This is a genomic window from Hymenobacter fastidiosus, assembly GCF_039539565.1.
In the GTDB taxonomy this organism is placed as follows: domain Bacteria; phylum Bacteroidota; class Bacteroidia; order Cytophagales; family Hymenobacteraceae; genus Hymenobacter; species Hymenobacter fastidiosus.
Map to the genome: position 1 here is coordinate 1 of NZ_BAABDJ010000049.1, position 56011 is coordinate 56011.

Annotated in this window: 44 protein-coding genes and 2 pseudogenes; 13 read left to right on the forward strand and 33 right to left on the reverse strand. The window is 58.4% G+C overall.

Annotated features, from left to right (window positions below; genetic code table 11):
* From ABD833_RS19045 to ABD833_RS19055, 3 genes are all read right to left on the reverse strand, one after another.
* Positions 1-639 (reverse strand): recombinase family protein (locus tag ABD833_RS19045; RefSeq protein WP_345075179.1); only part of this gene is annotated, 639 nt, incomplete at its 3' end.
* Positions 640-1088: 449 nt separating this feature from the next.
* Positions 1089-2048, reverse strand: a complete 960-nt coding sequence (locus ABD833_RS19050) for a DUF6011 domain-containing protein (RefSeq protein WP_345075181.1) — start codon at positions 2046-2048, stop codon at positions 1089-1091.
* A gap of 433 nt (positions 2049-2481) precedes the next feature.
* Positions 2482-2739, reverse strand: coding sequence for a Tn3 family transposase (locus tag ABD833_RS19055; RefSeq protein WP_345075183.1), 258 nt, complete (start codon positions 2737-2739; stop codon positions 2482-2484).
* Positions 2740-2843: 104 nt separating this feature from the next.
* Here ABD833_RS19055 and ABD833_RS19060 point away from each other — a divergent pair.
* From ABD833_RS19060 to ABD833_RS19095, 8 genes and pseudogenes are all read left to right on the forward strand, one after another.
* Positions 2844-3731, forward strand: a pseudogene (locus ABD833_RS19060) (transposase).
* A 588-nt stretch (positions 3732-4319) separates the two neighbouring features.
* Entirely contained in the window at positions 4320-5357 is a 1038-nt protein-coding gene (locus ABD833_RS19065; protein ID WP_345075184.1) for a replication initiation protein, read from the forward strand.
* A gap of 178 nt (positions 5358-5535) precedes the next feature.
* A complete protein-coding gene (locus ABD833_RS19070) occupies positions 5536-6327 on the forward strand; it encodes a hypothetical protein (RefSeq protein ID WP_345075186.1) in 792 nt (263 codons plus the stop codon).
* Positions 6305-6676, forward strand: coding sequence for a hypothetical protein (locus ABD833_RS19075; RefSeq protein WP_345075188.1), 372 nt, complete (start codon positions 6305-6307; stop codon positions 6674-6676). Before ABD833_RS19070 ends, ABD833_RS19075 begins: the two co-directional genes overlap by 23 nt.
* Before the next feature lie 200 nt (positions 6677-6876).
* On the forward strand, positions 6877-7161 hold the full coding sequence (locus tag ABD833_RS19080; RefSeq protein WP_345075189.1) for a hypothetical protein: 285 nt from the start codon (positions 6877-6879) through the stop codon (positions 7159-7161).
* Between the two features lie 557 nt (positions 7162-7718).
* On the forward strand, positions 7719-9371 hold the full coding sequence (locus ABD833_RS19085; RefSeq protein ID WP_345075191.1) for an IS1182 family transposase: 1653 nt from the start codon (positions 7719-7721) through the stop codon (positions 9369-9371).
* Positions 9372-9687: 316 nt separating this feature from the next.
* Positions 9688-10473 carry a ParA family protein gene (locus ABD833_RS19090; RefSeq protein ID WP_345075193.1) on the forward strand — a complete coding sequence of 262 codons (786 nt, stop codon included), beginning with the start codon at positions 9688-9690 and terminating at the stop codon, positions 10471-10473.
* Positions 10470-10781: a hypothetical protein gene (locus ABD833_RS19095; protein ID WP_345075194.1), complete on the forward strand. Its 312-nt coding sequence runs from the start codon at positions 10470-10472 to the stop codon at positions 10779-10781. Before ABD833_RS19090 ends, ABD833_RS19095 begins: the two co-directional genes overlap by 4 nt.
* A gap of 313 nt (positions 10782-11094) precedes the next feature.
* On the opposite strand, the gene ABD833_RS19100 is transcribed toward ABD833_RS19095, so the two are convergent.
* The 12 genes and pseudogenes from ABD833_RS19100 to ABD833_RS19155 all read right to left on the reverse strand — a co-directional run bounded on the left by ABD833_RS19100 (position 11095) and on the right by ABD833_RS19155 (position 21339).
* The gene (locus ABD833_RS19100) at positions 11095-12486 is read right to left on the reverse strand and encodes an ISKra4 family transposase (protein WP_345075195.1); all 1392 of its coding nucleotides are present in this window, start codon (positions 12484-12486) and stop codon (positions 11095-11097) included.
* Positions 12487-12505: 19 nt separating this feature from the next.
* Positions 12506-13123 (reverse strand): recombinase family protein, encoded by a 618-nt coding sequence (locus ABD833_RS19105; protein WP_345075197.1) that lies wholly within the window; start codon positions 13121-13123, stop codon positions 12506-12508.
* Positions 13124-13180: 57 nt separating this feature from the next.
* Positions 13181-13822, reverse strand: coding sequence for a plasmid pRiA4b ORF-3 family protein (locus ABD833_RS19110; protein WP_345075199.1), 642 nt, complete (start codon positions 13820-13822; stop codon positions 13181-13183).
* A gap of 38 nt (positions 13823-13860) precedes the next feature.
* Positions 13861-15090, reverse strand: coding sequence for a hypothetical protein (locus ABD833_RS19115; RefSeq protein WP_345075200.1), 1230 nt, complete (start codon positions 15088-15090; stop codon positions 13861-13863).
* A 146-nt stretch (positions 15091-15236) separates the two neighbouring features.
* Entirely contained in the window at positions 15237-16025 is a 789-nt protein-coding gene (locus ABD833_RS19120) for a hypothetical protein (protein ID WP_345075201.1), read from the reverse strand.
* A gap of 56 nt (positions 16026-16081) precedes the next feature.
* Positions 16082-16960, reverse strand: a complete 879-nt coding sequence (locus ABD833_RS19125; protein ID WP_345075203.1) for a hypothetical protein — start codon at positions 16958-16960, stop codon at positions 16082-16084.
* Positions 16961-16997: 37 nt separating this feature from the next.
* Positions 16998-18431 carry a hypothetical protein gene (locus ABD833_RS19130; RefSeq protein WP_345075204.1) on the reverse strand — a complete coding sequence of 478 codons (1434 nt, stop codon included), beginning with the start codon at positions 18429-18431 and terminating at the stop codon, positions 16998-17000.
* A gap of 167 nt (positions 18432-18598) precedes the next feature.
* Positions 18599-19063 carry a hypothetical protein gene (locus ABD833_RS19135; protein WP_345075205.1) on the reverse strand — a complete coding sequence of 155 codons (465 nt, stop codon included), beginning with the start codon at positions 19061-19063 and terminating at the stop codon, positions 18599-18601.
* Positions 19064-19130: 67 nt separating this feature from the next.
* Positions 19131-20123: a hypothetical protein gene (locus ABD833_RS19140; RefSeq protein ID WP_345075206.1), complete on the reverse strand. Its 993-nt coding sequence runs from the start codon at positions 20121-20123 to the stop codon at positions 19131-19133.
* Positions 20124-20304: 181 nt separating this feature from the next.
* Positions 20305-20919 carry a PDDEXK nuclease domain-containing protein gene (locus ABD833_RS19145; protein ID WP_345075247.1) on the reverse strand — a complete coding sequence of 205 codons (615 nt, stop codon included), beginning with the start codon at positions 20917-20919 and terminating at the stop codon, positions 20305-20307.
* Positions 20893-21171, reverse strand: a pseudogene (locus tag ABD833_RS19150) (DUF1016 N-terminal domain-containing protein); the annotation flags it as partial. The gene ABD833_RS19145 and the pseudogene ABD833_RS19150, both read right to left, overlap by 27 nt.
* Before the next feature lie 15 nt (positions 21172-21186).
* Positions 21187-21339, reverse strand: a complete 153-nt coding sequence (locus ABD833_RS19155) for a DUF1016 N-terminal domain-containing protein (protein WP_345075208.1) — start codon at positions 21337-21339, stop codon at positions 21187-21189.
* A 358-nt stretch (positions 21340-21697) separates the two neighbouring features.
* Here ABD833_RS19155 and ABD833_RS19160 point away from each other — a divergent pair, with 358 nt between their 5' ends.
* The 4 genes from ABD833_RS19160 to ABD833_RS19175 all read left to right on the forward strand — a co-directional run bounded on the left by ABD833_RS19160 (position 21698) and on the right by ABD833_RS19175 (position 28965).
* Complete coding sequence (locus tag ABD833_RS19160; protein WP_345075210.1) at positions 21698-22099, forward strand: hypothetical protein; 402 nt, start codon at positions 21698-21700, stop codon at positions 22097-22099.
* 910 nt (positions 22100-23009) lie between these two features.
* Entirely contained in the window at positions 23010-26198 is a 3189-nt protein-coding gene (locus tag ABD833_RS19165) for an ATP-dependent helicase (RefSeq protein ID WP_345075212.1), read from the forward strand.
* A 500-nt stretch (positions 26199-26698) separates the two neighbouring features.
* Complete coding sequence (locus tag ABD833_RS19170) at positions 26699-27184, forward strand: hypothetical protein (protein WP_345075213.1); 486 nt, start codon at positions 26699-26701, stop codon at positions 27182-27184.
* A 35-nt stretch (positions 27185-27219) separates the two neighbouring features.
* Complete coding sequence (locus ABD833_RS19175; protein WP_345075215.1) at positions 27220-28965, forward strand: tetratricopeptide repeat protein; 1746 nt, start codon at positions 27220-27222, stop codon at positions 28963-28965.
* A 116-nt stretch (positions 28966-29081) separates the two neighbouring features.
* Here the strand turns inward: ABD833_RS19175 and ABD833_RS19180 are convergent, their stop codons facing one another.
* From ABD833_RS19180 to ABD833_RS19200, 5 genes are all read right to left on the reverse strand, one after another.
* Positions 29082-30041, reverse strand: a complete 960-nt coding sequence (locus tag ABD833_RS19180) for a hypothetical protein (RefSeq protein WP_345075217.1) — start codon at positions 30039-30041, stop codon at positions 29082-29084.
* 17 nt (positions 30042-30058) lie between these two features.
* Positions 30059-31009 (reverse strand): hypothetical protein, encoded by a 951-nt coding sequence (locus ABD833_RS19185; protein ID WP_345075218.1) that lies wholly within the window; start codon positions 31007-31009, stop codon positions 30059-30061.
* Positions 31010-31096: 87 nt separating this feature from the next.
* A complete protein-coding gene (locus ABD833_RS19190) occupies positions 31097-31579 on the reverse strand; it encodes a hypothetical protein (protein WP_345075220.1) in 483 nt (160 codons plus the stop codon).
* Between the two features lie 143 nt (positions 31580-31722).
* Positions 31723-32037 carry a hypothetical protein gene (locus ABD833_RS19195; RefSeq protein ID WP_345075221.1) on the reverse strand — a complete coding sequence of 105 codons (315 nt, stop codon included), beginning with the start codon at positions 32035-32037 and terminating at the stop codon, positions 31723-31725.
* A 281-nt stretch (positions 32038-32318) separates the two neighbouring features.
* Entirely contained in the window at positions 32319-33290 is a 972-nt protein-coding gene (locus tag ABD833_RS19200; RefSeq protein ID WP_345075222.1) for a helix-turn-helix transcriptional regulator, read from the reverse strand.
* 47 nt (positions 33291-33337) lie between these two features.
* Between ABD833_RS19200 and ABD833_RS19205 the strand changes: the two genes are divergently transcribed.
* Positions 33338-33955, forward strand: coding sequence for a hypothetical protein (locus tag ABD833_RS19205; protein WP_345075223.1), 618 nt, complete (start codon positions 33338-33340; stop codon positions 33953-33955).
* A gap of 33 nt (positions 33956-33988) precedes the next feature.
* Here the strand turns inward: ABD833_RS19205 and ABD833_RS19210 are convergent, their stop codons facing one another.
* The 13 genes from ABD833_RS19210 to ABD833_RS19270 form a co-directional block, all read right to left on the reverse strand.
* Positions 33989-34531, reverse strand: a complete 543-nt coding sequence (locus ABD833_RS19210; protein WP_345075224.1) for a hypothetical protein — start codon at positions 34529-34531, stop codon at positions 33989-33991.
* Between the two features lie 54 nt (positions 34532-34585).
* Entirely contained in the window at positions 34586-36643 is a 2058-nt protein-coding gene (locus tag ABD833_RS19215; RefSeq protein WP_345075226.1) for a Zn-binding domain-containing protein, read from the reverse strand.
* 18 nt (positions 36644-36661) lie between these two features.
* Positions 36662-40549 carry a DEAD/DEAH box helicase gene (locus ABD833_RS19220; RefSeq protein WP_345075228.1) on the reverse strand — a complete coding sequence of 1296 codons (3888 nt, stop codon included), beginning with the start codon at positions 40547-40549 and terminating at the stop codon, positions 36662-36664.
* A gap of 42 nt (positions 40550-40591) precedes the next feature.
* Complete coding sequence (locus ABD833_RS19225; protein WP_345075230.1) at positions 40592-43186, reverse strand: hypothetical protein; 2595 nt, start codon at positions 43184-43186, stop codon at positions 40592-40594.
* A 123-nt stretch (positions 43187-43309) separates the two neighbouring features.
* Positions 43310-46315, reverse strand: coding sequence for a type I restriction endonuclease subunit R (locus tag ABD833_RS19230; protein ID WP_345075231.1), 3006 nt, complete (start codon positions 46313-46315; stop codon positions 43310-43312).
* Between the two features lie 75 nt (positions 46316-46390).
* Positions 46391-47668 carry a restriction endonuclease subunit S gene (locus ABD833_RS19235; RefSeq protein WP_345075233.1) on the reverse strand — a complete coding sequence of 426 codons (1278 nt, stop codon included), beginning with the start codon at positions 47666-47668 and terminating at the stop codon, positions 46391-46393.
* A 5-nt stretch (positions 47669-47673) separates the two neighbouring features.
* Positions 47674-49416: a type I restriction-modification system subunit M gene (locus tag ABD833_RS19240; RefSeq protein WP_345075234.1), complete on the reverse strand. Its 1743-nt coding sequence runs from the start codon at positions 49414-49416 to the stop codon at positions 47674-47676.
* A 78-nt stretch (positions 49417-49494) separates the two neighbouring features.
* A complete protein-coding gene (locus ABD833_RS19245; RefSeq protein WP_345075236.1) occupies positions 49495-50475 on the reverse strand; it encodes a hypothetical protein in 981 nt (326 codons plus the stop codon).
* Between the two features lie 2 nt (positions 50476-50477).
* On the reverse strand, positions 50478-52250 hold the full coding sequence (locus ABD833_RS19250; RefSeq protein WP_345075238.1) for an AAA family ATPase: 1773 nt from the start codon (positions 52248-52250) through the stop codon (positions 50478-50480).
* 135 nt (positions 52251-52385) lie between these two features.
* Complete coding sequence (locus ABD833_RS19255; RefSeq protein WP_345075240.1) at positions 52386-53486, reverse strand: transglutaminase domain-containing protein; 1101 nt, start codon at positions 53484-53486, stop codon at positions 52386-52388.
* 110 nt (positions 53487-53596) lie between these two features.
* Entirely contained in the window at positions 53597-53938 is a 342-nt protein-coding gene (locus ABD833_RS19260; RefSeq protein WP_345075242.1) for a hypothetical protein, read from the reverse strand.
* A 205-nt stretch (positions 53939-54143) separates the two neighbouring features.
* Positions 54144-55619: a sigma 54-interacting transcriptional regulator gene (locus ABD833_RS19265; RefSeq protein WP_345075244.1), complete on the reverse strand. Its 1476-nt coding sequence runs from the start codon at positions 55617-55619 to the stop codon at positions 54144-54146.
* 203 nt (positions 55620-55822) lie between these two features.
* The coding region (locus ABD833_RS19270) for a recombinase family protein (RefSeq protein ID WP_345075246.1) at positions 55823-56011 on the reverse strand (189 nt) is incomplete at its 5' end.

The window sequence follows — 56011 nt, forward strand, 5'->3', positions numbered from 1 at the left end:
AAAAAAAACCTTCCCGCGCCGCGTCCGGTAGCCCGCCTCATTCAGTTCGTGGGCAATCTGCTGCAGCGTGTGCCCCTGCGCATGGAGTAACGAAGCAAGACGTGCCGCCTGCCGGTTGGCCTGGCTTTGCTTGGCATTCAGCTGCTGCACGGCCCGGCCCTGCGCGCGTACCTGGTCGGTCATATTCGCTGGTGTCCCCAATTGCGCGCCGCGAGCCTTCTTGGCTGTCAAGGCATCCTTAGTGCGGCGGGAGATGGTTTCGCGCTCGTGCTGGGCGATGACGGCGAACAGGCCGACCGTGAGCGTATTCGCGTCGGGCATATCACAGCACACAAACTCCACCCCTGAATCGCGCAACGCAAAAATAAATCCCGCGTTCCTACTCAGCCGATCCAGCTTGGCAATCAGCAGCACGGCCCCCTGCCGGCGCGCCGCCGCGATGGCCGCTAGCAGCTGGGGCCGCTGGTTCTTCTTGCCACTCTCGACTTCGACGAACTCCTCCCCCACCAGCCCACCTATTGGCGCGAAGGCCACCACGGCCGCCCGCTGCGCCTCGAGTCCTAACCCGGACTGGCCTTGCTTCTGAGTGGAGACGCGGTAGTAGGGCACGTACTTCTTGGCGGGAGTCAGTGTCAGCATCGGGGGCGATTGGGGAGGAAAACAGCCGCAAGATACGTGTTATAACGTTCTATAAACGAGCGTTCATAGTATGTTATAGCCTTCCAAGGCAGCAATTGCTGGAAAAGACAACGGCCGACAGCGGTAGCAAACGACGGCCGCTGCCCCCCTGCTGGATCTACTTCCAGATCAGCCCGACAACTAGCCTGTGCCGGAGAAGATCCTCCCCTGCCCCCTCGCGATGGGTTGAATCCCACGCAGGTTCCGGCTAGCGGGGCGGTTATCGGGGGACGGCTTGGTGTATTGGATGCATCTGACGAGCAACACACCAGCCTACCACGAGCGGTCCGTAATTGATGGGCCGTAACGTTCCCGTCTGTACGGTCTCGCACGTATTGACTTATTCTATGCTCGTCACAAGAGGAAGTTGCTCTCCTTATACGTACGCATCCCCAATTATCAGCTAACCCTTAAATTGCTCTGCTCAGACAAGTTGGTCCAATTCCGTAGCGCAGCGAGCGAGGATCAGTTAAAGGCCGTCCGCAGATAAAGCAGTGGCCGGTTTCGACTCCGGAGAAAAAGGCGGGATTGACACTGCACTTTAGATAGTCACAGAACACAAGCAGCACTGGGCGGACGGCGGCTGTTCTAGCCAAGATTTTGCCCATCGCATCAAAGGCCATTCCCTGGTAGTCAATTGAGCCTACCCGAACTTGGTTTCGAAAAATCTGTACCGGCTTGCGCCGGGCCTCAACACCATCCTCCACCAGATGAAAGGCCATGGTAAAAGCGTCGCCCCCAACTGTATGAAAAGTGAGCGTGGGAAAGTCAATTATTCTGTCACTAAAGCCACTTGTCGCGACAAACCGTTTTAGGGCTAGCGCCGAAGTATTATGAAACTGCAGCGGACGCAGGTTGGCCAGAAAAGTAAGGAATGGTCCCCCATAAAAGGAAAAGGCCTTATTGGCGAAGTAGTGCAGCTGATAGCGATAGATCCCCCCCTGTACATGTATGGCGAGTTCCTGGTATTTAATTGCAATGTTGCGGGCGTAGGCATCGGCCATTTTTCCACAAATATTTACGGCCTGCTGGTCCGTAAAACGCGTGTGGATGCTCCGTCCACTGTAAGAGATCGGTCCCAGAATATGAGCGAAAGCATCCTGCTCAAACTGATGAGCTGCCGATTTCGGCGCTGCTTCGACTTTTCCAACTGGAGCAGCGGCTGGGACTGCGCTCGGTGCTTGGCTATCCAGCTTGCCATTTTTGAATGACTGGATATCATGGCGAATGGATTGCGCTTGTCCCTTGAGCTGCTGCGCTGCGCTGCGGAGCCTGGTACCGGCCGAGAGGTCTCGAACTTGCTCCCACTTCTCAAAGTCTGGCTCCAGGGAGAGAACAAGCTGCTTAAGTTGGGAAAATGGATTATCCATAATAGAATAGGCTAAGTTGGCTATCGCCTCAAGTTTGGTTGAATGGCCAGGCAATTTAGGCCTTGGTTAAAAGTTTGGTCCGAAAGTCGCATTTGGCAGCTACCGGACTCGAATGGTGTACCGGAAAGCCATTAGCAGCGCATAAACGGTATTTTGATTGGGTAAACCTGTTTCGGATACCGCTTTTTTGCTAGTTGAGAGCCTGAGCTAGTGACAAGCTCGTAGGTACCCGAAAAGGGCAGTTTCCGTGCCCCTTTGCCCAGTTTCAAAGCTCGCGCATGGGCCAAATGCGACTTTTGGACCAAACTTTTAACCAAGCGCAGGTTCACGTTTGAAATGCAACAAATTGGGTTGAAAAGAGGGATTTAAGGTGTTCGTTGGGCGTGGCATAGTTCAATTTGGGGTTCTCGTTACAACGGGGCGGAAAATTACGCTAAGCCGTTGCGGCTGGGCTAGTGAGCGGAGGTTGCGGCTGGCGCAGCGGGCGTAAGCCCTTGCCCAGCAAGGCTTCCTGCTCAGCAAAGGTGTATTTACCCAGTCGGTTGATGTGCTCGTAGCGAGCGGGGGAGAGGTGAACCAGGTCCTCGTCTTGGACGGGATAGCCTTCGGCCCGCAACTGCGTGACCACTTCCTGCATGTAGACGGTGTTCCACACGACGACGGCATTGGTGAGCAGGTTCAAACAGCCCACGACTTCCTGCTGTGGAGCAAATAGAGCGGGATGACCAAGCCGCCTGGCTGTGGCAGCTGCCAGCCGTTGACATCCTGCGCCGGGTCTGGCTCCAACAGTTTCGGATGGTGGACGGCCAGCTCAACTGGCGCGTGGAAAATCAGGACGAATTACCACCTTCCGCGCAGCTTATCAGCTCTCCCTACGATATAGAAGCGCGTTTTAGTCGGAAACGCACCACGACGTGGGTGGGCTATAAAGTGCATTTGACGGAAACCTGCGAGCAGGATCACCCCCATCTGATTATCCAGGTAGCGACTACTGTCAGCACCGAGGCGGATTCGGCTACCTTACCCCAGATTCAGCAGGCATTGGCTGACCAGTCGTTACTGCCATCGCAGCAGTTGGTGGATACCGCGTATGTGAGCGCTGAATTGTTTGTCCAAAGCCAGCAACGCCATCAGGTGGACTTAGTCGGGCCCGCTCGCAAAGATCAGAAATGGCAGGCGCTCGCGGGGCAAGGGTATGCGGCAGCGGATTTCCACGTAGATTGGGACGCGCAGCAAGCCACTTGTCCTCAGGGGCATCCGTCGCACTCCTGGTTCCATACGCTGGAAAAGGGCCAGCCGCGCGTGTTCATCAAGTTTTCCACGAAGCAGTGCGGGCCCTGCCCCGTTCGCGCGCAGTGTACGCGCATGAAACGCCGGGGCATTAAGCTGCGAGCCGACGCCCCGTATCACGCCTTGCAAGCAGCTCGGGCAAGAGACAGCCAGGCGGACTGGCCCCTGCTCTACAATCAGCGAGCAGGTATTGAAGGCACTATTTCCTAAGGAATCCGAGGCTTTGGCATGCGCCGTTCGCGCTACATGGGTCTGGCCAAAACGCATTTGCAGCACGTCTTTATCGCCGCGGCGATGAACCTGTCGCGTATCATCAACTGGGTAAACGAGGCGCCGTTAGCCCAGACCCGTCAGGCCGCCTTCCAACTATTGACTCCGCCAGCAATGGCTTAAAATCAATTCGCCAACAGTATCCAATAGGAAGAAGAACCCCTATCTGTCCTGCGGAAAGATCCTATATCATGTTTATACATTTAATGTCTATACACGAATCCGCGCAATAATTACATTTGCACTTTTAAGGCCCTTTGGCGAACTATCTTACCTTCAGACGTGGTAACACTTGCCAAAACCACGAAAATGCGACACAAATGAAATTTGATATATTCCTGGCTATCTGAGGAGTGACTCTCCCCTTTCTAAAAGCTTTTCTTTGAAAAAATCAAAAAAGAACCGAGTGCGCGTATGCGCATCGAATCGAATTTCTTCTTTCTTAAAACGAATACGAATAGTCTTCCTTCTTAGGGGTGCCGTAACTAATTGATTCACAACATCCCACAAAGATTCAAATGTACTAGATGGCATAGTTAGATGTACTGATTGGCAGGTTCAGATGTACCAGATGGCAGGATAGATGTACTGATTGGCAAGTTCAGATGTAAGAAATGGCAAGATAGATGTAAAAACGAATTACATTTACCATGTGAGTGGAAGAAAAAGCCATTTCTAAGCCCTCAGAGTATTTTCCAGCCTCATTTGTCCATGTCCGACGAGATCACCCCCTTCCATTCCAATATCAACCCGTTGGCCTACCAAGCCAATGCCCTAGTGCGGTCTCCTTTGAAGTTCACGCACGTTGAAGCCCGGATCTTTGCCTTGGCCCTGGGCACCATCCATGCGCGCCATACCGAGCTGCCGCCGATCTCGATTGATGTACGGGACGTGGTCACCTCTAAACCGGGTGGAAGCCTCTATGCGGCCGTGAAGGAAGCGGCCCAGGGGCTCATGAAAAAGCGCGTGGAGATCGAAACGATGGTCAACGGGGAGATCAAGTTCGTCGGCTACAACCTCATCGACACATTGGGTTACGACACCAAGACCGGTATGCTCACCGGCGCTTTCGCCAAGGGCATCGAGCCGTTCCTGTTACAGCTGCAGGAGAAGTTCACGCGGGTTGAGATCCAGACCCTGCTTTCGCTGAAGAGTGCTCATTCTCACCGACTGTACTGGCTGCTGAAGAGCTGGGAAAAGCCGCAGGGCAAAATCAAGCTTGAAGTCGAGAAGATGCGGCAGTTGATGTTGGCTGAGGATGCTGACAAGATGTATCCGACGTTTGCCGAGTTCAAACGAAACGTGCTCAAGCCGGCGCTTCAGGAATTTCAGGAGCTAGATCCTGCTTGGGAAGTGGAAATGCGGGAGATCAAGCAGCGCAAATGGGTCACGGAGCTGGAGTTCATCATTCCTGTTCACAGGATCAAGAAAGCCGAAACAGCCGAGGAAACATCTAAATCCCCGAAAGCTAAGCTCACGCTGGAAGAGATGGGCGTGTTTAAGGAATGGCTACGTAACAAATACGAGCCGCTGGTCACGACCTACGACCGACTACGTGCCGACTACGAGGTGACTGAACCTCAGGCCAGAGCCATCGTCAAGGCCGTGCACAACGAGGCTGATTATCTGAAGCTGACGAAGGTGCTGCACCAGGTGAAGCTCGATGTGGTGAACAAAGTGCCGATCAAGAAGCTCGGTGCCTATACCGTGCAGCGGCTGAAAGAGGCGCTGGAGGTTTATGCGAAATAGAAAGCAATCAAGAATTTTAGCTCTTACCAGCTCAGGGAAGTGATTCGACTACCGTTCGCAATCTAGCCGTGAACGTAGTCGAATCACGAATAGTTCCCAATATAATTGTTACTTTCTAATCTAATATTGTACTATAAAAATATTAGTTGAAGGTTTGTGCAGCATTTAACCACAAACCATGCAAACAGAACGACAGAACACTCCCCTACCCGACGAGTTTTTCAGCCCTCCCGCTGCAGCTCGCACCTACACCGTATGGCCTGGTAAAAGCTATGGTTACGGCGGCACGATGGACCCGGAAAGCCAAGCTTATCGCGAAGGTCTAATCAAGGAATTCCTGTCCACCATGCTGCGCTCTTATGGAACACATCCGAGCATTGGCGATACCCTGCAGATTCATTTAGGTTTCTGCGTGAAGGTCGTCCAGCGCCACCTTGTCCCGTTTACCTGGATTTATGAATCCGGCGAGCTTGTTCACGGGTTTTACTACACGTTCGAAGCGGTTGAATCGGTGATTCAACCGCTTCCGGGCATGCCAGTGGGCTATAAGCTACCGCATGTGTACCTGGATACTATCCTGGAGTACGTCAGCCCGGAAGCGATACGCGATCGGCGTATCCAGGAACTAGCGCAGAATATGGAAGCGGGTAGGTCCGTTCGACATACCCACGCTGAGAAAGAGGCTTTCTTACAGTATGCTGCGCAGCTGGAGGTCACGTTAGACCAGATTGAGGCCGCTTATAACCGTATTCAGGATACAGCGGCGCGACGTACTCCCAAGCAGACCGAAATCCTTCTTATTCGAGAAGATATAGCCAGCTATATTCCTGAGTTCTATACGGACGCTGAGATAGCTTCGCTGGAGGAAGCCATGATGGATGAGAGTTTTACAATGGAAAAGCTGCATAACTTCTATTGTGGAATAGTAAGAACAGCAGAGCAGCGACATGAAGCTCGAAACGGTCAGTAACCGGCTGCGCTTTGAGGGCTCGGAGAATAGTGTCAGGCTGCTGTTACGGGGTGTTTCCGGGCCGTATCAACACTTCGACTATGATGCTATTATCTGGACTACTGAAAACCCGAACTCCCGACGCATCAACTGGGGCACTGAATACAATGTGGTCCGCAGCAGCTATGTCCGTGACCTGGTGCACGTCGAAACGGTGCTCCATCCAATCACGCAGCAGATCCTAACGGCGCTCAGCTCCCGCTGGCGCTATGTCACGATCGTGCACATGTATCGGACCTGTGACGGATACCGCCACCACGCTAAGTGGAAGGCTGGTAAGCAGATTAGCCTTCCACTTAGCGTGAGCTAGCCCCTACCCTAGCAGCGGAAACCTACGTCGAGGTTATACCAGCGGTAGAAAAGCCATCGCCAAAACCAATTTCCAAGAAGCTGTTTGAGTAGGCCAAAAGAGTACAAAAGAGGCTAACGCAATATGATTTTTGTACCCTTTTGTACGATGTAGGCCGAACTCATTGTCTTCACATTCAACACTTTGTACCCAAATCTCTCATGGAATCATCACTTGAAATTCAACGATCCACGTTCCACATCGATGAAGCGTTCGACAACAGCCTCAACGTTTTCAAAGTAGAGCTGATAGCTTCATACCCAAACAACCACTTTGCGCCGTATTGGCACACCGGCAGTATTCATTCCAAGCTCGAAAACCCAGAAATCAACGGGCGCTTAAAGCTTCTTTTGGTGGACAACCGCAGCCCAGTGGAGCAACAACACATTGCTGCTTTTGTCGATATCGTCAAAAGCCATCCCTTTCTAGGGGTAGCGCAAGAGTAGGAACAGAAATTCCCGTTAGGGCCGTAGCGGCGGATTTCGGCAAGTGCGGGGTGTCTCAAAATACGGGCGTTTTAACGCTGCTAAGGCATTTTTGAATGACACGCCGCTTCTGCCCCACAAATGCGTCTCGTTTGGTTATCTCGCTAATCAGCGGCTCCTACTACCCATAAAACGTGACTTATTGAGACAAAAGCACCTGCTGCGTGCTAAATTCTGACGCTAGGAGTGCCTAACGGGAATTTCTGTTCCTACTCTTGCGCTACCCCTTCTACTGGGGGTTCTTGTTGCAACGGGGCGGATTTACATGCTAAGCCCGATTATCGAAAAGGGTAGCCGAAAAACAGACCGAAAAAGGCCGATTACAAGGCGTATAGGAGGGACGAGTAGTCTATCGGAAAGGAAATCCTAGTTGATAAGTGCTTTGAATAATCTTCGCTGAAGCAGCAGGAAGGAGGATTTACAACCTTAGCGTGTAAATCCGCCCCGTTGGATACTGTTGGCGAATTCATTTTGGGGTAAAAGGGCTATTTTCGGAAGCATCTTAACCGCTTCTGCTCATGAGCCTACACCCCCAACCCAGCACGCCTGTTCCGCCCCAAACGCGCCAGGTAGCGCAGGCGGCTTTCCCACGCGGCAATCGCTACCTGCAGTTGCGCGATACCTTGGGCACCCTGTATGACGACGCCCTCTTTGCCGACCTGTTTCCACAACGGGGGCAAGCGGCACAGGCGCCCTGGCAGTTGGCGGTGGTGACGTTGCTGCAATTCGCCGAGAATCTCTCCGACCGCCAAGCGGCCGATGCCGTGCGGAGTCGGATTGACTGGAAGTATCTACTGGGCTTGGAGTTGACCGACCCCGGGTTTGACTTTAGTATCCTGTCTGAATTTCGCCAGCGGTTAGTGGCCGCCAAGGCCGAGGAACGCCTGCTCACGCACCTGCTGACGTGTTGCCAGGACCACCAGTGGCTGAAAGCCGGGGGCAAACAGCGAACGGACTCGACGCATGTGCTGGCTCGTGTCCGGGATATGAACCGCCTGGAGTGCGTGGGGGAGACCATGCGCTTTACCCTCAACAGCTTGGCTACGCTCGTGCCCGACTGGTTGACCAACCATCTGCAACCGGAGTGGGCTGCCCGGTACGGTCCCCGAGCCGAGGAGTATCGCCTGCCGCACACCAAACCCCAGCGGGAAGCTTACGCGCAGCAAGTCGGTCAGGACGGCTGGTGGCTCCTGGAGCGAATAGAGCGGGATGACCAAGCTGCCTGGCTGTGGCAGCTGCCGGCCATTGATATCCTGCGCCGGGTCTGGCTCCAACAATTTCGAGTGGTGGACGGCCAACTCATCTGGCGCGTGGAGAATCAGGACGAGTTGCCGCCTTCCGCGCAGCTTATCAGCTCTCCCTACGATATAGAAGCTCGTTTTAGTCGGAAACGCACGACCACGTGGGTCGGTTATAAAGTCCATTTGAGCGAAACCTGTGAAGCCGACCAACCGCATCTGATTACGCAGGTAGCCACCACCGTCAGCACCGAGGCGGATTCAACTACCTTGCCTCACATTCAGAAGGGATTGGCTGACATGTCGTTACTGCCGTCTCAGCAGTTGGTCGACACCGCTTATGTGAGCGCCGAGCTGCTCGTCCAGAGTCAGCAACTCCACCAGGTGGAGTTAGTGGGGCCCGCGCGGAAAGACCAGAAGTGGCAGGCGCTAGCGGGGCAAGGGTATGCGGCGGCGGATTTCAACGTGGACTGGGACGCTCAGCAAGCCACTTGTCCCCAAGGGCATTCGTCGCAATCCTGGATTAAGACGCTGGAAAAGGGCCAGCCCCGCGTGTTTATTAAGTTCTCCCGGAAGCACTGCGGGCCCTGTCCGGTTCGCGCGCAGTGTACGCGCATGAAACGCCGGGCCATTAAGCTGCGAGCCGATGCCCCGTATCACGCCTTGCAAGCGGCCCGCGCGCGCGACAGTCAGGCGGACTGGCCCTTGCTCTATAATCAGCGAGCGGGCATTGAAGGCACGCTTTCGCAAGGGGTCCGGGGCTTTGGCATGCGCCGTTCGCGCTACGTGGGCCTGGCCAAAACCCATTTGCAGCACGTCCTTATCGCCACGGCGATAAACCTGTGCCGTATCGTTAACTGGTTAAACGAAGTGCCGTTAGCCCAAACACGTCAGGCCGCTTTCGAGCGATTAATTCCTCCGGCAATGGCTTAAAACCAATTCGCCAACAGTATCCCGTTGCAACAAGAACCCCGATACTAGCTCTGACGGATTCGGACAGCTCTGCGTGGAGCAGAGCTGCTTTAGCCGACGTGAAATGGCCTGGCTATGAAGTAACAGCGGAAGATCCAACCCAGGAGATTATCCTAAGCGCACTCCAACAGATCAGCGGAATGTATTGTGACCATCCTGAATAGTAACAATAGTGGCCATAGTGACAATTGTTGTAATTGTGTGTATTGTCAAAATGTTAAGTATTGTTTACATTTTGACAATTGCAATAATTGTTACTATGGTTTAAATTGCTTGCATGTTTACTATTGCCTACATTGTCACCATGCAGACAATAGTATTCGCCAATCATAAAGGCGGCACCGGCAAGACCACTTCCTGCCTCAATGTCGCCTACGCCCTCGTACAGCAGGGTAAGACGGTCCTTCTCATGGACTGTGACGCGCAATGCAATCTGAGTCAGAGCTTCACGCTCGAAGCCAACGGCAAGAACCTGGGCACCGTCTTACTCGGCCAGGCCAGCTTGTCGGATGTGGTTCAGGAAGTAGGGGAGGGGCTTTACCTGGTCCCCTCAGCCCACGACCTGAGCGAAGCTGAGGACAAGATCAGTAAGAAGCCGGGCGCAGAGTTCTCTTTGAAGGAGTTGCTGGAGGAAGTAGAGGACATCGACTACTGCCTCATCGACACCCCTGGTGGCCTTGGGAAGCTGACCTACGCAGCTCTGACAGCTGCAACGGCCGTCTTCATTCCAGCGCAGCCGGAGTATTATGGCATCGAAGGACTGGTCGGACTGCTCGACGTGTGCCGCCAGGTACAGAAGCGACTCAATAAGGATCTGAAGATCGGTGGGCTGTTCTTCACGCAGTATAATAGGAGTGACCGCCGCCGTGCGCAGCGCGACATGGTGACCCTCTTGGAAACCCATGAAGTCTTCGGGCCGCTAGTCATGCGGACCACCATTCGGCCCAACGTCTCCTTGGTAGAAGCCCAGATCGAGAAGGAGAATGTCTTTGCCTACGCACCCGACTCCAACGGTGCCCACGACTACGAAGCCCTCACCACTGAAATCCTTTCCCGCATATGAGCACCGGCAAACCATCCTTCGGCAAGAAAGTCCTGGCCGCCGTCACTGAACGTATCGATCCCGCATCAGCTGAAAAGCCTGAGCCAGTAGGGGAGGAGACGGTCTGGGTTTCCTTTACCACCGCTGTTACGCGGGAGACCTATATGAAGCTGAAACAGGCTGAGCATTGGGTGCCTGGCTTTCTGATGAAGGAACTCACCGAGGCTGCGCTGGTAAAGGAGCTGCAGAACTACCCGGAGGCTGAGAAACCCCTGCCGGCGGCGGCGCTGGAGAAACTGATGAAGTCAAGTAAGAAGCTGCGCGGGTAAACCACGAAATTCTGTAGGATCCAACATTGCTCTAAAGATCATATTGACAATAGAATCTTTATATATTAAATTTATTTGTTTCTAACTGTCAACCATTTAACCCAACTCGCCATGAAAAAAGCATGTCTGATTATTGGCTTAACCTTATTCGTCGGTGCAGGGCAGGCCTTTGCACAAGATGATGAGGAGTTACAAGAAGTAGTCAAAGAGGTGAATAAGCTCATTGTCGACGTTGAGAAGGATGATAACGACTCAAAAGTGGCTGACGAGCGTAAAAAAGTTCGAGAGCATCAAAAAGTGTGGGGCAATTGGGTTAGGCGGCCATCTGCATCGGTTCCGCTGGCACTGACCGGAAGCCGGGATACTGCTGCCGAAAACAGTCTTCCCATTCCTCGTTGAGCACCTTCGTGCGGGCCTGCACGAGCAGGTGCGCCCCTTTTTTAGTCCACTGCATTTGTTGCCGCTTCACCATTCGCTTGGCCAGCACTTGGTTTACCACCGACTCGACAAAGCCCGTGGAGACGCGTTCGCCATAGCGATGGCGCTCGGCGTAGTCCACAATGAAGCCGCTGTTCTGCTCCACATAGGTTTGAAAATCAGCAATTAACTTGGTCAACGGCTTCGACTTGTCATATTTCTTGGCTAGGAGCGGGTCGTCTTGATGCAGGGCCAGGATATCGTCCAGGTACATTATTTTTTCCACGGCCCGCTCCGCGTTCCCGTGCCAGAGATGCCATTTGATGCTGGTTAAGCCGTCCTGCAGCGCTTTGCCACCGGCCGCGTCGACCTGGGCGAAGCCCAGCGCGTACTGGTGCAGCACCGTCAGGCGCATGGTCAGGTGAAACCAGTCCAGAATATGCGTAGACTCCGCACTCAAATAACTGGTCAGCGACCGCAGAATGGAGGCGCCATCGGTAAAGAATTCCACCGACTGATTTGCCTGTAAGCCTTGCGAGCGCAGCACCTCAAAAACACGCCGGCGCGGCTTGACGTCTACTTCCTGCATGAAGCCGAAGCATTTGGCGGTCCCCTCCGCCGGCATGCTTTTGCCCGCTATCACCTCGAAACAGCCTTTTTTATGCCAGTGCCGGACGTAGCCGCCGTCGAGGCCGACCACCAGCGGGCGGGGCGGGCACGGCAAGGCCTCGCGGTCGCGCTGGCAAACGCCCTGAAAGGAGGCCACCTCCGCGGGCAGCTGCTGTTCCTGGGCTTCGACCACGGCGTGCAGGTGCTGCTGGATGGTCGTGCCCGTTAGCTTCGCGGCAATGGGCAACACGTCGTGGAGCAAGTCGGCCGTTTTCTGGTACGGGATGAGACTGGCCCACTTGGTTTCCAAATACAACCGCTCCGGCGTTACGTGCTGCGGAAAGAGCTGCTGGAGGGGGCTGTAGGTTTTGGCTCCCGCCTCGGTAGGCGGCAAGTAGTAGCGCGGGCTGTCGACCGTGACGTTCCCGAACAAGGTTTTCAACTGGAGCGGATAGCGGCCCTTCTTCCGTAAGCCGACGGGCTGATGCGCCTGCAGATGTATCGCCACCTGCTGCCCAATCATTTGCTGCTGGATGCGCTGCAGCAGGGCTTTGGACTCGTCCAGCGTCAGGCCCACGCTGGCTAAGCTCAGGTCGGCGCGGCTCCAGGTAAACACTTCATCGAGTAAAGGCTCGTCGCCTTCCGACAGGCACGCCACCAGCTGTAGTTTGAAGTTCATGGTAACAGGGAATTAAGGATTAGAGCAAGGTCTTCACTTTACGAACCGTATTGATGGCCACCGCACAGAGCTTGGCCGTTTTATGTACGCTCAGGCCCGCACGCAATTGCCGGGCGACGGCGGCATGCTTTTTCAGAAAGACGGCCTTTTCTTCCGTCGCGCCCGCCGGACGGCCGATCGTGACGCCTTGCCGCCGCGCTTCGTCCATACCGGAGAGGATGCGCTCGCGCAGGGTCTCGCGTTCCAGGCGGGCAAACTCGGCCAGCAGCGTGAACATGAACTGGGCGACCGGATTGCGTTTGCCGTTCTTGAGCGTTTCGAGGCCAAAGTTTTGGACATAGATGCTGACGCCCAGCTGCGTCAGTTCTTCTACAATCTGCAGGACTTCGACCGTGGAACGACCCAGGCGCGAGACTTCGCTCACCAATACTTTTTGAATGGCTCCCTGCCGGCTCAGCTCCAACAGCTGCTGAATCCCCTCCCGGTCCTGATTCCGGCGGGCCCCGCTAATCTTCTCGGCAATTTCGGCCACGACCTGCACCGCTTGGCTCTGGGCCACGGCACGCAGGTCTTCTACCTGCCGTTGGTGGTCTTGCTCCTTCTTGGAGACCCGCACGAAAATAACCGCGTGTTGCATGGCGCAAAGCTATTCCCACTGTATCAGTTAAACCATCTGGTTTTCCTGATACAGTTTTCAGCGTTTCGTATCCGCGAAGAAATAGGCGTAGCCGCCCTGCGAATACAGAAAATCGGGATTACCCTTAAGTTGATACACTTTCGCCAGGCGTTCGTTGACTTGCCCCTTGTCGAAATGTTCCGGCCGGAAGGTCCAGAACCAGGTCGGTACGTCGTCTTCCCGAAGGTCCTCGCCGTCTAGTAATTGGTCGAGGGCTTCGTAGCGCCAACTAAACTGGTCTAGCGTCCGCTGGTCGTAGCCGCGAGGACCGCCGACTTCTTCGGGTGGGCAGGCCCGGCGGCCACTTATACAAACCGGATGGGCAGGCAGAGCAGTCGGGGGCAGCAGTTTCTCCACCCGAACCTGGTGCTGCCAATGGTCGCCGAAATCGTAGGTATAAGTGAACTTGTCATTGAGGCGCCACGGAAAATCGCCCAAGTGAACCTGGCGAGCATCATCGGCGAAGTAGATGCCGCCGACATAGCCAATCCCATACTCCTTTCCCCAGAGGTGAAAGCTATGCAAATGCCAGTTTTCCCAGCCCATCGCCACTTGGAAGATGTGGTGTAACTCGGCCAAGGTGGTATCGCCCCGCACGAGCACCCGCCGGCATATTTGCGGGCTAATGCCCAGCAGATGAATCTTAAGCTGGTAGCCCACAGCCAGGTGACCAGGGCGTATGGTTGGGGCTAGTAGGGTCATGGCCTGCACCGACAGTTACGGCTTCCCAAGGTAGCCAGCAAGTGGTTGAACCCGATTGCCCCACACTTTTTGATGCTCTCCAGATTTGTGCCACCTGCTTGTGTGCAGTCGACGTTTGCGCGGGTAGCTAGTCGTACCACTATGTCAACCTCCCCAGTTATTTTTGCCTGCCTCACCTGAGCGTTGCCAACCAGTACCACATAGCCCTTGTCCTGTCGGGCAATGATGACCGGGCCGGCCGCTACCCCAGTAGGATTCTCCACCAACTCCTGCACTGGAAAAAGGACTTGTGGATTTGCGGCGACGGCCCGGTGCAATCGCTTTAGCCACCGGTTGTCATCGGGCCCGGCACTGGCGAGGCCGACGTCTGCTTTGAGGTCTTCCATCACCGGCGGCACAGTGGGAGTCGTAGCCGGCCAACCCCAGCCGGCTAGGTCGGCAGCACTCGGGGGCCACTGGGACGTGTGATGGGCTGCCACACTAGCGGGGGATGGGGGCGGATACTGCGTCAGCCAGTCAGCCGAGAGGTGCTGTTCCTTCACGTTATACAGCCGGAATAGCTGCGCCGCGCGTCGGCGTTGAGGCTCGGTGCTGGACGCTGCCTGCGCATCGGTGAGCAGATGCGCCCGGGAAATATAGGCTTCGCGCACCGCAACGGGGGCCTGCGCATAGGCTGCGTCAGTGAGCGTGTTTCCCAGCTGAACGAACTGCAGTTGTTGCGCAGGGGTGAGGGCCGCAAACGAGATGGTACCCGCACTTGCGGCGCGGACCGTCGCCACGTCGGCCACTTCAGCCGGGGTCAGCGGATCGCAGCTGAACAGCGCCTTCGCCTGTTCCAGGCCGGGCTTGGTCGCCAAAAAGCGGTCTAGGCTGTTGCCCAATTGGCGGGTATAGTAATCTTCGGCGTTGTTGGCATACGTGAACTCGCAGGAACCATCCGGGCGCACCGCCACGACCGTTACGTGGGTCTTGTCAAATACGGCGCAGGCACTGTCGTAGACGAAGTAGTAGCTGGAGTTGTACCGGGCCCGGTAGTCATGATAATAATTGTGATGGCGCCGGCAGATACAGAAGTCGTAGCGTTTGCCCTGGCCGTAGCGGATACAATCGGCTTCGCTACGAGCGGCGTACACCCGGTAGCGGTCATTCGCCCAATCAGGCTCGATATCGAACACCCGCAGTTCTGAGAGGGCAGCAGTAAATTCAGGCAGGCAGTGGGTGCTCATAGAAGAGACGAATAGGGGTAAGGGGGGCGATTAAGGCATTGGAAAATACAGTTGATAACCGGCCCGTTACGAACAGGGCATTTCAGCCTCCCAACGGGCCAGGCTACCTGGTGCGGTAAATAAGCAGGGAATCGATCTAACCCGTCCTACCACCAGCCATTGCCTACGTGCGTATGGCCAGGCTGCATTCCACTCGTCAGCAGCTCCTTGTGCCCGTTCACGCGGATGTTACCCTGATGAAAGCCGCCCACGCCGGTGTTGACAAGGAAAGGCCAAGCGGCAGCCTCGGCGGAGTCGGGTAGCAGGCCCGGTTCCGTTGCGTTGCGGGCATACCGCGGCAGGTGGGTCAGCAAGGTCCGGAGCCGCTCGCTGCACGTGGTACCCGGCACCAACGCGTCGCCGGCGTAGGTGCCGTAATGCCAGTAAGCGGGCGTGTCGGCCCCCGGGGGCTGTACCAGCACCCGCTGCCCCGTGCCGGCATGGCCCTGGCTCAGCTGCTTGGCCAGCCACGCCAGCCACGCGGCCCGTTGCTCGCGGCTTAGAACCGCCGGTTGTTGGTAAGCGCCTACCTGCAGCGTGCCACGGGACGGCGCCGGCACCAGCCAAGCCAGGGACAGGGGTCCGGCAGCATCGGGCCCTAGTCCGATGGGCATGTGCAGCAGGTAGCTGCGACGCAGCCGTTCGTGCAGCGCTTCGTGGCGCTGCCAGTACGCGGCGGCCGACAGCAGGGGGGCCGGGGGACAGCGCGTCTGCAGGAAGTGGGTATCCCCGCCCGGAGCGACGTCTTCCGTAACGCTTAGCACTAGGTAGCCGGAGCCGGCCCAGGCGGTCAGAAACGACTCGGCGCACGCGGCGGGGAATTCCCGGCGCCGCATCCACAGAAAAAGCTGTAGCGGACTCGGGCATTCATCGGCGGAGGGCAGGACAGGTGTCATGGAAAAACAACTCAAGTAAAAACAGAAACAATAGGGTGCGGGGGCCGCGGGCCGCGCTAGGGCCTATCGGTGGGGGGCGGTTCCGGCAACATGTGGAGCGTCAGGGTCAGGGCTTGCCCCGTGTCGGCGCGCACCAGGCGACCGGCGGCATAGTGCAGTTTCCCCCGGAGCCAGTCCGGCTCCACTCCCGGGTCAGAGCTGAGCAAGGTATCCGCTTCAAACCGCGGCTCCCGGCCCTGCCATTCCACCAGCTGGAGTTCACCCAGGTCGTCCTCCTCTGTCCAGCGGGGCGAGAGCTCGGCCTGTTCCCCGGTGGCCGGGTCGGTGAGCAGCAATGCCCCCCAGCCCATCAGCCACTGCGGGTAGGCGCTGCCCGCAGCGGCCACGCGGCGGGAGCTGGCATAAATGCCCACCGAACCCGCATCGATATCATTCGGCTGTTGCCAATGCCCCTGAGCCACGACCAGGCGCTCATCCTGGCTAGAGCCAGAATCTATGAAAAACAAAACGGCAGGCAGCGCAACCCCCGGGGGCAGGAAGGAGCCCGTCTCCGCCTCCGCTTCGTCCGCAGGCCCCCACTCTCCCCAGAAAGCACTGTCGCCGGGCATCGTATACCAGTCCAGATCCGTGGCAGCCAATTCCTGCGAAACCCAGTCCGCCACCTCTTCGACGGTGTCCAGGTCGTCCGCCCCAGTGGCCCGGGCCTCGGTCAGGGCCTGGCTCAGGGATTCGGAGCGCGGGGAGTGCGCCAGCTCGCCACCCAGCCAATGCCACGGACTCAGGGTCAGCCGCACGTCCTGGAGTGTTACCGGGCCGCAGTAGTCAGCGGGCAAATCAGCGCGTAGCTGCAGGCGTACGGCCTCGTCGCGTTGCTGAATGGGCACGGGCACGGCGCTGAGCAGCGCGTCTAAGTCAGTGGTCGTAAGGAAGGGCATAAAAGTCCGGTGGGAAGAGATGATGGGTCAATAAATGTTACTGGGAAACCGAGGCTTTGCCACACGATAGCAGCTGCGCCATTTGGCCGGCTTCGGCGTACACGATGGCGTCCTGCTTAAAGCGCCGGCCCCAGGCACACGCCTCTTCCGGACTGCTGTTCAGCAGCCAGCACCCCTCTTCGCGGTACATCAGATGCTCCCACTGCTGGATACGGATTGCAGGAAACTGCTCATCCGCGCGTGCCTCGCTGGCTGCCAGCTGCCAAGAGAGCTCCCCATGGGTTGACGTGCTTAGTTCATTCAGCAGAAGAGAGAAGCTGTCCTGATTTTCGGTGGAATCCACCGTCTGCCAGCTGCCTGCTTTGGGTTCGGGATTCTGGGGCGTGACGTAGGCAATGCTCCGGGCGGCGCTTGGTAATTCCTCCGGCGCTGCTACGCCCGGCTCCAGCATAAAGGTCCCTTCCCGAAACGCGTCGCGGGCCTGCGAAACGCTGAAAAACCGGGAAGTGAAGTACTGGCCCACCCGCGGCCGGTCGGTACGCAGGTCGACTTTTTTGCGCAGCTCTTTCAGCGACCTGACCATCGTGTCCACCGCACTGAATGCGGTGTAGAGGCGGGTTGCCAGCAGGTCGGGTTTCGTGTCCCCCGCCAAGTTCCCCGCGCCTGGTTTGCGGGGGCGCTTCTCGTACGAATGCACCGGGTGCGCAATCCAGTTGCGCACCGAAAGTATCTCGGTGCGCTTGCGGCCGAATTCCGCGGCATTGGTGGCCGAATAGCCGAGCCAGGAATACAGGCCCGTGTGCTCCACCAGGGCCAGCATACCGCGCAGCGTCAGGTACTCGCGCAATGTGTTCTGGTGTTCATCGGAACTGTCGTTTGTGAAGGATTGCAGGCTGCTTTCGATGCTCTGCTGAGCAATGCCCCTTTGCGCCAAATAGTCCAGTGCCTGCCGCAGCCGTTTCTCTTCCGGAAAGGCCGCACCGATCAGCTCGCTCAGCTCCATTTCCAGCTCCGTCAGCGCCGCGTAGCCGTATTGGAATACGGCCCGGCTGTTCAGGTTAATGTCCGACACCATGCCCACGATTTCGGGTGGGCCCTGCGAGCCTGGGGCCGTCAGAAAGTAAAAGGGTGCCCGGTCTTTGTTGCGCGAATCAGCCAGCTGTTTCAGCAGCGGAAAAATTCCGGTTTTGTAATCCAGACAATCCAGCTGCTCATCAATGCCACACCAAGTGGGGAGCTGGCCGAAGTCACCCATTTTCCGGGTCCTAAAATAGCCCGACACCTGGCCGTCGGGTTCCTGTACCGGCAGCACGTCGAAGCGGTAGTCGCGCATCTTTTCCAGCGCGTGTTCTGCCGTCTGGCCTGCCTCGCAGGCAGTCCAGTGGCGGCAGCTGATGCCAATCATGGCGGCCGTTACGTGTGGTTTCCCCTGAAAGGCAGTGAAGGCGTCAAAAACAGATTTGTCAGGCATGTTGAGAGTCAGATGTGAAATGAGATTATTGATTCGTAAAAGGCCAGGATGCAGTCCCGCGCGCTGGCCAGTAATGGCTGGGGGCCTCTGCTGGACTACCTCATGTAGGCTGGGACAAGGCCCGCTTTGGCACTACTCCCTATCTTCAGGGGGCAGAAAGCAAGTAGCTAACGTTGATAAAATAGGCGCCACCATTGCACCAGCATCAGCACGAAAGCTACGAAGCCTGGGCCACCGGCGCCTGTCATGCCATCGTAGGGCAGGTAAAACGTCCAAGCTACCGCCAAACCCAGAGCCATCACAACCGGCGGAATGAGTAGAGCCCCGGGCGCTACGCCGAAGAATTTCAGCACGATCAGCAACGGCACCAGAAATAGCAACACGCCGCCAAAGGCGCCACCTCTATCGGGCGTGAACAGACAAAAAAGTACCGCCAGCGCCACCAGCAAGCTAACCAGCGGTGCGGCCATCAGGTGGCCCGGAATGCGTCCTACCTGCTGAAAAAACAAACGTCCTACCCAGGCAAGACCGACGGAACAGGGAAGCGCCCACAGGGCTGAGCCAGCCAAAATCAACAGGAAGTTACGGAGCGTCATGGGCGTAGCAAACCCATGAAAAAGCGCAAGCAGCATACGTGAAAATTAAATAATGACAGGAAGAGAAGTCGGCATGGGCACCCGTATGGGCCCCGGCGGCTAGCTACAAAAAGCGGCCTCCGTCGCGCAGCCAGGGGGCGAGATGCCACAGGTCATACTCGTCCAGTAGCTCCCCTGCGGTGCGGTTGTCAAACAGACCGCCATCGAACACGAATGGTGTGCTCACGGTCATCGAGCCCGATTCGGCGCAGTACAAAATATGATTATTAGCCGCCAGCCAAGCCAGAAAAACAAGCTGCCAGATCTTTTTCTCCCGTTGTGGAGTGTCCTCGTCCAGGTGGGCGTCGATGTGTTCGCGACAGCGGCGCACGATTTCTTCGGGCAGCCGCAATACCTCATAAGGCAGATAATCATCCACCCGTTCAGACTGCGGCTGGCATGCAATGGGGGTAATGTCCAAAGACGTCAGCAGGGCCCGTAGCTGGCGGTTGAATGCCCATCGCGCTGCCTGCGTGGGATTCAGGGCGGCCTCCGTATACTTCCCTGCTGCCAGCAGCTCCACGGCGATGGCGCTTTCCAGGCATTCCTGCCGGGTCAAGGAAAGCAGGTGCGTGCTTTCTGTTAGCACCAGCACGTTTTCTTGAATGCTTGTGGCTTCCGCCACATAGGCCGCTGCCGGCATGCTATCAGCGCGTTGCGCCGGCGTTATATGGATCAGCTCACCGGAGGGCAACACGTGGCGGAGCTGGTCTATGTGCCATAGCTTGGACGTGACTTCCTCCGCCCGTAACAGATCGGCGTAGCAGAGACGGCCCAGCACCCATTGCAGGCGTGGCAAATTGCCTATGCCATGTTCAGTCACCCAGTCGAGAACGGTTGCCGGCGTTACTTCCCGAAACCCCACATAGAGCGCTGGCAACGCACAGGCCTGCACCTGACGCCCGGTATGGGAGAGAATGCCATACTGGTCTCCTGAGCGAAACCCATAAAGACGAGGGCTGATGCGCCACGTGGCGTCGTAAACAGCGGAAAGTGTTATTTCACCGGAAGAGAATTTCAAGCCGGCTTTACCCTTAACAGAAAATGAAACTAGCATAGAGCTACCTGGCTCCGGTACTGCGGAGTTGCACTTGAGGGCCAGGAATGTGCTAGTGGGTGTGGCAGGCAAGGCTGCCGGGGGCCGCGCCGACGAGCGGCCGCGGGGTATATGGCTTTGAACGGTGGAGTGCCAAAAAGGTTACGGTATATTGCTTATTCCAATCGGGCTGGGCATTGAGTTAAAGCGGAAGAGTCGGTGGCCCCAGAGCCGCGTCTAGCTCTTCCGTGGTCGGCAGGTTGCGGCGCAGCTCTGGTGGCAAAGCGCTGGTCAGCTGCCATTCCGCCACCCCAATGGGCTGGCTCAGGCCGCGCAGGGCATATTCGGCTACGACCCGGTTTTGCGTTTTGCACAGCACCAGGCCAATAGTTGGCTGATCCGACGGATGGCGCAGCAAGTCATCCGCCGCGGCCAGGTAGAAGTTCATCTTACCGCTGTCTTCGGGCTTGAATGCGCCCATCTTCAGATCGATAATGACGAAGCAGCGCAGCTGCAGGTGGTAAAACACCAGGTCCAGGTAATAATCCTGCCCACCAATCTCCAAATGGTACTGGCTGCCCACCAGCGCAAAGCCTTTGCCTAGCTCCAGTAGAAACGAGCGTACGTGTTCCAACAGGCCCCGCTCCAAGTCCCGCTCCTGCGCTTGCGTACCCAAGGAGAGAAAGTCGAAGGTGTAGGGGTCTTTCAGAATCTGCTGGGCCAGCTCCGACTGCGGCGCGGGCAATGTGCGGCTAAAGTTGCTCACCGCCCGGCCCTGCCGGTGATACAGGCTGCTTTCTATCTGCGCGGCCAACACGTTGCGGCTCCAGCCATTCTCCAGGGTTTGGTACACGTACCACAGCCGCTCAGCAGGGTCTTTTACCTTGTCCAATAAGATGCAGTTATGAAACCAGGGCAATTTTGCAGCAAGCTGCTGCAAAATTGCTTCATCGGCCCATTGCTCCGCAAACGCCTTCATGTAGCGCAGGTTGCGTGCAGAAAAGCCCGTCAGATCTGGAAACGCCTTGTGTAAGTCCGTCGCCAGTTGCGTCACCACTTTCGCGCCCCAGCCCCGCTGCTGCTCCTACTGCAAGATGCTCCGGCCAATGCGCCAGTACAGCAGGACTAACTCCGAATTCACCGCCAGCGCGGCCCGCACCTGCGTTTCGCGGATATGGGTCTTGAGCTCGGCTAAAAACTGCGGGTACTCGGCAGGAGGTAAGAACAAAGTAGACATGCAGCTCCGAAAAAGGGTTGAATCCGTGGCTTGAAGACGTATCTGGGAGTTCACGAAACCTCTGTTTGGGTCATATGGAGTGTAGCAGAACTGAAGCATGACAATTCCTCAACAAACGCTTAACGATTCAACCCTTTCTGTTTCGCTTTTCGCACCGATTTACTTATTCCACGTGTAAACCACACGCTACAGTCGCTAAAACACGTTAAAAACGGGGCTAAAAGACCTACTTCTAACGTGTTTTCTGCTCTTTTTTTAGGCATTTATCGGAATTATAGGCGGGGTACTCCTTCTTTTCAGCGGGGGTACTCCCTTTTTTCATCGGGGGTACTCCCTAGAAATTCCGCTATCTTAGGGCTTGTATTCTTCCATTTTCTATATGCCTTACAAAGAGCCTCGCCACCAAATCAATCTCAAGCTCACGGACGCCGAATATGCGCCTTTAGCGCAGGAAGCGGCCCTGGCCCGCAGTACTGTAGCCCTCTACGCACGCCACTTAATCGTGCAGCGCACGGCCCAACCCCTGAGCATTGCTGCCCAACGCCTTAAAGAGCGGTATGAGGTACGCGAAGAAGCCCTTCAAGACAAGATAGGGCGGCTACAGCAGCGGGTAAACACGTTGGTGCTACAGAATGCGGACATTCCGTTGCTGCAGCAGCAAATCCAGGAAGCAAGGCATCTGAATGCGCAACTCAGTAACCCCGAAGCGATGCGGGCGCTCATCGAAGAGGTTATTCAGCGGCGGGAAAAGTCCGCATAACCAACGCACGTCCTCCAACGGGCCAACCACTCTGAATAGAGGCTCCTCTGTTTGAGTGGATGTTTAAAAGTAGGCTTTCACGCAACGGGCAGGAGTATAATGGACTAGAGGCTAAGGCCAGTAGGTCAAACATAGGAGCCTCTTGGCTGAATGATAATTCTAGAGCCAACACTTATTCCGAACCAAGCTACTGGCCACTAAGGGTGGTGTCGTTGAGTATTTATACGTTCAGCTATAGCAATTCCATAAAATTCGAACTACATATGTAGGCTTAATCTCCTGAAAAGAAAGCCTACATCTTCGTAGATGAATTCAGTACTCGTGGCTGCTTCCGGCTGTGTTGACTCCGCCAGCGAGCTGTTTTATCCTTGTTCCGTTATCAGTGCCTGATTCCATCGTTATTCCACCTTGGGTGTGGGAGCACCGCCGGCCCGCCGATGAGCGAGCCCATGAGGTATTGCAGACGTGGCGAAATGTACCCGTTTCCGAGTCACACTTGGCTGAAACGCCGGTTTGCAATGCCTTACGGGTTGTATTAGATGGCGTACGCGCGCCACGCTTGCCCCGGCTGGCGGCCCCCCTTTGCGCCCTGGATGGGTATTGCTACCTATTTCTGAAGGGATGGGCTCAGGCTGAATTGGCTACGGATATGTGCCTGCTAGGAACCGCTACGGAGTTTGTGGTGCGTAATTATTGGCATAATCCGCTGACTTGGATGCAGGCGCAGCGCGATCAGGCAGCTCACTACCCGAACCGCACCAATATCGATGATTGGGCCCAGCGAATCCTACGCGACTACCGCGCCCAACATGATAACCTAGCCATTTGGATGGCGATGCAGGGCCTGCCCGACCGGCCCTGGTAATTTCAAGTGCTTTTCTCCTGCTCTTTCAATTTATCCTTCCAGTCAATGCTCGACGGCTCCCCGCCTATCCGATTGAATGCGCCCGTGTCGGCTTTCGCTACTGAATTCGCCCGCCTCAATGCTGCTCAGCGGCGGGCCGTGGAGCACCCCGACGGACCGGTGTTGGTCGTAGCCGGGCCGGGCACGGGTAAAACCCAGTTGCTGGCTGCCCGCGTAGCCTGGCTACTGCAGCATCCCGAGCTGCAGGTGCAGGCCCCCGAAATCCTGTGCCTGACCTACACGGAAGCCGCCGCCCACAACATGCGCCAGCGCCTGCTGCGCTTCATCGGCCCTGAGGCCCACCGCGTAGCCATTCATACGTTCCACAGCTTCTGCCACCAGCTCATTCAGGAGAATGCGGACTATTTTGGCTACCATGATCTGGCGCCCGTGTCGGGGCTGGAAACGGAGGATGTGCTGCGTCAGCTCATTGACGCGCTGCCGGCGGGCCATGTGCTGCGCCGCGTAGGGGAAGCCGCTTACTACGAGGTTCCAAGGCTGAGCAAGCTTTTCGCCGTGATGAAGAAGGAGGGCTGGTCACCGGCACATCTGGCGGAGGCCATTCGGATTCATGTGGAGGAGTTGCCCAACCGGGCCGAGTATCAGTACAAAAACTCCAGTGCCGGCAAGTATTCGAAAGGCGACCCTCGCCAAGGACTGATTGACGATGAAACCAAACGCATGGCGGCGCTGGCGGCCGGGGTAGAGCAATTCGAGCCGTACCGCGAGGCGCTGCGCGCCCGCAGTCGGTATGACTTCGATGACATGCTCGGCTGGACGCTGCAGGCGTTTGCCGAGCAACCCGAGCTGCTGCTGCGCTACCAGGAACGCTACCAGCACATTCTGGTGGATGAATACCAGGATACCAACGGGGCTCAGAACCGCATTCTGCACACGCTGGCCAGCTATTGGGACAACCCCAACATCTTTGCCGTGGGCGACGACGACCAAAGCATCTTCCGCTTCCAGGGTGCCAGCGTGGCCAACGTGCTCGACTTCACCCGCCAGTATCCGCACGCGGCCGTGGTGGTACTGGAGGATAATTATCGTTCCTCGGCCGCTGTGCTGCAGGCCGCCACCGCCCTGATTGAGCGCAACCAGGAACGGCTGGTGGGCCAGCTGCCGGGATTAAGCAAGATGCTGCACGCTCGCCACCCCATCTTCGCAGATGCGGCTACACCGCCTGCTATTCGGCGCTTTCCCTCGCCCCTGCACGAGGCGGCCTACATCGCGGCCGAGCTGGAAGCCCTGCACCGCGCGGGTTTTCCCCTGCACCAGTGCGCCGTGCTCAGCCATGACCACGGGCAGGTAGATGATCTGGCCACCCTGCTCACGGTTAGGGGCGTACCGTTTGCCCGCCGCCGGAAGGTGAACATCCTGGCCGAGGAGCCGCTGGCCCGGGGACTACGGGCCATCCTGACGTACCTGGCTGCAGAGCTACAGCAGGCACATGGCGGTGAGCCGCACCTGTTCCAACTGCTGCACCTCGACGCCCTGCGCCTGGCTCCTATTGATTGCGCCCGCCTGGCGGCTGGCTTGCGCCGCCACAATCAGGGCCTGCCGCTGGAGCAACGGCTGCGCTGGCGTGAGTGGCTATTCCAAGTGACGGAAACCCCGGAGCTGGCCGCCACGCTGCAGCTCTCGCCCGAAGCCCTCACGGCCCTGGGGCGGGTAGTTGCCCTGCTGGAGCGCTGGCTCACGGAGGCTGCGAGCCTGCCGCTGCCGGCCCTGTCGGAGCACATTTGCCTTGAAACCCTGCTACCCCATCAGCTGGCCACGCATCCGCAGCCTGACCACCTGCTCGACGTGGTCCGTACCTTGCTGCAATTCGTGCGCACGGAATGCCGCCGCCAGCCTATGCTGACGCTTGAGGGGCTGCTGGAGGTCATGGTGACTCTGGAAAGGTTGCGGGAAGGCTTACCGTTGGAACGCAGCACCGGTACGGCATCTGCCGGGGTACAGCTGCTCACGGCCCACGGGGCCAAGGGCCTGGAGTTTGAGCGCGTATGGCTGATTGGCTGCCACCAGAGTGTCTGGCTTAAGACAAAGGCTGGAGCGAGCTTCACGCTGCCTGACGCGCTGCTGCCGGGCTCTACGGACTCGCCTATCGAAGAGGCCCGCCGATTGTTCTTTGTGGGACTCACCCGGGCTCAGGAGCACTTGCTTATCAGCACCTGCGTCCAAGACCAAGCCGGCAAGGGCCTCGCCGACTGCGAGTTTATTACTGAGCTGCAGCAGTATGCCGGGCTGACTATAACCGATGTGGCCGTGCCAGCCGATGAGCTGCTGCGCGCCCAGCGGGAACTGCTGCCGCCCCCACCGCCACCGGCAGCCCTACCCGACTTCCGAATACTCGACGAGCTGCTGGCGGACTACTCGCTAAGTGCCACGCACCTGCATGCCTACCTGAAGTGCCCAATGGCCTTCTACTACGAGCAGGTGCTGCGTGTGCCTTCCCCTCGCAACGAACGCCTGCACTTTGGCAGCTCCATGCACTACGCGCTGGAACAGGCTTTCCGCCAAGCGCAGGCCGATGCGAGCTTGCGGTTCCCCGATGCCGAAACCCTGGCCACCACCTTTGCCGACCATTTCCGCCGCAGTCGCCATGAACTGCCCGTCACCACTTACGAGCGGTACCTGCATCACGGGCGCACGTTGCTTGCCGGCTATCACGCCCGATATGCCGCCACTTGGCCTGCTACGGCTGTGGTAGAGCACATCGTGCGCCGGGCAGTGCTCCCCAGCGGCATTGTGCTAAATGGCAAGCTGGATCGTCTCGACCCGCGTGCTGACGGCCGGGGCCACGATGTACTCGATTACAAAACCGGTAAGTGGAACAAGTACGACCAGAAGCGCCGCGCCGCTGCGCTACCTGTCGGCGACCTGGAAGCTTGGCGTGCCGACGAGAAGGCTCGGGGCGGCGACTACTGGCGGCAGGCGATTTTCTGCCACCTGCTGCTGATCCACGACGTAGAGCAGCGGTTTACACCGGTTTCCGTGGCTTTCGACTATCTGGAGCCCGGCACGGAACCGGGCCAGCCGACGGAGCTGAAGCGCGAGTATATCCATATCACCCCGGCAGACGAGCAGGCCGTGCTGGCCCAAATTCAGGCGGTGGACGCCGCTATTCGACGCCGCGAGTTCAGTCAGGGCTGCGCCCAGCCGAAGTGTGCCTGGTGCCAGCTGCGCGGTTGAGCCCGCTTGTTTTCCTTGAGCCCTTCGGGGTTAGCAGGTCCGCGCCGCCATTTAAATCTTATTTCTGTCCATTAGATTTTTGCTTTGGCACCCATTGCTTTAATTCCAAAACCCAGTCGCGATTCCGACGCTTTTCTGAGGTAGGCGAAGAGTATGCGCATAATTTCAGTTGCTGGGTCTTCGCCTACAGTACTGAGGTGTGATGAACCTTGCCAAGCCAGGACGTACGGAAATGAGTGCCCAGCCTGTATGGTGAGCTCAGTAATCCCGAGAAGTTTGCGACACTAAATGTCACTATCCCCCTCGTAGGTTTGCTTTATCGTCTGCCCCCGTTAATCTGCGGGACAATATCTTCCCGCTCCGGGAAGTTCGGGTGGGCTTACTCGATGCCCGCATCACTACTAATCGGGCCACGCTACCGCCCTTGGGTTGCCTTGCCCGCACCTCGCTCTTTCAACGCTGACCTATATTCCTTGCTGCTCCACCCACGCTATTCCTCTATGGCCAAATCCAAGTCTCCGGTACCGCTAGACAAGTGGTACAGCTTCGCGGCCGACTCCCGCACCCGCGCCTTTCTCACCCCGCATGTCCCGCGACTACGAATTGTGACTGATCCGGAGGATGTGACGATTGTCACCCGCTTTACCACCTACGTGCAATCGGGTGGAGATAGTCGGCTGTCGGTGCCAACCGAGGAGCCAGCCTGCTATAGCATCGGCATGCGGCGCTCGGACGGTAGCACCCTGCAGCTACGGGAAGGGACGATTTTGCAGTTTACCGAAGAGGTGCTGGCTCGACTTGATTCCCTGAACAGTCCCTATTGGCGCAAACTGAAGACGCCCTTGATCAGTGCTGGACCCAATCCGGACAGCAGCAACGTTTTGCTCTGCTACATAAATCTCACGTTCCTAAGCCCTGACCAAATCAAGCCTCATGAGCAGAGCCATATTCAACGGCTCACTCCGGCGGATACCCTGTTCGACTAAATTGTTCTATCCCTCTCGTCACGCCCTTTTGCTCGATGCCCCCATTTCCACCTCCGGTACAGCACCTGTATGAAACCGCGTTGCTCCATGAACAGTCCTCAGAGTGGGGCGCGGCAGCGACTTGCTACGAACAGGCTGTTACTTTGGTCACTGACTCACCGGAGCTCTGGGCCCGCTATGGCATGCTGATCGGTCGGGAAGGGGTGAAGAATACGGATGATCATATTGCTCTCTCGGCCTTTGCCAGGGCCGCCAAATGTCCTGCCACCACGGCCAAGGATCTTTACTGGCGGGGCATTGGAGCCCGTTTCAATGACGGCGATGGAGATGCCCGACGGGACTTAAGTGCTTCCCTGGCGCTGGACCCCACCCGCGCCGAAGCCTGGTATCACTATGCCGAGGCCTTGGAGCACCCCGCCGCGTACTTTTCCGGCGTTGGTTATGACCCGTTGCCCGAGGGACAGGCCAAGCGGTTAGCCGCCTATAACCAGGCCCTGGCTTTAGACCCAGGCAACGCGCAGTATCTGGCCGGCCGGGGTAACTTCCATCTCGCCCATGATCGGTTGGATGAGGCCCTAGCCGACCTGAACGACGCCTTAGCACAGAACCCGAGTAATGGGTGGGCAATGAAAAGCCGGGCCATCATCCGGTTCCTGCGACAGGACTTCTGGGGTGCCGTGCATGACTTCGCGGCTATTAGACCGCTGAACGGCGGCTGGCGGAATGGCGGCATAGTCGATCATATCCGCTACCCCGCCGCCCATCTGCCACCACCTGCTGAGCGCTGGGCAGCGGCGCTGGCAGTCTTCGAACAGGCGGGTATTCGGGAACCCGCCACAGCGGCCTACCTGAGCGGGCGGGCGGAGTATTTTCTGGAGCACACCGCACCAGAACGAGCCTTACAGGATGCGTGGGCAGTAGTAAGGCTGCAACCCAACGCAATACCCCACCGGGAGCTGCTGATAGAATGTCTACTAGCACAGGCTACCCCCGATTGGGGTGCTCTACTGGCCGAATATGAGTGGCTGGCCGAGCGGCCGTTACCCCGAGTGCCGAAAAAACGGGAGGTGCCTTCCGAACAGGCACTGCATCTGGCACGGCGTCGGTGGCACCAAACCTGCTACCGGCATCATGCGGCCTGGGCCGCCTTTCGGTTGGAGCGCCCGGAAACGGCGCAGCGCCACTTTGCGGCTGCGTGCACGTTTGCTTTCACTGAAAGTCCGTTTGAGGTGAAGCGGGATACCAATTTCCGACGATCTCTGTTTGCCGATCCGGCAGAGCAGGATACCCGGGTACCGTATCGGAAAGTAGAAACCGTGATAAACGGCCGCCAGTACCTGCTGGGCGAGGTGGAGGGCCTGCTTCCCCCACTGCCAGACCCAGTCTACCTGCACTGGCAGCTTATCCAGCAGCTGGAACAGGAACACGCCAACAAGGGAACCCTGCGCGCGGCCTCGCAATGGCTGAACCAGGCAGCTTGGCAGTTGGCCGGCCCGGCGCTGGGCGAAGCGTGTGAGGCGTGCCTGCAGCTGCTACTGCCAGCCGGCTACCACTTCGTGCGCCCCCGGGAAGCGGTCGAATTTGATGCGGCCCGGGAGCTGTGTCGAGCTGGCCTGGTACAGCTCCCGGCCCACGCCGTGGAGTTCAGGCTATTGCAACGCGCCCTGCTGCGGGCTGAGCTGCGCGACACGCAGAACCAACCCGGGGTCACAACCGCCACCGTACAGGCCGCCCTGGATCGATATGATACTGCCCTAGCCGCCCTGCAGGCAGGTTTGTAGCGAGTGGGCAACGTTGAATTGGGCAGCTAACTAGACCGGAACGTCACCGTTACCCCTCCCTAGCCTGATACGCACTCAATGGAGCAGCAAAGCATGCGGTACCTATCCAGGTAGCGTTACGACACCAACAAGAGCCCTTCGGGAGCTCGCGCCGAAATGCGCTGGTGGTAGGGCGAAATAAACACCTGGCCCAATGATTTCCCGAAGAAGCTTGTAAGCTCATAGCAGTCTACCGAGCCCTGACCTTCAGGCCAATAGCACGAGCCTGTCCGCCGCCATTCCACCGGCTCGTGGTCGGGCGTGCGCAAGCAGTCCAGGTAGAGGCGGGCTGCTACAATGCCGGCTACAGGCACGGGGTTGCTAAACGCCCGGCCAAAGGGGCCGACGCCACCCGGCACCGCATCCGCATCTACGCCCACTGGCCCGCCTGACTCAGTGACCAGCCGGGTCACTAGCTGCTGTCGATCCCCTTCATCGACATACGTGCGCCCGAAGGTGATGAAGAGAAGCGCATCGCGCATTTCCTCATCCGTCAGGTCCAGCGCCAGTTGCTGGCGCAGATCAATGCCCCGCGCCAGCAACTCCGCCCCTGACTTGCAGCCGACCGCGCTTAGAATGCTTGCTGTCGCTTGCGCTAGGTCATAAGCAGTGGTCGGCGACAGCCGGCCGTAGAATAGCTCCCCTAACCCGGCGGCGGTAGCCAACAGCTCGGTTTCAGTATCCGGCAGCCGAATGGCATCTGGCACGAGTGTAGGCGCGACTACAGGTGTCGCGACTGGTGCCTTATCATTCGCCAGCAGGTATACCCGCACCGTCTGTCCGTCGATTACCGTGCCGGGGCGGGAAGTATCTACCAAGGCCGGCAGCTTATTATCGTAGAGCGCGTTTTCTACTTCGATGGTAGCCAAGTGGAAATGGGTGGCCGTGTCAGCCACCTGCATGGCCAAGTCCTCTGGTGTGAGAAACTCCTGGCTACTTAGGTGCACCGTCACGGTATCTCCCTGGATAACCAGGGTTTCGAACATTCCCTCATAGGAGCCGTCATAGCGGCCGTCAGGGTTGAAGATGGTAGACATAGGCGAGGCTCAAACCGTTAAGCAGAGTGACCGAATACCGTTTCCATCAGCCAGCTATCGAGGTCGTCACGATTGCGCTCAAACCACTGGCTGCACAGGTAATAGTCGGTACCGTCATGCTTATATGGGGTAGCATAGTAGCGGAGGGGGTCCAGGTGGCGCTGGGTGATAAGCGCAGGAAATGAAAGCCGGAACGCGTAGAAGCTGTCTTCACGGTACGTGAGGTTAGGCAGGAAGGCAGCAATGCGTCCGTCGGCAAAAAGCTGCTCAAATACGGCCCGGGCGTAGGCCCCTACTTTCATTTCACTGCCGCACTCCTGGATTTTTCGATACGCTTCGGGTAGATTATCTGTGTTTCGCTCTTCCAGCTCAAATTGCTCGGTGCTGGGCAAATCCGGCATTGCGTCATCGGTTTCATCAGGGTTCGGCACATCGGCTACGTTCAGCTTTTGCAGCAATACTTCCAACTCTTGGGCGGCTGTCGCGCACAATTCTTTGGCCTTCTCATACTGCGCTTTATAGAAAGCCAGCAGTTCCGGATGCGGGTCAAGCATGCCGTCGGGGCGGGCATTTCGCATAAATTCTTCAATACGGCCAATCGCATCTTCTCGGTCTTTGTCCGTCAGGTGCGCGATGCTCGAAAATTTCTCGCCTTTTGAGCGCAAAAAAGCATCGTAGCGCAGTCCGCTTTTCTCGGCGTTGGCCTTTGGGGTCGCGGGAATCACGTTGCCGTACACGTGCAGCCCCCCACCCGCGCGGTTCATGGCTATTGCGTGTTCTTTCTCAATGGGCGCTCCTGTTAGGTCTGCGCCAGTATAGGCACACTTATTACCGAAGGCCGCGAGCGTCGTCTGCCATTGGTTATTAGAGCCTTTGGCCGTGAGTCCGCCAGCAGCTAAGCCGGCCTGCGTTAGAATGTAGCGCACGAGGGTGTTAGCGACGACACCAGGAGTAACTTGATTGGCCATGAGTTTTTGCGTTAGGATATTAAAAAAAAGTTGGGACAATAAAAACCAGTGCCGACAGGCTTGCTGGCTACCACAGAGAAGAGAAAATCAGTCGAGCAACGTGCTCATCGGCGTAAGCAAATGCGCATGCTCTCGCTCATGCTCATTCAGTTCCGCCAAATCCAAAAACTCCAGCCCGATATAACTGAGCAAATAATTGCCCGTAGTGAGTATGGGGTCATCGCTGAAACTCGGCGCTGTCAGGTAGCGCCAGTAGGGGCGGCCCAGGTTGGTAAGGCGGGCGAAAGTCCTATTATCGAAATTGACTAAAGTCCCTTCACGCAGCTCCCAGTAACCAATACTTTGTGACCGTATGCGCAGAGCGTAGCAAATGGGCTCTTCCTTCGGCAGATCCCAGGAAGATTCACCAGAGGTGATGTAGTTGACTACTCGCGTGACGATGTCCAGGTGCTCGGGCTCAGCCTGCACCCATAACCAGGGTAGGCAGGGGTTTAGGAAAGCCCTCGTCAGTGAGTCGGCAGGAAAGCTATACCACTTTGCGAGGGGCACCACGGGATGGTCTTTAGGCATATTTCTGGTCTGTTTAGGCCAAATTAAAGAAGGAGGGAAGATCAGGTAGAAAGGAGGAGTAGTCCGCAGGAGTGCAAAATCCCCTGTGCATGAGCGGATAAGAATAGAAGGATAGATTCTGCCTAGTCGATTATGAATTGCTGTTAGTCGTCGAACCGTACATCTTCGCCTCGCTCGATTACCATGATGTGCGGTTGGGTCCCCTCGGGGGCGATGCCAATGTTGAGCAAATGCACGCCGTATGCGTTACCACCAACGTCGCGCCGAACCTCGGTGGGTGAGTACGTATCGAATACCTTGTGCTTGGGCTGAGTGTTAGCGCAAAAGTCGTCTAGTAGGGTACGGGCCGCGACCTTGTCGGCGGCGTAAACGACGGAGAGGCCCGGCATATCGATGCCTAATGACCAGGTGAGGTAGGCAGTAAGATGCGGAGCGGGAGTAGTATTGGTAATGGACATGAAAAAACTGAGAAAAGACTGATTGGAACTGCTAATGCGAACATACCCACCTGCTGCTGACAGCTTCTGTCAATAACGATGATCCCGATGAAAAAGAATACTGCGACATCAAGCCGAACCAGCAACATAAGAGGCTGGTTGATCTTTTAAAAACATCTTCCTGTACAGGCTGAGGGACACTAAAGCGGAGGGAGGTGTGTGAGGATGCATGGGCAAAACTTCTAAAAGTGAAGTGCCAAACATACTACCACCTTCACGACAATTCCTGTCGCCTACTATGCTCACCACCGGGCAAGGGCCACTTTGTTGCGCACGAAGTTAGTCAGCTCTTCTGGGGCCACCACCTTTACCTCTGTCGGCAGGCCCAGCACAAAGCGTCCCACACCATCGAAGCCGTGGACTCGGCCCCGGTAGTGGTAGGCCTGGCCCGCTTCACCCTCAGCGGCGGGTACCTGATGACAGTCGGCCGCTGCCGAGGCCGATTCACGCAGCAGTAGCTGGTAGGCACGGTCGGTGAGCAGCAACTCCACGGGCTGCCACTCGTCAGTAGCGGCCATTCCAAATATATCAGGCCGGCGGCCGGAGTCGGGCAGCGTGCAGGGGGCATCCAGCAGTTCGGCTCCACCCATGCGGTTGAGGTTATACGTGCGGAACTGCCCGCTTTCCACATCATTGGTAGCCAGCTGGGTATAATTGTTGGCCAACGCCAGCGGTTCCACGTCCCGGTCGCGTACGGTGCCGGAGTTGGTCGATTGGTAGGCGAGCAGTCTTACCCGGCGGCGCAGAGAAATGGCTAGGGCCAACGTATCGAGGATGGTACTCAGGCGCAGGCCGTGTAGCTCATGAGGCTGCGGCACCAGTAAAGTGGACAGCTGTAGTTTCTGGCGTAAACTGGTCAACACGGGTGTAGGCGGGCCCAGGTCGGCCAGGCGCAGGGCCAACAGGTCTGATTCAGCCGTAGTAAGGGGCTCGTGCCGAATGCCGCGGCCTTCAGGAGCTGGTTCAAACAGGAAGTAGCGGACAGGCGGGCCAGACGTTTTATCAACGGGGTAGCCGACTTCTTCCAATAGCTTCAGGTAACGCTGCATCGTGCGCAGCTTCTTATCCAGCCGGTCCATTAATTGCGACATGGTATGCCCACCAGGCTCTTTTAACAGCCGGATGAGCTTCAGTAGCCCCAGTATCTTCTGCTGAGGGATGTCGACGGTTTCGTCCTCTTCCTGCTGTGAAATCTTCTTATTCTTGTGACTCATGTTGAAACCGGCTAAGTGCCGGCCGACAAATAAAACCTTTTCGTCAGATGGTGACCTTATACCGTGCCGAACCCGCGCAGCAAAAACAATATAACCCGCTGGACCGTCGGCCGCCGCAAAATGTGCCCTACGTCGTCGACAATCTGTGGGAATGGGCCCGCCCGGCCAACTGCCCCAGTCGCCGTGGTTGCGAATATGCCAGCCCCGATCCTCAATCGGCCCGAAAAAGTGCTGGCGATAAGCCAGACCTGCAGGTGTTTCGGTTGCATTTCAAGCCCGGTGCCATCGCCCTCCAGATAGCCGAACCCGATGCGAAAGAGCACCGCGATATCAAGCCGAACCAGCTGCGCAAGACGCTGTTTGAGCTCTTGAAACCTCACCCCAATTCGCCATATCCCAGCTGGGCCAGCCAGCCGCTGCCCCTGAAGCTGGCCGCCGCGCCACTGTTTCTTCCCGTCCTGAGCCGCGAGGAATTAGATGCCCTGCTTGGGGCCGGTGGCCCGCTGGCAAACATTGCCGACCAACTACGCCAGCAAGTTGGCTTCTGGAACAGTGCCAAGCTGATAGACTTCAGCGCGGCGGCGTTGCCTTACGGCGTGGGCGAGGTGTTTTTCGAAGCTGGCTCGGTGGAGCAGAAAGAGTTGGTGGAAATGCCGAGTACATAGGCACCCGTATTTAAAGTAGCCGACAGCTGCTCGTCATTGGTTGCCATGCTGTTCCCAGGCCTCGCGCAGGCGCCAGCCATCTTTTGTGCGCATGCAGTGGTAGATATCCGCCGTATTGGACTTGCGCTTAGGCTCATAGCGCTTGGAAGCCTCTGTGTAGGCATTATTTACGGAAATAGCCTGTATCGGCGAAAACCCCGGTACGGACTGGTACGGCTGATTCTTCGCCCTTACATCCGTAATCAAGCAGTTAACAGCCTCCTGGCAGTAGGGTAGTTCATCCACGTACTGCTGGTACATCCTTAAGCCATCCGGAAATTGGAGCGTTACGTCCGCCTTTCCCCATGGCGTTTGATTCAAGGTGAAAGTGAGAACGCCGTCAGCGGCCACTACCTTAAACTGCTTAGGCGTGAAGACTTCAGGGGGCGGTAAAAGCTGGTCAGGGTGGTGAACCAGCAGGTGCATCATTGCCCCCGATGCCAGCCGTAGTCGCTCGTGGGTGTGCACGTCGCAGGGCTCACCAAGCGGGTTTACATAAATTGGCAGCAGCTGAATAGTATCAGAGGAGACGGGCATGATGTGCAGGTTGAAAGAACGGCTTAATAGGAAAATGGTAGTGTGGGTACCAGGCTAGCTTGCTTGGTTATTTGCGAAAAAGCCAAACTCCGGGTCCACTACCAGTCGGCGGTCCAGCAGCGAGTTGAACTCCTCGCACGAGGTTTCGGGTAGCAGTGCGCAGGCCGCGCAGGCTGCTAGGTTCAGCCCACCCACCCCCTGTCCCTGCGCATCGGTATGCCAGCAGATGGGGTCCGCCGCGCAATCGGTAGCCCGCTGCAGGGCTGATTGCAACAGGCCCGGCAACCGGCCCATCCGGCCCAGCGACACGAGGCCACCATACGATCCCTCCGATCCGGCAATGGTGTAAATCAGCAAGCCCTGCATCTGCGGCCCCACGTACAGGCGCTCCTGCAACGAGGTAGCCGGGTAGCCGCACTGGAATTCCAGCTCGCGTACCAGCAGGTGGCTGAGCGTATGCAGCAGCACGAAACGGGCCGTAGCCTTGCGTGCCGCCCCCGGCGAGCCCGCCGACATCGCCCCCTGGTTGGCCAGTAACTGGTCGAGCCTTTTCAAAACGGCAGGCTTGTTTTCCCATTGCCGCAGCCGTTCGGCATTAAGCGTAAAGAATAGGCCTTCCCCGTAGCTTTCCACGCCGAGCAGGGTATGGGTTTTGAGGCCGTACTTGAAGGTGAAGCGCCGGCGGATACTGAGCGGGTTGCCTTTCTCATCCTGAGCCAGCACAGCATCCCGGTCCAGCGGCTGCTGCCGCGTGTAAGATGTTTGCACCGCCGTCATTTTCAGTCGGTCCAATTGCCAGGCCGGCCCGAGGCCAGGCACCGCATCTGTTAAATCGAGCGGGCGCAACAGCAGCTCCTTGGCATCCGCTGGCGTTGCCTGTGTAGTGATGTATTGGTATTCAGCCCGTCGATAATCTTCCTCGCCGGGCAGACTGGGTTCGGGCACGGGTGGCAAGGCCGGCGCCGGCGCCGGAATGACAAAGCCGGCTGCCAGCAGCTCCTCAAACTGCTCTGTGCTTAGCTCAACGCCATGCTTATCGAATAATCGTTTCAGGTTGCGGTGCACCGGCATTTCGTCCTCGTGGTTTTCCCGAAGGGTTTGGGCCATTGCCTGCGTAAGCCCATCTGGAGTTGAGGGGCCTTGCGCATCGGTACCTACCACCTCCGGCTGCTCGCCTGGCAGGTAGAGGCTCTGCACGATGTGCGGATAATACACGCTGTTGCTAGCGCGCAGCACCGGTTTCATCGGCACGCCGCGGCGTGGGCGTTCTACGCCGTACTCCTCCATGTCGGTTTCCGGCACCCGCAGGCCAAACAGGCCCGACAGCGTGGCGCTGCCCAAGCGCTCGGTGCCGCCATCGGCCAGCCGCCGCCGTGCCTCAATGGTGATGCCCTTGAGGTCATTGAGGCGGCCCGACGTACGGTAGTACAGCTCGGTGCCCCTGGGCAAATCCCGCCGCATGGCCAGCGTAGTGGTGCTTGTTTCGCCGGCTTCCTCCGGGGTGGTTGCATCATCTTGCGGCGCTTCGGGAGCCGCTGTTTCGTTTTCCTGCCGATGCCGCAACGCCCAGTGCGGCCACGGCACATCGGCGATGCTGCCGGCCGGCGAGGTCATCACGAAGCGTACCTGCTCCAGCGTTTGCCAGCGGGCTGGCCCACTCAGGTTGTCGTTGTGGAAGCAGTAGTCGCAGCGCGGCGCTTCCTCGAAGCGGCTTACTTCAAAAGCCGTCTTGCGGGTGGCTGTCAGGTACCATTGTCGGCGCCAATTGGCGTGGTGGTCGAAGCGGGCACAGCTGGGGCAGTACATCCACTTCGGAAAAAAGTCCACGGCCACCCGGGGCCGGCTGGGGGCACCCGCAAAAGCCAGTGGCGGGTTGGAGGGCATGCGGGCCAGGCGGCGCAGCTCCGGGAACAGGCAGCGCAGGCGGGCCAGCAGGCGAATATCGTTCAGCCGGTTTTCCTCGCGGTAGGCGCGGGGACTCTTTCCGCGCAGATATGGCCATTCGTTGGCGGACAGGATACGTAGCGCACCAAGGCGCGACTCGATTAGCGAGCCCACGCCGCCGTAGGCGCTGCAAAGCTTGCGGGTTTGTAAAGAATCAGTAGCAGGCATCAGTTAGAAAAAAAGGCACTATATCGTTGGCATGGCGGGCGCGTCGGTCACGGGTTCGGCTTCGGGCCGGAAGCCCAACGTCGTTTCCGTATCCACCTCCCGCATGGAGGTCGGCAGGTTCCAATAGTTGGGGTGTTGCGGCTCGCCGGGCTCTTTGCTCAGAAGCGGAGTATTGTGTTTCTTATTCTTGTAGTGCAAAGGTTTGTCCACGCTCAGGCCGGCCTGCTTTTTGGCCAGCCAGTCATTGGCAAGCACGGCCAAGCGGGCTTGCAGGTTGGCGGCCAGGGCCGGGTCTTCCGTTATTTGCTCGCCCAGCAGTTCGCCAAGCGCAGTGGCCATTTCCAACTCGAAAGCCGCGGCCGGCTTGCCCTTGTAGTGCCGCACCCAAGTTACCAGCAGGCTGTTGAGCATCCGGTCCAGCGTTTGGGGCGTGAACGGGGTCAAACTCAGCGGCTCCACGTGCTTGTAGTAGGTCTGGTTAAAGCCGGTATATTGCTCGAAGATGGATTTCTCGCGCGCCCGGTTCGCATCCATCAGGCTGAACACCAGCCCCTGGTCGGTACGGGCCACGCGCGAGCTGGCCTGAATGTATTCGGCGCTGTTGCGCGGCTGCCCGCAGAGCACCATCAGGTTTAGGCGGCCGATGTCGATGCCCACCGACAGCATATTGCTGGCCAGCACCAAATCCACGCCGCTTACCACCCGCCGCTGCTCACTGTCAGCTGCGTTCAGCTTCAACGGCTCGCCCAACTCGTGGAGCGCGTCCTTAATTTTGTTGCTTTCCACGCGACTGGTCAATTCCCGGGTCCGGCTCATCAGGCCATAGTAGGGCCATTGCCGGCCGGGGCCGTCCAGGTTCCAGTGCTGATGCCCGGCCTGGAGCAGGCCAAAAACCTCCGAGCTGACTTTGTTATACATCTTGCCCACGTCGCGTAGGCTGTTGTAGTACAGCACCAGGGTCCAGTAGCGGTCCAGGCGGGCCAGGGCGTCGGCCTCGGTGGCGTAGGTGGGCCGTAGGGCGCGCCAGGCCTCGGTGCGGGCCAGCAGCAGCAGCGAAACCAGTTGCAGCTGCATGTCCAGATTGGTTTTGCCGGTGGCCATCACGCCCACGTGGCGACGCTGGCTCTCGCTGGTGTTGTAGGCAAAAAACGAGTCATCGTAGCGAATGCCCGCCGGCGGAAAAATGGATACCGGGCGGTCGTACAGGGCCCGCACCTGGGCTGCCGTATTGCGGGTGGTCGCCGTCGAGGCAATTATCTTGGGAGGGCGCTGGCCCAGCGGGTCAGTGCACAGCTCCTTTACCACGCGCTCAAACAGCCCAGTCAGCGAACCCAATGGGCCGCTCAACAGGTGCAGCTCGTCTTGAATGATGAGCCCGGGAGGAGCCGTGCCCGCCTGCCGGAAGAACAGGCCGGCTTTCTCCTTGTGGGGCAGCATGGCAAACTTATCAACCGTGGCAAAGAGCAGCGTGGGCGGGTGCTTATACAGCTCTTCATCCACTACGCTTACTGGCACTGGGTGAATAGCCTGCCCCGCCGCATCGCGCTGCCCGAAGTGGCAGCGCTCGTTCAGGCAGGTGAGCTGGCCGGTGGCATCAAAGCCGGTGTGGTATTGCCCGCGCTGAACGCTAATAGTCTCGCAGCCACACCACGGGCAGGAGGCCAGCTGAAACACATTCTTTTGAAAGCTGGGCTTGCGGGTATATTCTTTTGCTTTGGCCTTCGTTTTGGGCCGGCTTAACTGGTAATTCGTTTGCCGGATTTCTTCTAGCAACTCCTCGTAGGCTTGCCCAGCTTCTGCGCGGGTATTAGGCGTAGTAGCTTGGCCCACCCACAGCCCCAGGGTGAGTGGCTCGCGCCCGAGCACCTTTCGGCCGGCCGCGTCGCGCCACTTCGTGCGCAGAAACTCCAGCGCGCACATCAGCCGGCTGGCCCGCTCCGACTGTTGCGTGGTGAGCAGGCGCAGGGTGTAGCGCATCATTACGGCCACCCCCTTTTGCCCGCGCTCGCCCCCGTGCCAGCGCCGCCAGATAATGGCCAGCGCGGTTACGGCCAGGTAGGCTTCGGTTTTGCCGCCCCCGGTCGGAAACCAGATGAGGTCCACCAGTTCCCGGTCCGGTAGCTGTCCGGCCGTGCCTTGTGCTTGCGTGTCCCGCGCCTCATTCACCGTCACCGAGTTAAGGCTCATGAGCAGAAAAGCCAGCTGGAAAGGGCGGTAGCTGAACGGAATATGGCCGCCCCCTCGTGCCCGCCGCCCCGGATGGTTGCGAAACCCTTCCAATTCGGTATAATTCGTGGCGGCGTAGTGCTCCGGGAAATCGTCGTAGGGTTTGGGCTCACCGGCGTAGGCCAGGTCATCCGATACTATCATCTGCAACAGCATGGCCGTGTTAGCCCGGCGGAAGGCCTCGAGTACGCGCTGGTCACGGCCCAGGAGCGCCACCGCGTGGCGCATCCGTTCCAGAGCTTGGGCCTGATTGGTCAGCAGCGGGGCATAGCAGTCCTCGTTCACGGGTTCCTGCCGGGCCTCGGCAGCCTGGCGGCGCGTCCAGGCGGCGTACTCATCCAGGAAGAGCGTCAGGAGTTCCTGCAGGCGATTGGCGGGGTAGGCAGCCTCGCCCCAGTGCGAAAGGTTGCGTAGGTCCAGCACTTCTTTCATCGCCTGGTCCTGCGCGGCGGTAGCGGCGGGCCGCAGCACCGTGCTCACGCCGGGCACGTCCACCGTCGGCAGGAACGTAGAGCGCAGCATCGTGGGTGGGTTGGCCGGGTTGCCTTCCCAGGCCGCAGCCGCGCCGTGGCCGATGCCGTAGGAGGGGCAGTCGCGGTACTGATAATTCAGAATGGCCGCTTCCTGGTCGCCGGCCGTGAAGCGGTTGAAATCGGGCTTGTAGGGCAGGAGCGCGGCGCCATCGGGCAGGTTGGCCGCCACGCTCACCTGAAACCGGCTTTTTTTGTTCAGCTCCTCGTTGGCATTGCTGAACTCGCGCGCCGGGTGTCGCTCCACGGCATTGTGCGCTAGTAGCTTGACGTAGCGCCGGGATGGCTCTCCGCGCTGGGGCTCGGCAGCGACGGTGTAGGTTTTTACCCAGCAGACTAACCCTTCCGGGCCTTCGGCCCCGGCGGTATATTTTACTTCCGGTTGGTTGAGGTCAGCCAGAAACGTCCATTCAAAGGGCAGACGCTGCCAGAGGCGGTTAGCGGGGCGCAGCAGCTTGTCGAGGGCCGCTACGCCGGGGCTGTTGCGCAACTCGCTGGTTTTGGCCCCCAGGCGGTCGACTTCGGCAAAATCTTCGCTTCGGTTGCGACGGCTGTTGCCCTTGGGGGCAGCCACCAGCGCCAGCGTTATGCTTGTCTCGTCGTAAGCCAACTTCTGCCGCAGCGTTTCGGATAGCGCCGCTCGCAGTCGCTCCCACTCATTGGGAGCCAGCCGCACCGCCAGTTGGTCGCGGCCTGCCTGCCAGGGCCGGTAGCTGGCACCCCGCACCGTTACGCGCAGCTGCCCGGACGTTGCAGGCACGCAGCAGGTCAGGCCCAGGTTGCTCGGGAAGTAATGGTTGGCGGCTGCGTACTCATCCCGGGCTTCGGAGGCGTCGGCGGGTACCGGGGCCGGCGCATCATCGGTGGCTACGCCGGCCTCGGGGTGGATTTCGGCCCCGTTGGGCTCACTGTCTTCGGCGTCTTCCGGCTCATCGGCCAGCTCGGCTTTGGCGTATTCTTCCTCGTCCGTGCCGGGGTCCTGCTCAGCGGCCCGGTCGGGAAACAGAATGCCGGTGTAGTAGCGCTGCAAGGGAAAATCATCCAGCACTTCGGTTGCCGGGTCACCCGTATAGGTGTCGCTGCCCGGTCCCAGCAGCGAGCTTTCGAGACGGTGGGTAAAGAAGTCGCGCGGTGCGGCGGCAGTTGGCATGGCTCTGCTTGGAAAAAAGAGGAATGTCGATTTCGGAGAGGGTTATCTCGGGCTGATACGGTACACGGTACGTTCCACGGCGCTCAGCAGCACCAGCTCCAGGGTATCGGGCTCCAGCTTGCTCAGCAGGCTGCCTTTAGCTCCGGTCAGCCGATAGCGCAGCACCTCATCGCTGAGGCCCTTGCCCAGCGCAATGCTCAGCTGATGAAACTTGCTGCGGCAGTGGCGCACCTCTTCCGCCTCGCCGAGCTGTAGCAGGCGGCAATCCAGGAGGTCCACGTGCCGGGCCAGCTTTTGCAGCGCGGGCAGCGTAGTGGGGTCGCCGGGGAAGCGCCGCTTGCCATCCAGGTAGCTGCGCAGCGTTTGCGGCCCCACATCCAGGCCACCGCGCACCCGCAGCGCGGCGTAGAGCGCCGATGTGCTGGGGTAATGCGCGGCCAATTGCTGCAAAGCTTCCTGCCACACCGCCGAGGCTTGGTCAATGCGCCGAACCAAGCCGTTGCGGTCATGCTGGCGCAAAATCTGGGCAATGAGCTTCGGCTGGTCGTTTTCATAGAAGATGACCCGGTCTCCGTCCTGCAGCTCATCCACCTGGCAGGGAACCAGGTCCGTGGTGCTGACAACCGTTTCGCCAGGCTCACGCCGTAGCACCCGCGTGTGGCCATCCAGCTCGGTTCGGTAGCCATCGGCGAAGGCGAGAGTAAAGAGCTGGCCGCTGGCCCGGCCGCGCTGCCGCTCGCTGGTGTAGCGGGCTTCGCCCACGGCATACAGCTCATCAAAATAATCGAGCTGGCCGGGGGCAGTACAATCCTTCCCATTTGAGCCGCCCGGTGAGGTGCCTCCACTACCAATTGCCCCGGTATCCGGCACCAGCTGCTCGTAGCTCAGGCCCAGCACGCTGGCCCGGCCCCCGGCGCGAAGCTGCGCCTGCTCCTGCTGGCGCAGGCTGGCCAGCGTGCGGGCATACAGTCCGTCTTCCACGCTGGCCAGCAGCACCAGTTGCACGGGGCAGGGCGCGGTTTGCAGCTCGGCCAGCTGGTCGCGGTTGAAAAGGAAGGGCACCAGCAGCACCGTGTTGGCCGCGAACAAGCTCTTGCGCAGGCGCTGGCGTACGTTGTCAGGCCCGTTCAGCAGCGGGAGTACTTCTACCCCGCGCACGCCGCGCCACACGGCTTGCGTGGCCGTCAGCGTTTCGCGGTCAGCTACCAGCACCACGGACCGGCCCTCGTCCAAGGCCTCGGTGGCCAGCTCCCGGAGTGTATCGTATTTGGGGCTGTGCTGCTGAAAATAGGCAAGCAGGTCGGAAAAGGCAGCTTGCAGGGCAGCGCGGGCAGGTTTCAGGTCGCGCCAGCGGTTGGCATCGTCGAAGGCATCCTCCAGCTCCTCGCTATCCAGGCACTCCGCAACCTTTCGGCTCAGCTCGGCCAGGTAGGCGCGCGCGTCGCTGTTGGTACCGGCCGGGGGCAGTGGGTAGCGCAGGCAGCGGTGCAGCAGGTGCCACACCAAGGGCAGGCGCACCGGTAGGGGAGCGGCTTCCGTCACCTGCCCCAGCGCGTCGAGCACCTGGCGCACCGCAGCCACCAGCGTGGCTAGGTCGGGCGCGGGCGGGGCGGACAGGGGCACGGCAGTCAGCTGCACCGGGTCGGGGCGGTGGCGCGGGCCCTGAGTTTCGGTGCGCGACCACGGCCACACCACGCAGCCGGGCGTTTCACCCACGCCCAGGTCGGGGCCCCAGAAGGTGAGGCTGGCCCAGTGCCGGCCCTCGTAGGCTTGCACCAGCTGGGCCACTTTCAGCGAGTTGCCTACGGCGGCTTTGCCCACTACGCTCAGGTGCCAGTTTTTTATGTTGGCAAACCGGGCTTGCTTCCGCAGCTCCAGCGCTTCAGTCAGCGAAGCAACCACGTTGATGGACGCGGCGAAGGGCAGCCCCCAAACCTGCTTGCTGCTGATGCCGTTGGTGCGCCGCGTCCAGCACAGGGGCAGGCCGGGCACTTTTTGCAGCACCGCTTCTTCAAAATGCCGGAAAGCATCGGGCGGGGCCACCAGAATAGTAAGGCCGTCGTGCGGGCGGGGGAGACTGTCCTTGTCGGCCATCCGAAACAGGCGTTGGGCCTGCCGTGTGCCCGCCAGCAGCTTCTCCAGCCACGCCTGGTACTGCACGTACCGAAACCCGGCCCGGTTGTCGTCCAGCAAGCCCGCAAACTCGAAGGGCGCCGCCAGCTTCCGGCAGTCGGCAGCCACCACCGTCCGTGCCCGGTTATCGCTCACCCGCCGCAGGGATACCTTGCCTGCCTGGTCAGGCGCTGCCTCCACTTTCCAGATGGTTTCATCGTGCAGCACGTGGTCGCCTGGCTTTAGGTAAGGGGTTGCTGCCCCCACCGGCGGCTCGTGGCCCGCCAGCCAGGCGGCCGTGGCAGCCATCCGCAGCCCGGCGCTCAGGTCTTCGCCGTGCGCGGGCAGAGCCACAAACAGGGGCTTGGGCCGGTCCGAGGCGCACTGCTGCCGGTGGCGCACCAGCAGCGCGGCGTTCAGCCACTCAAATTCCGTAAGGGGCACAGCGTCGAGGGCCCAGCGCTGACGCAGGGGCTCCACCAGCTGCGCACGCAGGCGCGCAGCGTATTGGTCATCTTGCTTCAATCGGGTAAAAGTTAAATCAGATTAGTATACTTCGTCTTTGGATTTATCCGGAAAAATAGCGGCTCGCTGCGGGATTATCGGGGCTCTTTAATTTCTTTTATAGCCTCCGCTGTGGCCTGACCATCATATTGCCGCGCCCCGCGCCGCGCCACCGCCACCCAAGCGCTGCGCCAGCATCGATTTGAACCAGAGCCGCTTCATCTGCGCATTGGCCTTGTCCTCGCTCAGCTTGTTGTAGAGCTCCAGCTTGGTGTCAATGAAATCAAGCAGCGCACTATCCAGCACCTCGCTGAATTTCGCCTCGATGTTCTGCTCCGAGTTATTAGGCGTGAAGGCACCGGCCAGGTCGGCATCCGCTTCCACTTTGGTGCGGATAACTTCGAAGTCCACCTTGTCCGACTCCGTCAGCTCCAGGCCGAAGGTGTCGTTCAGGATTTTGATGATGGCCGACAGGTAGTCGTACACTTCCTCGCCACTGCCGCCGCCGCCGCCGGGCGTCAGGCCCTGCAAGGGGCCGTCTGCTTCGGCCAGGCCCAGCTTTTGAGTGCCCTGCTCCAGGATTTTGTAGGAGTCCAGCTTCACGTCGTTCAGTACTTCGCGGGGCAGTTTGGAGCCCTCGGCGGGCAGCTTTTTCACGAGGTGGCTCAGCAGGTAATACAGCTTGGCTAGGTCCACGTCCTGAAAGGTAATCAGCTGGCTCAGGAAGCGGTAGAGGCGCACATACTCGCCGGCGGCGGCGCGAAAGTGATTCTGCTCATCGTCATCCAGGGCCAGGAAGCGGGCCACGCAGCCATCCAGCAGGGGCTGGAGCAGGTGCAGGTTGTCGGTGTGCTGGAGGTAGATTTCAGCGAAGCGGTCCAAGTCTGCTTCGCGCACCACGGGCACGGCCATTAGCTGGTCCTGCACGTCGTAGAGGGCATTGGGGTCAGTCTGGTCTTCCTCGGCCATCCGGTTGTGATGGTAGTAGCCCTGGAAATCTTCCTGTACCTGGGCCGGGTCGTTCACGAAGTCCAGCACCAGGGTGTCGTCTTTGTGGCGGGTGGTGCGGTTCAGCCGGCTCAGCGTTTGCACGGTGTTGATGCCGCCCAGCTTTTTATCCACGTACATGGTGTGGAGCAGGGGCTCGTCGAAGCCGGTCTGGAACTTGTTGGCCACGATGAGCAGCCGGAACTGCGGCAGCTTGAGCGCCGCCTCAATGCTGGCTTTGCCATTGAGGGCGTTCATACCATTCTCGGTGTAGTCCTCGCCGGTGTCGGGGTCGCTCACGGTGCCCGAGAAGGCCACCAGCGCCCGGTAGGGCAGGCCCATGCCCTGCATCACCTCGTCAAACTTGCGCTTGTAGCGCACGGCGTGCAGGCGCGAGCGGGTGACTACCATGGCCCGCGCCCGGCCCTTTATGGCCTTTTGGGTGTGCTGCTGAAAGTGGGCCAGCATCAGCCGGGTTTTCAGCTCGATAGCGTGGTCGGTGAGGTCTACAAACTGGCTGAGCAGCCGCACCACCGGGCCTTTCTCGTACTCCTTGTCGTCGAGCTCTACTGCCTTGGTGGCCAGCTTGTAATAGCGCTGAAAGCTGGTATAGGCCCGCAGCACGTCCAGAATAAACCCTTCCTTAATGGCCTGGCGCATGGTGTACTCGTCGAAGGGCACCACCTGGCCATTTTGCTTCGTCCCAAACAGCTCCAGCGTTTTGGGCTTGGGCGTGGCCGTGAAGGCGAAAAACGACACGTTGGGCTGTGGGCCGGTCTTGGCGATGTCGTCCAGCACTTCCTCTTCCAGGGTTTTTTCGTGGGCGTCCTTTTCCACGGCATCTTCCAAGCTCAGGGCTTTTTTGAGGTGGCGGGCGCTTTCGCCGCTCTGGCTGCTGTGGGCCTCATCTATCAGCACGGCGTAGCGGCGGCCGGGCACCTGCGCGATGGTGGCCGAAATAACCGGAAACCGTTGCAGCGTCGTCAGTATCAGCCGGCGGCCGTCTTCAATGGCCTGCTTCAACTCCCCGCTGGGGGTGCTGTCCTGCACCTGAAATATTACGCCCGAGGTTTGCTCGAAACCCTTCACGTTGTCGGCGAGTTGCTTGTTGAGCAAGCGGCGGTCCGTCACCACAATCACCGAGTCGAACAGCGGCCGGGCGTCGGTGGGGTGCTGGTAGAAATTGGCCAGCCGATGTGCCAGCCACGACAGCGTATTGCTCTTGCCCGAGCCGGCCGAGTGCTTGATGAGGTAGCGCCCGCCCGTACCCTCGGCCTGCACCGCCGTCAGCAGCCGGCACACGGCCCGCCGCTGGTGATAGCGCGGAAACAGCAGCCGCGTGGTCTTCTGCATCTCCAACTCGCCCTTCTTGTCGTTATATACCTGCTCCTCGGTAGTTTGCTCAAACACGAAGTGCTGCACCAGCTCCAGCAGCGAGTCGGGCGCCCACACTTCTTCCCAGAGGTAGGCGGTGGCAAAGCCGGCCGGGTTAGGTGGGTTCACCACGTCCTGGTTGAAGGGCAGGAAGAACGTGCCCGCCCCAGCCAGCTTGGTGGTCATGTACACCTGCTCGGTGCTCACGGCAAAATGCACCAGGCAGCGCCGGTACTGAAACAGCGGCTCCTGTGGGTTGCGGTCTTCCTTGTACTGCCGGATGGCGTCGCTGATGTATTGGCCGGTGAGGGCGTTTTTCAGTTCGGCCGTGAGCAGGGGCAGCCCGTTCAGGGTCAGCACCAGGTCCACGGAGTTGTCGGCGTCCTTCTTGCTGGTGGCGTAGCGCACCTGCCGCAGCACCCCGAAGCGGTTTTGCTGGTACAAGGTCTCGTGCTCGGGGTTGAGGCCGCTGGCGGGGCGGAAGTAGGCCAGGCGTAGCTTCTGCCCGCTTATCTTAAAGCCTTCGCGCAACACCGGCAGCACACCCTTGTCCTGAATCTGCTTGGCCAGCCGCTGCAAAATCTGGCCCTGGGTTTGGTCGGGACCGTATTGCGCCACCAGCGCGTCGTAGGCCTTGCGCTGCGTGAGCTGCAGGAAGGCCATGACTTCCTCCGGCACCAGCCCCAACTCCGGCGAATACGCCTGGGGCTTTACCCGGTGGTAGCCGTTGTCGAGTAGGTAGCCCTCAATGTCCTGTTCCAGGTCTTTTTCCTGCGTGCCGCTGGCCATAGCTCAAGTAGTGGGGCACGGGGGAAGGCCGCGCCGGGTAATGAAGTAAAAACAAAAAACGTCGCGCCCGCCGCGCTACTGCTGCCACAGCGGCAAGTCAGCCTCGGGGGCTAACACGGCTGGACGCACGTCCACCTTGCCCGTCACTACTTCTGAAATCAGTGACTGCCGGAAGGCTTTCAGCGTTTGGATTTGGGTGTGAATGGCGGTGGTAGCCTTGCTGATTTTTTGAGAAATCTTTTGCAGATGCTCCTGAATAATTTCCTGTTCCCCTAAGGGTGGAACCGGGAGGATGACTTCAGCCAGATTACCCATAGTAAGCTTGGGTTGGGCTGAGCCAGTGACATACATGCTGTAATCCAAAGACTCTAGCAGATTAACGAAGTAATCTAAGTTGCCATGCTTCGGACGCAGAATGTGTGCATGATTATTCACCCAAAACTTGCCAGTTGCCTTGAAGGCAAGCGCAGTGCTTCTACTCAAAAGATTGGCTCCATCTTCTGCAAGTAGAATATAATCACCGTCGAAATGATAGTCTTCAACTTTGTCAATTATGCCTGACGCACCGTAATAATCGTAGGTGCGGCTTGCCATTCGTCCACGTTCTTCCGAGCTGAGTGGAACCCGAACTGTATTGAAGAAGTCTACAGCATATCGTAACTTTTTCACCTCCCAATGCGCCGGCACGTCCCCCAACCACGCCACGCCGGAGGGTTTGCGGGGCGCGGCCGGGTCGAGCCCCTGCGTCACGGCCTCGTTGATGAGTGCCTGCCGCTTCTGGTGCAGCTTCTGCAGCAGGGTTTCTTTTTGGGCCAGCAGCGTGTCGAGTTGGGCGGTTTTGCGGTCGAGGTAGGCGGCAATGGCGCGCTGCTCGGGCAGGGGAGGCACGGGAAGTTTTAACTCACCAATAAATCCCCAACTAGCTCGCGGCATTTTTGAGCCATAAGTTGAACTGTCAACTATATCGATTAATGATTGGGATAATAGCCGATAAAATAAAAATCGACTTTCGTACTCGTCTTGGTCGGGCGTCAATACCAAGACTTCTCCAACAGCTATACCGCTGGTTTCAGCATGAAGCACCTTTGCTAAATAGGGCCTTAGCTTGCTAAATAAGACATCACCAGAATTAAACAGATTGCCTATTCCTTCAAAAGCAGGCGTCTCGGTTGCAAGGTATTTGCCGGTTTTACTCTCGATATTCTCTAGGGCGATTCTCGTCGTAATATCTTCAATCTCCCCTTCGTTGGTATTCAAAGCCACGCAATATTTAAGCTTCTTAAGCTTCCAATGCGCCGGAATCTCGCCAAGCCAGTTAATACCGGAATCTCTCGTCTCTTCGTACTTTTTCATCCCTACTAGTCGGCCAAAATTTCGTGTAGCAGCCCGTCGATGTTGCGTTCCAACTCCAGAATCTGCGCTTTGAGGTTCTGCGAGCTTTCGGGCTGCTGGTACTGGTAGAAGTACTTGGTGAAGTTGATTTCGTAGCCAATGCGGGTCTGGCTCAGGTCGAGGAAGGCCTCGGGCACGTGGGGCTTCACCTCGCGCTCCAGGTAGGCCTGGATGTTCTCGCTGAGGGGGATATTTTCGTAGTCGCGCTTCTTTTTGTCGGGCTTGGGACGGCCGGTTTTCTTGTCGAGCACCACCCGGCCCTTGGCGTCGTGCTCGGGCTGCTCCACTGTCACCTGGTAGTAGCCAAAAAACTCGTTGGGGAAAATCTTTACCAGCGGGCCCTCTTCAAAGGCCGTGTAGAGGGCCGTCACGGCCTTTATCTGCTCCTCCGAAATCTTCTTGCGCTTGTTGTTGAGGCTCTTTTTCATGCCCACGAACTGTTCGCGGGCATCAATGAGTTGCACCTTGCCCCGGCGGTCGGCGGGCTTCTTGTTGCTCAGTATCCAGAGGTAGGTGAAGATGCCCGTGTTGAAGAAGATTTCCGACGGCAGGGCCACGACAGCTTCCAGCCAGTCGTTCTGAATAATCCAACGCCGGATTTCGCTCTCGCCCGAGCCCGCGTCGCCCGTAAACAGCGGCGAGCCGTTCGTGACGATGCCAATGCGCGACCCGCCCTGCGCCGGGTCTTCCATCTTGCTCATCAGGTGCTGAATGAACAGAAACTGCCCGTCCGACGAGCGCGGCAGTCCCGCCGAGAAGCGTCCCTGCGGGTTCAGCGCCTCGTGCTTCAGGTACAGCTCGTCGCGCTTCCAGCTCACGCCGTAGGGCGGGTTGGCCAGCATGTAGTTGAACTTCGCCCCCGGAAACCGGTCCTCGGTGAAAGAGTTGCCGTGCCGGATGTTGTTGGGGTCTTCGCCCGTAATCAGCAGGTCCGACTTGGCAATGGCGTACGACTGCTCGTTAATCTCCTGCCCAAAAATGCGGATTTCAGCCTTGCCCTCCAGCTCCTGCTCAATAAAGAGCTTCGACTGCGTGAGCATCCCGCCCGTGCCACAGGCCAAATCGTAGATGGTCCGGATGTGGTTCGGGTCACGCAGCTCTGCCTTCTCGGTGCTGAAAATGATAGAGGCCAGTAGCTTAATCACCTCCCGCGGCGTGAAGTGCTCCCCGGCCGTTTCGTTGCTCTGCTCGTTGGCAATCCGAATCAGCTCCTCAAACACGTAGCCCATGTCGTGGTTGCTCACCGCGCTCAGGTGCAGATTAACCCGGCTGATGGCATCCACCAACTGGTAGAGCAGGCCGTTTTTTACAAGTCGCACTACCACCTTATCGAGCTGGTAGTTTTCCAGAATGTCCTGCACGTTGGCGCTGAAGCCGTTCACGTAGTTCCGGAAGTTCATCTCCACGTTACCGGGGTCTTCGGCCAGCTTGCGCAGGTCGTAGGCCGAGTGGTTGTAGAACTTGAGCTTATTATTCGGGCCGGCGGCCTTCATCAGGATAGGCCCTAGCCGGTCGGGGGCCACCTTCTCTTTAAATTGCTCATACGCCGCTCGGACGGCTTCCTTCTGCGGTTCCAGGATGCAGTCAAGGCGGCGCAGCACCACAAACGGCAGCATCACGTCGCCGATTTCGTTTTTCCGGAAGGTATTCCACAGCACGTCGTTCGTGATGCGAAAGAGAAAATCTATGTTGGGTCGTTGGTCAGACATGTAGTAGCGCGGACTCTGCGAGTCCGCGAATTGGGATTTTAGTAGCGCGAATGTTGTGGTTCGCGTGTTGCGGAAAAATCAAAAAGTCAGGAACGACGACACCCGGTCGCCTTGCACGAAGTTGGTAATACTCAGCATGTCTTTTATGTTGGCCTGCATGCGTTCCAGCATCGTATCCACCGCCGCGCGCGCTTCGGCGTCGGCCAGGCTATGCACAGTCAGCGTATCCCCGTGGGTCCGCAGGGAGCCATTGGGCCGGAAATACAAAAAGGAGTCGCCGGAGCTATACCACTGGTAGTTGGTGATGATGTGCCGGTCGTGGCGCACGTCCGTCTTATAGTCTCCCCATACTACCGTAAAATTTGGCTTCATGCCCGTAGTGCCGGTCACGATTTCATCGGTTAAGTCGCGCAGCCACTGGTACTCGGTCACCGCTTCGGCATCCTTCGGTAGCAAAGAGAGCAACACCAGGTTGATTTTCCCTCTCCGGCCTTTTGTTAGCGCCTCCAGCATGCCGCGATAGTTGTGCTCAAACAAGTCGCGCTCCCCTAACAAGTATCGGTCACTGATTATCAAATCATGAAACGGCAGCACATGCTTCGTTAGTTTATCCCAACCCGAAAACTGGTCCCTTTCCTGTCCCAGGATAAGCGGCGTGGTAAACTTGTATTTATCGCCCCGGTACAGGCGGCCTAATTCTGGTAGCTCGTCGCCTACCTGTCCAATAAGGCACATTCCTTCCGCTTTGCAGGCGCCTACTTCAGCGTCAACGGCTAATACTACTGACCGCCGGTTAGCCTGTAGCTGCTGGTAGAACGTTGGCGAAATGGGGCGGTCAGGGTAAGTTGCTGGTAAAAAACGCATCTTCGTGTTTTTCTGCCCAGTAGTCATAGTCATTACAAATGGACGTAGCAGGTCGTGGCTAAGTGCTTCCGTTGATGAGCAATTCACGGCAATGTTTACTTCGCCGCGCAGCATTTTCATCGTTTCTGCATGCCCCGCCTGCGCCTTTGTGAGTAGAAAGGCTTCCAGATTGGCTTTGTCGAAATAGACCGTCATGGCTAGAATAATTTAAAGGCCAGTTCCGCCGCGTGGTTTACCAAAAAGCCTTCGCCAAACTCATCCATAAAAACGCCATCTTCTCGCAGGCGCATCTCGTGGCCGTGCCGGTAGCCGTTGGCTTCGCTTGGTGGGTCAAGGTAATACACTTTAAACAGCGCCATTTCCTTTGTGCGCATTGTCGCTTCAGTTCGACCATACTCCACGTTCCGACGCTCCATCAAATTTCCGCCGGCTTCCTTCACCAATACCTGAATGTTGCGAATGAGGTACTCTGAGTGCGTTTCTAACACGAACTGCAGGCCGTAGTCCGACTGCGCCAGCGAGGCAAACATTTCCGCCAGCAACGATTGAAACTGCGGATGTAGATTGGCTTCCGGCTCTTCAATCAGTACAATTGTCGGATTGAACTTAGCAGTCATCCGGAGCTCTGGTCCGCTCAATTCATATTCCTGAATAAGCGTCGCAATCTGTAGTAGCACCGTCAGTATCTGACCGGCCCCAAAGCCGAGGTCGGCCAGGTTAACGTACCGCTCATTCTTCATCACCCCGATGCGAATGGCCACATTATCGACCGTTTCGGTTACTGCTTTCTCGCCAATGCCAAACTTATCCAACCATTTGGTAAGAAATGTGTCGGCTCCGCCGCCCGCGAATGTCCCCAAACGATGGTAGTTATTTGCAATGGTGCTGATGTCGGAATGCCCGTTACCCGTCAGGTACAGCCGCGCCTGATGAGTCCGGTTAGCCCCCAGGTGCTCCATTGGAAACTTAATATGGTGCAGCACCACATCACTGAACCGGACCAGCGTGCGGTAAGACTGCTCCTTGCTAAGCTCCAGCGTCCGCTGCTTTTGTTTGCGTTCGGCCATCGTTTGGCGGCGCTCCTCTTTTGCCATTTCAAGCGCTTCCTCGCTCTCATCTTCATCCTCATCCGGCACGCTGTAAATGTCCACAAGTGCTTCATCATCGTACTCATCTTCCAGGAGTTCGTCTTCATCCGTGGCCGCGTTTGCTGTTACGTAGTTGTGTAGCGCTGCCTGCACCAGTCCCGCAATCGTCGGCTTTATCCCGGGCTCGTTCACCCAAACCTCCGCCTGAAAGAAGATGCCGGCCACAGAGCCGGACTTGGTAGCCAAAGCCTCCAGGTTTTGGATAGCTGTTTCAGTCTGTTGCCGCTTCTGCAGCTGTTGCTGAAAATCACCCGCTTGGTCACCTGCCTCCCAATTATCAATGGTTGCTTGCAGGGCCAGCAGCTCCTCGCGTAACGCCTCAATCCGCTGCGGGTAGCTGGCCGCTTCCAGAATACGCTTCTGGATTTCAGTACCCCCCGTCAGGTAATCAATCAGCTTCTGCGATACATCAAGCTGGTAGCCCTCGCCACCGCTTATGCTGCGCATCGTCAGCCGGTCGACTCCTGGTACGGTAAGCCGAAACTGGTACAAGTGCGGGGGCAGGCCTTCGCCCTCGTACTCAAACTCGTAGCTTACCTCAACGCCATTGCGGACATAGCCAAACTTGAGGTTTTCAGATTGGCCCGAATCCCAGTTTACCATGTTTTCCCAGTCGCTAATCCGGTGCCTTGAAGCTCGTTTTCCGTCAAGCCGCAGCACCGTCTGGTCCTCCTGCTCCAAGTAGTCGGCCAGTACCAGGAAGGCCTTTATCAGCGACGACTTACCCGAGTTGTTCTTGCCCGTGAGCACCGTCACCGGGGCCAGGTCGAAGCCGGCGGGCGAGCCGAATACCCGGAAGTTGTCAAGTTCTATTCGTTGCATAGAAAAGGGGACCAGAGCCGTAGCGGCCGGTAGTAGAAGTAACGTGCTGCAGTAAAGAAATATGGCTAAATCTGCCAGGAGAATAGCTTGGCCAAGTTACAAGCTGGGCCCTTCGGGATAAGCTGCCCTGGCGAATTAATTTACCTGCGTCACAGCTACGCTTGGCCACTGCGCCCGCTGCCGCACCATATAGGCCACGTTATCAGGGTCGGGAAAGCGGCGCCGTAGTTCCCGCAGCGGCAGCACCGGGGCCACTTGGTACTGTAGCAGCGAATAGCGCCAGTACGAGTCTTTGCGCGACCACAGCAGCACCTTGAGCGGGCCCGGCTCCGGCCGCAGCGTACCCTCCCGAAAGGCGCCGCTTGCCTGCAGCACCTGCGTACGCCCCCCATTTTCGATGGCTATTTCCGTATCCTCAGGCACCGAGAACCGGAATACCACCGCCCGGCGGGGCTCCAGCTCCGCGCGCAGCGGGACCTGCTCTATCTGCGCCTCAAACGGCGAGGGAAAGCACGCCGGTAGGCCCCCGGCATCGGCTTGCCGGCTCCGGCCCAATGCCCGGAGCAGCGCTGCTCCACTCACGCCCCGACTCAGCAGCTCGTGCTCGATAAATGGCCAGCGGTACACTTGTTCCGCTTTTACGCAGGGCTTCAGCAGCTGCCGCGTGCTGTCCTGGGGCACGTGTGAAAAAACAAATGCCGCCGGCGTCGTGTCAAACCAAAGCGGATTGAACGCTGGGATGAAGCGAAAATCCGCCCCGACCGCTCCCGCTGCCCAGGTTGGGTCGGCCAGGTGCCATTTGCCGTTGGCCAGGTACACGTTCCAGGCGTGGTTGGGCTCCGAAGGCAGGGCGTCGGCCGCGCTGGTGCGGGCGTACCCGCTTACCGTGTGGGCCGGCACCTGCATCAGCCGGGCCAGCGTCGTGAATAGGTCCGCATAGCCTTGGCAGATGGAGCGCCGGGTGCGCAGCACCTCTTTAGGGGAGTAGCTCTGCCCACGGCTTCCCCGCAGGTAATCGGTGTCATATGCTATGTGGTAGGCCAGCCAGGCGAAGATGAGCCGCGCTTTGTCATCCTCCGAGTGAGCGGCCGCTGTCAGGCTGCGCGCCAGCTGCGCCATCGTGGTAGCCTGCTGTTCGGGCAGTTCCCGGGCAAACAGGTCCAGCCGACGATACCGCGCCGCCGCGCTGCCCTCTTGAGTTTCCTTGCCCGGTTGGGCCTGCCCAGGGCCTGCCATTCCCAACAACAACCCGCCGAAAACCAAAGCGAAAAAAAGAAAACGGTGAGTCAGGGTATGTAGCATGTCGCGCAATAGGGGAGGCAGTAGGTTTCGGTGGTTGGGGTTAGCTACTTCGCCGGCTGCGCATAGGGCAGGTGGCAGGCCACAGGGCGCGGGTTTCCCTCATTCAGGGCCCGCACCTCGAACTCATTGGCACTGAAGAAAAGCGTGAGCTTCAGTTGCTCAACCGGGTTGCCGCAGTCGTCACTCTTCCTGAAAAGGATATTCCTATGATAGATGCCGTTATCCAGGGCAAAATCACAGATATGGTCGGCAAACTCTTGCTCCGGCAGGTTCGTCACGATATAGATGCGGTAGCCGTGCTTCAAGAAGCTTCGGCACAGAGTCTGCGCGTGGCCATTGGTTTCCGGGCATCGTTCAGACTGGAAGGCAATGGTTTTTTGCTTCATACCGGCGCAGCAAGTGAGGTATTAGGGTTTTCAGGCTGTCGGTGTTTCACCCGTCCAAGTAGGAGAGCCGCCGCAAGCAGTCTGATGTAATCCCTGTTGCTACAAATGGGCCAAACCAATAAACAGCTTTTGAATGCCCTTAAAGGGGGTTGTGCCTAAAAAGTATGCCGCAATATTTGCTATACACACCACATGCAATGAGGTGCTACCCTAGCTCTTGCTTGTATTTATTGAGCTTGGCAGCCAACGTCCGCTCATCAATTGCCAACGCTAAAGCGGCTTGGCGTACCACATTGTTCTTTAAGGCCATCACCCGCAGCAGGTGCTCCTGCTCCACATCGGCTAAGCGCAGCGAATACCCGGCCGGAGCGGGCTCCCGCAGGCGGCGGGGCAGGTCGGTGGGCTGCACCAGCTCTTGACCTTCGGTGAACACGTACACGGTAGTCAGCAAATTCTCCAGCTCCCGGATGTTGCCCTGATAGGTGTGCCCAAGCAGCAGCTGGCGGGCCGCGGCCGCCAACCGCAGTGGTGTCGGTCGCTTCAGGGCCTGGCGACGGTTCTCAAGCAGGTGGTCGAGTAGCGCCTCGCGTTCCGGCAAGGGCCAGTTGCGCAGCGCCGGCAGCTCCAACTCGGCCACCGCCAGCCGATAGTACAGGTCCCAGCGAAAGCGGCCCTGGCGGCAGCACTCCTCCAGGGCGGCGTTGGTGGCCGCCACCACCCGCACATCCACCTTGCGTGGCGAACCGCCCAGCGGCTGAATCTCCTTTTCCTGCAGCACCCGCAGCAAGGCCATCTGCACGGCGGGTGAGATGTCACCTATCTCATCCAGAAAAATGGTGCCGCCATCGGCCAGCTCAAACAGGCCCTTCGCGTCCCGGTCAGCCCCGGTGAAAGCTCCTTTTTTATGGCCGAACAGTCGTGATTCCAGCACACTGTCCGTCAGTGCCGCACAGTTCAGCACCAGGTAGGGCTGCCCGGCCCGCGCCGACTCCTCGTGCACATAACGCGCCAGCTGCTCTTTGCCTGTTCCGCTTTCGCCCCGAATTAGCACGGTCACGTCGTCGGTTTTGGCTACCAGATAGGCGCGGCGGTACACGGCGCGCAGTGTTGGTGTCAGCAGGTGTCCCGCCCCAGAAGAATACTGGGCTTTGGGCTCGTCCAGCAGTTGCTGGCCGATGATGGCGGTGACCGGAGCCTGTGAACGTTCGACCACGATTTCCACCAGACCCTGCCAGCCATCCTTTACAAATTTGGCATCGCGGGTTTGCAGCAGACGGGTGCGTAGGTTCAGGGTAGTGTGGCAGATATACCATGCTACCTGCATGATGCTGGCCCCCGGCGAGAAGAATATGGCGAGTTCGTGCTCACGGTGCGCCAGCAGCCAGGTTTCAACCTTAGTCTTCACCTCTTCCAGGTCGATGATGTCCGTGAGGGGCAGCAGCTCCGCGCTGATGGCCCGGCCCGGATATTCGCGCCGCAGATGAGCTACTAGGTGCGTGGCATGGTTTTCCTGCCGGACATCCGAATAAAGCAGGATATGTTGCTGTAGCTTCTCCTCCTCAAAATAATGCTGGTGAAAATTTGACGTGGGCCCCAGCGGATTTATTCCACTAAATGCTCCTTGCTCATTTTTTAGAAAGTCGCGGGTGGTAGCAATCCAGGAAACGAGTAAACGAGACATTGCAGAAAATTGGGAGTTAAAAAAAGCAACCAGTTAAGTCAGACCTAGAGGTAACTTGAGAAAGTATTTTTCCTGCATCAGTGGGAAGAAGTTGGCCTAGATAGAGGCCAAAGTCTAGTCACTACCTCAAACAAAGTGGGACAAGCACGGCAGTGCCGCACATATCCGTGATGGCGGCTCGGGCACATCAATATAGTGTCCCATTACGACGAAGGTAGCGTGGCCACTGCTGTAAGGCGCGGCAGTAAGCGTTTCACGGTCATAGGAAAAAAAACCTTCCCGCGCCGCGTCCGGTAGCCCGCCTCATTCAGTTCGTGGGCAATCTGCTGCAGCGTGTGCCCCTGCGCATGGAGTAACGAAGCAAGACGTGCCGCCTGCCGGTTGGCCTGGCT

Coding starts and splice junctions, on each gene's coding strand:
- ABD833_RS19050 (WP_345075181.1), bottom strand. CDS start 2,048: ATGGATAATCCATTTTCCCAACTTAAGCAGCTTGTTCTCTCCCTGGAG.
- ABD833_RS19065 (WP_345075184.1), top strand. CDS start 4,320: ATGTCCGACGAGATCACCCCCTTCCATTCCAATATCAACCCGTTGGCC.
- ABD833_RS19070 (WP_345075186.1), top strand. CDS start 5,536: ATGCAAACAGAACGACAGAACACTCCCCTACCCGACGAGTTTTTCAGC.
- ABD833_RS19075 (WP_345075188.1), top strand. CDS start 6,305: ATGAAGCTCGAAACGGTCAGTAACCGGCTGCGCTTTGAGGGCTCGGAG.
- ABD833_RS19080 (WP_345075189.1), top strand. CDS start 6,877: ATGGAATCATCACTTGAAATTCAACGATCCACGTTCCACATCGATGAA.
- ABD833_RS19085 (WP_345075191.1), top strand. CDS start 7,719: ATGAGCCTACACCCCCAACCCAGCACGCCTGTTCCGCCCCAAACGCGC.
- ABD833_RS19090 (WP_345075193.1), top strand. CDS start 9,688: ATGTTTACTATTGCCTACATTGTCACCATGCAGACAATAGTATTCGCC.
- ABD833_RS19095 (WP_345075194.1), top strand. CDS start 10,470: ATGAGCACCGGCAAACCATCCTTCGGCAAGAAAGTCCTGGCCGCCGTC.
- ABD833_RS19100 (WP_345075195.1), bottom strand. CDS start 12,486: ATGAACTTCAAACTACAGCTGGTGGCGTGCCTGTCGGAAGGCGACGAG.
- ABD833_RS19105 (WP_345075197.1), bottom strand. CDS start 13,123: ATGCAACACGCGGTTATTTTCGTGCGGGTCTCCAAGAAGGAGCAAGAC.
- ABD833_RS19115 (WP_345075200.1), bottom strand. CDS start 15,090: ATGAGCACCCACTGCCTGCCTGAATTTACTGCTGCCCTCTCAGAACTG.
- ABD833_RS19120 (WP_345075201.1), bottom strand. CDS start 16,025: ATGACACCTGTCCTGCCCTCCGCCGATGAATGCCCGAGTCCGCTACAG.
- ABD833_RS19125 (WP_345075203.1), bottom strand. CDS start 16,960: ATGCCCTTCCTTACGACCACTGACTTAGACGCGCTGCTCAGCGCCGTG.
- ABD833_RS19130 (WP_345075204.1), bottom strand. CDS start 18,431: ATGCCTGACAAATCTGTTTTTGACGCCTTCACTGCCTTTCAGGGGAAA.
- ABD833_RS19135 (WP_345075205.1), bottom strand. CDS start 19,063: ATGCTGCTTGCGCTTTTTCATGGGTTTGCTACGCCCATGACGCTCCGT.
- ABD833_RS19140 (WP_345075206.1), bottom strand. CDS start 20,123: ATGCTAGTTTCATTTTCTGTTAAGGGTAAAGCCGGCTTGAAATTCTCT.
- ABD833_RS19155 (WP_345075208.1), bottom strand. CDS start 21,339: ATGTCTACTTTGTTCTTACCTCCTGCCGAGTACCCGCAGTTTTTAGCC.
- ABD833_RS19165 (WP_345075212.1), top strand. CDS start 23,010: ATGCTCGACGGCTCCCCGCCTATCCGATTGAATGCGCCCGTGTCGGCT.
- ABD833_RS19170 (WP_345075213.1), top strand. CDS start 26,699: ATGGCCAAATCCAAGTCTCCGGTACCGCTAGACAAGTGGTACAGCTTC.
- ABD833_RS19175 (WP_345075215.1), top strand. CDS start 27,220: ATGCCCCCATTTCCACCTCCGGTACAGCACCTGTATGAAACCGCGTTG.
- ABD833_RS19180 (WP_345075217.1), bottom strand. CDS start 30,041: ATGTCTACCATCTTCAACCCTGACGGCCGCTATGACGGCTCCTATGAG.
- ABD833_RS19185 (WP_345075218.1), bottom strand. CDS start 31,009: ATGGCCAATCAAGTTACTCCTGGTGTCGTCGCTAACACCCTCGTGCGC.
- ABD833_RS19190 (WP_345075220.1), bottom strand. CDS start 31,579: ATGCCTAAAGACCATCCCGTGGTGCCCCTCGCAAAGTGGTATAGCTTT.
- ABD833_RS19195 (WP_345075221.1), bottom strand. CDS start 32,037: ATGTCCATTACCAATACTACTCCCGCTCCGCATCTTACTGCCTACCTC.
- ABD833_RS19200 (WP_345075222.1), bottom strand. CDS start 33,290: ATGAGTCACAAGAATAAGAAGATTTCACAGCAGGAAGAGGACGAAACC.
- ABD833_RS19205 (WP_345075223.1), top strand. CDS start 33,338: ATGGTGACCTTATACCGTGCCGAACCCGCGCAGCAAAAACAATATAAC.
- ABD833_RS19210 (WP_345075224.1), bottom strand. CDS start 34,531: ATGCCCGTCTCCTCTGATACTATTCAGCTGCTGCCAATTTATGTAAAC.
- ABD833_RS19215 (WP_345075226.1), bottom strand. CDS start 36,643: ATGCCTGCTACTGATTCTTTACAAACCCGCAAGCTTTGCAGCGCCTAC.
- ABD833_RS19220 (WP_345075228.1), bottom strand. CDS start 40,549: ATGCCAACTGCCGCCGCACCGCGCGACTTCTTTACCCACCGTCTCGAA.
- ABD833_RS19230 (WP_345075231.1), bottom strand. CDS start 46,315: ATGGCCAGCGGCACGCAGGAAAAAGACCTGGAACAGGACATTGAGGGC.
- ABD833_RS19235 (WP_345075233.1), bottom strand. CDS start 47,668: ATGAAAAAGTACGAAGAGACGAGAGATTCCGGTATTAACTGGCTTGGC.
- ABD833_RS19240 (WP_345075234.1), bottom strand. CDS start 49,416: ATGTCTGACCAACGACCCAACATAGATTTTCTCTTTCGCATCACGAAC.
- ABD833_RS19245 (WP_345075236.1), bottom strand. CDS start 50,475: ATGACGGTCTATTTCGACAAAGCCAATCTGGAAGCCTTTCTACTCACA.
- ABD833_RS19250 (WP_345075238.1), bottom strand. CDS start 52,250: ATGCAACGAATAGAACTTGACAACTTCCGGGTATTCGGCTCGCCCGCC.
- ABD833_RS19255 (WP_345075240.1), bottom strand. CDS start 53,486: ATGGCAGGCCCTGGGCAGGCCCAACCGGGCAAGGAAACTCAAGAGGGC.
- ABD833_RS19260 (WP_345075242.1), bottom strand. CDS start 53,938: ATGAAGCAAAAAACCATTGCCTTCCAGTCTGAACGATGCCCGGAAACC.
- ABD833_RS19265 (WP_345075244.1), bottom strand. CDS start 55,619: ATGTCTCGTTTACTCGTTTCCTGGATTGCTACCACCCGCGACTTTCTA.